Annotated in this window: 49 protein-coding genes, 1 pseudogene and 1 riboswitch (2 of these 51 only partly in view); of the genes and pseudogenes, 4 read left to right on the top strand and 46 right to left on the bottom strand. The window is 63.3% G+C overall.

The features are described 5' to 3' along the window. Positions 1–1,332, top strand: a pseudogene (locus PZH32_RS07960) (DUF6020 family protein) (its annotated part extends 279 nt beyond the left edge of the window); the annotation flags it as partial. Positions 1,333–1,378: 46 nt separating this feature from the next. On the opposite strand, the gene PZH32_RS07955 reads toward PZH32_RS07960, so the two are convergent. The 44 genes from PZH32_RS07955 to PZH32_RS07740 form a co-directional block, all read right to left on the bottom strand. Then, positions 1,379–2,101, bottom strand: a complete 723-nt coding sequence (locus PZH32_RS07955; RefSeq protein ID WP_275207413.1) for a Fic family protein — start codon at positions 2,099–2,101, stop codon at positions 1,379–1,381. 6 nt (positions 2,102–2,107) lie between these two features. Next, complete coding sequence (ychF, locus tag PZH32_RS07950) at positions 2,108–3,181, bottom strand: redox-regulated ATPase YchF (RefSeq protein ID WP_275207411.1); 1,074 nt, start codon at positions 3,179–3,181, stop codon at positions 2,108–2,110. A gap of 241 nt (positions 3,182–3,422) precedes the next feature. Then, on the bottom strand, positions 3,423–4,802 hold the full coding sequence (locus PZH32_RS07945; RefSeq protein WP_275207410.1) for a sodium-dependent transporter: 1,380 nt from the start codon (positions 4,800–4,802) through the stop codon (positions 3,423–3,425). Between the two features lie 180 nt (positions 4,803–4,982). Continuing rightward, positions 4,983–6,107, bottom strand: coding sequence for an aldo/keto reductase (locus PZH32_RS07940; RefSeq protein WP_275207409.1), 1,125 nt, complete (start codon positions 6,105–6,107; stop codon positions 4,983–4,985). 211 nt (positions 6,108–6,318) lie between these two features. Then, positions 6,319–7,164: a tRNA pseudouridine(38-40) synthase TruA gene (gene truA / locus PZH32_RS07935; RefSeq protein WP_275207407.1), complete on the bottom strand. Its 846-nt coding sequence runs from the start codon at positions 7,162–7,164 to the stop codon at positions 6,319–6,321. Positions 7,165–7,346: 182 nt separating this feature from the next. Further along, a complete protein-coding gene (gene dnaE, locus PZH32_RS07930; RefSeq protein WP_275207406.1) occupies positions 7,347–10,805 on the bottom strand; it encodes a DNA polymerase III subunit alpha in 3,459 nt (1,152 codons plus the stop codon). 410 nt (positions 10,806–11,215) lie between these two features. Then, entirely contained in the window at positions 11,216–11,674 is a 459-nt protein-coding gene (locus tag PZH32_RS07925; RefSeq protein ID WP_275208215.1) for a PIN domain-containing protein, read from the bottom strand. Between the two features lie 7 nt (positions 11,675–11,681). Next, positions 11,682–11,978 carry a type II toxin-antitoxin system RelB/DinJ family antitoxin gene (locus PZH32_RS07920; RefSeq protein ID WP_275207405.1) on the bottom strand — a complete coding sequence of 99 codons (297 nt, stop codon included), beginning with the start codon at positions 11,976–11,978 and terminating at the stop codon, positions 11,682–11,684. A 66-nt stretch (positions 11,979–12,044) separates the two neighbouring features. Further along, positions 12,045–12,752 carry an ECF transporter S component gene (locus PZH32_RS07915; protein WP_275207404.1) on the bottom strand — a complete coding sequence of 236 codons (708 nt, stop codon included), beginning with the start codon at positions 12,750–12,752 and terminating at the stop codon, positions 12,045–12,047. Beyond that, positions 12,749–14,689 (bottom strand): ABC transporter ATP-binding protein, encoded by a 1,941-nt coding sequence (locus PZH32_RS07910; RefSeq protein ID WP_275207403.1) that lies wholly within the window; start codon positions 14,687–14,689, stop codon positions 12,749–12,751. Before PZH32_RS07910 ends, PZH32_RS07915 begins: the two co-directional genes overlap by 4 nt. Further along, complete coding sequence (locus PZH32_RS07905) at positions 14,662–15,558, bottom strand: energy-coupling factor transporter transmembrane component T (protein ID WP_275207401.1); 897 nt, start codon at positions 15,556–15,558, stop codon at positions 14,662–14,664. The genes PZH32_RS07910 and PZH32_RS07905 overlap by 28 nt, the downstream gene beginning before the upstream one ends. 367 nt (positions 15,559–15,925) lie before the next feature. Then, positions 15,926–16,357 carry a F0F1 ATP synthase subunit epsilon gene (locus PZH32_RS07900; protein ID WP_275207400.1) on the bottom strand — a complete coding sequence of 144 codons (432 nt, stop codon included), beginning with the start codon at positions 16,355–16,357 and terminating at the stop codon, positions 15,926–15,928. Further along, positions 16,357–17,802 (bottom strand): F0F1 ATP synthase subunit beta, encoded by a 1,446-nt coding sequence (gene atpD / locus PZH32_RS07895; protein ID WP_275207399.1) that lies wholly within the window; start codon positions 17,800–17,802, stop codon positions 16,357–16,359. The genes PZH32_RS07900 and atpD overlap by 1 nt, the downstream gene beginning before the upstream one ends. Beyond that, complete coding sequence (gene atpG, locus PZH32_RS07890; RefSeq protein WP_275207398.1) at positions 17,803–18,732, bottom strand: ATP synthase F1 subunit gamma; 930 nt, start codon at positions 18,730–18,732, stop codon at positions 17,803–17,805. It abuts the gene before it with no gap. A gap of 12 nt (positions 18,733–18,744) precedes the next feature. Further along, positions 18,745–20,316 (bottom strand): F0F1 ATP synthase subunit alpha, encoded by a 1,572-nt coding sequence (gene atpA / locus PZH32_RS07885; RefSeq protein WP_275207397.1) that lies wholly within the window; start codon positions 20,314–20,316, stop codon positions 18,745–18,747. After that, positions 20,310–20,888, bottom strand: coding sequence for an ATP synthase F1 subunit delta (gene atpH / locus PZH32_RS07880; protein ID WP_275207396.1), 579 nt, complete (start codon positions 20,886–20,888; stop codon positions 20,310–20,312). The genes atpA and atpH overlap by 7 nt, the downstream gene beginning before the upstream one ends. Next, positions 20,878–21,492, bottom strand: coding sequence for a F0F1 ATP synthase subunit B (atpF, locus tag PZH32_RS07875; RefSeq protein ID WP_275207395.1), 615 nt, complete (start codon positions 21,490–21,492; stop codon positions 20,878–20,880). Before atpF ends, atpH begins: the two co-directional genes overlap by 11 nt. 55 nt (positions 21,493–21,547) lie before the next feature. Continuing rightward, positions 21,548–21,766, bottom strand: coding sequence for an ATP synthase F0 subunit C (gene atpE / locus PZH32_RS07870; RefSeq protein WP_275207394.1), 219 nt, complete (start codon positions 21,764–21,766; stop codon positions 21,548–21,550). A 103-nt stretch (positions 21,767–21,869) separates the two neighbouring features. After that, on the bottom strand, positions 21,870–22,643 hold the full coding sequence (atpB, locus tag PZH32_RS07865) for a F0F1 ATP synthase subunit A (protein WP_275207393.1): 774 nt from the start codon (positions 22,641–22,643) through the stop codon (positions 21,870–21,872). A gap of 19 nt (positions 22,644–22,662) precedes the next feature. Next, positions 22,663–22,944 carry a hypothetical protein gene (locus PZH32_RS07860; protein ID WP_275207391.1) on the bottom strand — a complete coding sequence of 94 codons (282 nt, stop codon included), beginning with the start codon at positions 22,942–22,944 and terminating at the stop codon, positions 22,663–22,665. A gap of 264 nt (positions 22,945–23,208) precedes the next feature. Next, a complete protein-coding gene (locus PZH32_RS07855; RefSeq protein ID WP_275207390.1) occupies positions 23,209–23,682 on the bottom strand; it encodes a deoxycytidylate deaminase in 474 nt (157 codons plus the stop codon). 289 nt (positions 23,683–23,971) lie between these two features. Continuing rightward, positions 23,972–24,610, bottom strand: coding sequence for a uracil phosphoribosyltransferase (gene upp, locus PZH32_RS07850; RefSeq protein ID WP_275207388.1), 639 nt, complete (start codon positions 24,608–24,610; stop codon positions 23,972–23,974). Positions 24,611–24,650: 40 nt separating this feature from the next. Beyond that, complete coding sequence (gene glyA / locus PZH32_RS07845) at positions 24,651–25,907, bottom strand: serine hydroxymethyltransferase (RefSeq protein ID WP_275207387.1); 1,257 nt, start codon at positions 25,905–25,907, stop codon at positions 24,651–24,653. Between the two features lie 66 nt (positions 25,908–25,973). Beyond that, the gene (gene rpiB / locus PZH32_RS07840; protein WP_275207385.1) at positions 25,974–26,408 is read right to left on the bottom strand and encodes a ribose 5-phosphate isomerase B; all 435 of its coding nucleotides are present in this window, start codon (positions 26,406–26,408) and stop codon (positions 25,974–25,976) included. 83 nt (positions 26,409–26,491) lie between these two features. Then, on the bottom strand, positions 26,492–27,982 hold the full coding sequence (gene glpK / locus PZH32_RS07835; protein ID WP_275207384.1) for a glycerol kinase GlpK: 1,491 nt from the start codon (positions 27,980–27,982) through the stop codon (positions 26,492–26,494). Then, positions 27,979–28,971, bottom strand: coding sequence for an alpha/beta fold hydrolase (locus PZH32_RS07830; RefSeq protein WP_275207382.1), 993 nt, complete (start codon positions 28,969–28,971; stop codon positions 27,979–27,981). Before PZH32_RS07830 ends, glpK begins: the two co-directional genes overlap by 4 nt. Further along, on the bottom strand, positions 28,968–29,663 hold the full coding sequence (locus PZH32_RS07825; RefSeq protein ID WP_275207380.1) for an L-threonylcarbamoyladenylate synthase: 696 nt from the start codon (positions 29,661–29,663) through the stop codon (positions 28,968–28,970). Before PZH32_RS07825 ends, PZH32_RS07830 begins: the two co-directional genes overlap by 4 nt. After that, positions 29,660–31,282 (bottom strand): NAD(P)/FAD-dependent oxidoreductase, encoded by a 1,623-nt coding sequence (locus PZH32_RS07820; RefSeq protein ID WP_275207378.1) that lies wholly within the window; start codon positions 31,280–31,282, stop codon positions 29,660–29,662. Before PZH32_RS07820 ends, PZH32_RS07825 begins: the two co-directional genes overlap by 4 nt. Beyond that, positions 31,279–32,628: an FAD-dependent oxidoreductase gene (locus PZH32_RS07815; protein ID WP_275207377.1), complete on the bottom strand. Its 1,350-nt coding sequence runs from the start codon at positions 32,626–32,628 to the stop codon at positions 31,279–31,281. Before PZH32_RS07815 ends, PZH32_RS07820 begins: the two co-directional genes overlap by 4 nt. Positions 32,629–32,729: 101 nt before the next feature. Then, positions 32,730–34,154 carry an alanine/glycine:cation symporter family protein gene (locus PZH32_RS07810; RefSeq protein WP_428994027.1) on the bottom strand — a complete coding sequence of 475 codons (1,425 nt, stop codon included), beginning with the start codon at positions 34,152–34,154 and terminating at the stop codon, positions 32,730–32,732. Positions 34,155–34,340: 186 nt separating this feature from the next. Continuing rightward, positions 34,341–35,771: an alanine/glycine:cation symporter family protein gene (locus tag PZH32_RS07805; RefSeq protein ID WP_275207374.1), complete on the bottom strand. Its 1,431-nt coding sequence runs from the start codon at positions 35,769–35,771 to the stop codon at positions 34,341–34,343. A gap of 62 nt (positions 35,772–35,833) precedes the next feature. Continuing rightward, positions 35,834–36,259, bottom strand: a complete 426-nt coding sequence (locus PZH32_RS07800) for a pyridoxamine 5'-phosphate oxidase family protein (RefSeq protein WP_275207373.1) — start codon at positions 36,257–36,259, stop codon at positions 35,834–35,836. A gap of 288 nt (positions 36,260–36,547) precedes the next feature. Beyond that, complete coding sequence (locus PZH32_RS07795) at positions 36,548–37,354, bottom strand: energy-coupling factor transporter transmembrane component T family protein (protein ID WP_275207372.1); 807 nt, start codon at positions 37,352–37,354, stop codon at positions 36,548–36,550. Continuing rightward, on the bottom strand, positions 37,347–38,360 hold the full coding sequence (locus PZH32_RS07790; RefSeq protein ID WP_275207371.1) for an energy-coupling factor transporter ATPase: 1,014 nt from the start codon (positions 38,358–38,360) through the stop codon (positions 37,347–37,349). Before PZH32_RS07790 ends, PZH32_RS07795 begins: the two co-directional genes overlap by 8 nt. Next, positions 38,336–39,169 (bottom strand): energy-coupling factor transporter ATPase, encoded by an 834-nt coding sequence (locus PZH32_RS07785; protein ID WP_275207370.1) that lies wholly within the window; start codon positions 39,167–39,169, stop codon positions 38,336–38,338. Before PZH32_RS07785 ends, PZH32_RS07790 begins: the two co-directional genes overlap by 25 nt. After that, positions 39,170–39,802 (bottom strand): ECF transporter S component, encoded by a 633-nt coding sequence (locus tag PZH32_RS07780; protein ID WP_275207369.1) that lies wholly within the window; start codon positions 39,800–39,802, stop codon positions 39,170–39,172. Positions 39,803–39,957: 155 nt separating this feature from the next. Beyond that, positions 39,958–40,109, bottom strand: a riboswitch (FMN riboswitch). A gap of 201 nt (positions 40,110–40,310) precedes the next feature. Further along, on the bottom strand, positions 40,311–41,441 hold the full coding sequence (locus tag PZH32_RS07775; RefSeq protein ID WP_275207368.1) for a hypothetical protein: 1,131 nt from the start codon (positions 41,439–41,441) through the stop codon (positions 40,311–40,313). Positions 41,442–41,445: 4 nt separating this feature from the next. Then, positions 41,446–42,279 (bottom strand): hypothetical protein, encoded by an 834-nt coding sequence (locus tag PZH32_RS07770; protein ID WP_275207367.1) that lies wholly within the window; start codon positions 42,277–42,279, stop codon positions 41,446–41,448. 82 nt (positions 42,280–42,361) lie between these two features. Next, positions 42,362–42,586, bottom strand: coding sequence for a response regulator transcription factor (locus PZH32_RS07765; protein WP_275207366.1), 225 nt, complete (start codon positions 42,584–42,586; stop codon positions 42,362–42,364). Between the two features lie 20 nt (positions 42,587–42,606). Further along, a complete protein-coding gene (locus PZH32_RS07760) occupies positions 42,607–42,930 on the bottom strand; it encodes a DUF1292 domain-containing protein (protein WP_275207365.1) in 324 nt (107 codons plus the stop codon). Positions 42,931–43,169: 239 nt separating this feature from the next. Next, positions 43,170–45,890: a protein translocase subunit SecD gene (gene secD / locus PZH32_RS07755; protein WP_275207364.1), complete on the bottom strand. Its 2,721-nt coding sequence runs from the start codon at positions 45,888–45,890 to the stop codon at positions 43,170–43,172. Between the two features lie 541 nt (positions 45,891–46,431). Next, complete coding sequence (locus PZH32_RS07750; protein ID WP_275207363.1) at positions 46,432–47,847, bottom strand: response regulator transcription factor; 1,416 nt, start codon at positions 47,845–47,847, stop codon at positions 46,432–46,434. A gap of 251 nt (positions 47,848–48,098) precedes the next feature. Next, positions 48,099–49,733, bottom strand: coding sequence for an FAD-dependent oxidoreductase (locus PZH32_RS07745; protein WP_275207362.1), 1,635 nt, complete (start codon positions 49,731–49,733; stop codon positions 48,099–48,101). Between the two features lie 1,111 nt (positions 49,734–50,844). Beyond that, on the bottom strand, positions 50,845–52,128 hold the full coding sequence (locus tag PZH32_RS07740) for an S-adenosylmethionine:tRNA ribosyltransferase-isomerase (RefSeq protein ID WP_275207361.1): 1,284 nt from the start codon (positions 52,126–52,128) through the stop codon (positions 50,845–50,847). Positions 52,129–52,423: 295 nt separating this feature from the next. On the opposite strand from PZH32_RS07740, the gene PZH32_RS07735 reads away from it, so the two are divergent. The 3 genes from PZH32_RS07735 to PZH32_RS07725 all read left to right on the top strand — a co-directional run bounded on the left by PZH32_RS07735 (position 52,424) and on the right by PZH32_RS07725 (position 55,067). Next, positions 52,424–53,317, top strand: coding sequence for an HAD family hydrolase (locus PZH32_RS07735; protein WP_275207360.1), 894 nt, complete (start codon positions 52,424–52,426; stop codon positions 53,315–53,317). A gap of 2 nt (positions 53,318–53,319) precedes the next feature. Beyond that, positions 53,320–54,465, top strand: a complete 1,146-nt coding sequence (gene tgt / locus PZH32_RS07730) for a tRNA guanosine(34) transglycosylase Tgt (protein ID WP_275207358.1) — start codon at positions 53,320–53,322, stop codon at positions 54,463–54,465. Between the two features lie 233 nt (positions 54,466–54,698). After that, positions 54,699–55,067 (top strand): Hpt domain-containing protein, encoded by a 369-nt coding sequence (locus tag PZH32_RS07725; protein ID WP_275207357.1) that lies wholly within the window; start codon positions 54,699–54,701, stop codon positions 55,065–55,067. A 175-nt stretch (positions 55,068–55,242) separates the two neighbouring features. On the opposite strand, the gene PZH32_RS07720 is transcribed toward PZH32_RS07725, so the two are convergent. Together PZH32_RS07720 and PZH32_RS07715 are read right to left on the bottom strand one after the other, a co-directional pair. Beyond that, positions 55,243–56,955 (bottom strand): InlB B-repeat-containing protein, encoded by a 1,713-nt coding sequence (locus PZH32_RS07720; RefSeq protein ID WP_275207355.1) that lies wholly within the window; start codon positions 56,953–56,955, stop codon positions 55,243–55,245. A 173-nt stretch (positions 56,956–57,128) separates the two neighbouring features. Continuing rightward, positions 57,129–57,671 carry the 3' end of an InlB B-repeat-containing protein gene (locus PZH32_RS07715; RefSeq protein ID WP_275207353.1) on the bottom strand. 1,485 nt of this gene lie beyond the right edge of the window, so 543 of the gene's 2,028 nt are visible here — the last part of the coding sequence; the start codon falls outside the window, past its right edge — the gene reads right to left on this strand; its stop codon occupies positions 57,129–57,131.

Raw genomic sequence — 57,671 nt, 5'->3', positions numbered from 1 at the left:
CCCTGGGGTCCCACAGAGAGCATCATAGATAACTATTTTTCAGATCATCATCCTATTTTCGATACATTGGTTTTTGGTGCTTTCGCACGCGCCAGCGACCTCCTCTTTGGCTCGTGGAATTACGGAGTTTTCGCTTTTGTTCTCCTGCAAGCCGCTGGAACCGCCGCGGCGCTCGCTGCGGGGATCGAGTATCTTCGGGCGATGGATTGCCCTCGAGCCCTGAGAGTTGGCATTGTAGCCCTCTACGCTATCCTGCCCTTCTATGGCTGCTACGCGGGAACGATGATCAAAGACACGTTCTTCTCCTGGCTCTATATACCGTGGTTTCTTATCGTGGTGGAAACCGCACGCACTAAAGGGCTATGCCTCAACAAGCGCTCTACCTTCCTGTGGTTCTTAAGCCTCTGTCCCCTCCTGTGCCTTACGAAGAAGACGGGGGTATATGTTGTGGCCTTCACCCTTGTGGTGCTTGGTATATCGGCACTGCTGGCCTGGAGGAAAAGAAAGGGAACGCCCCGCCGCAAGCCAAGCATCCGAAGCAGGAACCGCAGAGGAACAGACCCTGCGAAATCAGCCTGCTGCCGCATGGCAGCCTGCTTCGTCAGCTCTCTCGCTTTGATGTATATCGTACTTCCGCTTTGCGTCTTCCCGCTGCTTGACGTTGCTCCAGGGGGCAAGCAGGAAGCTCTGGGATTGCCGTTTCAGCAAACCGCTCGTTTTGTTCTCGAGCACGGTGATGAGGTAACCGAATCCGAGCAGCAGGCCATCGATAAAGTACTGGGTTACGACGACCTGGCCGAGCGCTACAAGCCCGGTTGGCATGATCCGGTCAAATACGGCATGAACCTGGAGAGCGACACCTCCGACTTCTCAGACTACTTTCGCGTCTGGATTGCCCAGGGCCTTCGGCACCCAGAAACCTATTTGGCAACCTTTATGGAAACGGCATCACCCTACCTTTTGCCAGGCGGAACAATTAACATTCATAGAGACACCGGCGATGTCGAGCACTCTGGCTCATCGCTGATTTGGAGACCAAAGCGTCTTGACGTGTATCGAGAATTCATGATGGGCCTCTATGATTCAGAGTCAAATTTGCCGATCGTGGGAGCGCTGTTTCAAACATGGCTCTACGCCACGGCAATCCCTCTTTTGAGCTTCGTCATTTTACTCAAACGCAAATCGCCGATCTTGCCTTGCTACGCGGCAGTTATCGTCTCCCTAGCCGCCTGCCTCATTGCGCCCATGTTTGATGCGAGATACGCTCTTCCCTTGATTTATACTTCGCCCCTTCTCCTGGGCCTTGCATTTTGCCGCAAGCTTCGCAAAGACACACGGAGAGCCCAGCCAGAGCCGCCATTGAAACGCGTCCCTACGCTTACTCAGCATCGCTCACATGAGGTACGAGGGGCAGGAAGCGGACCTGGAAATCATCCTGGAAGCTTCGGCAGGTATCCAACAGCCAGCCCGGCTCCTCTCCGTAGTTTGCCAAACCACGGTAATAGAACTGCTTCATATCGTCGCGTACGATAAAAGGCACGATGCCGATTCGGAGGCACTCCTTGAACATGAGCATGCGGCCGATACGCCCATTGCCATCCTGGAAGGGATGAATGCGCTCGAAGCGCGCATGAAAATCGACAATCGCCTCAAACGTGCGCGCGCCGCCTTCGTAATCCTCCAGCAGCGCCTGAATCTGCGCAGGGACATCCACGGGAGGCGTTGTCAGTACGCCTCCTACTTCGTTGGGCAATGTTTTAAAGACACCGGGCTGAAAAACAGGATCCGACTCGGCTTGCTGCGTCCCGCGTTTCAACGTCTCGTGAAAGGAGAGCAGCAGATCGACAGTCAAGGGATCACTGGCTATCTCCAACATCTGATCGAACAGGCGAAAATGGTTCGTCGCATCCTGGATATCAGCCAGTCGTGCATGACCGTCGATGGTACGTGTCTCGAAAATCTGCCGCGTCTGATCTTCGGTCAGTCGCGAGCCTTCAATGTGATTGGAGTTGTAGGCCAGCTCAACCTGGGTCTTATGGTAGATGTTCCCCTCAAGCCCCAACCGTTGCTGACGGCGATACTCTTCCAGAAGCGCAGCCATAGGGGTCTACACGTTGAACTTGAAGTGCATGACATCGCCGTCCTGCACGACGTAGTCCTTGCCTTCCTGGCGCAGCTTGCCCGCATCGCGGCAGCCCTTTTCGCCGCCCAGGGCCACGTAGTCCTCGAAGCTGGCCGTTTCGGCCTTGATGAAGCCGCGCTCGAAGTCGGTGTGGATGACACCGGCGGCCTGCGGGGCCTTGGCTCCCACGGGAATGGTCCAGGCGCGGGTCTCGGTCTCGCCGCTGGTGAAGTAGCTTTGCAGGCCCAGCAGCGCGTAAGCCTCGCGGATGAGGCGCGCCAGACCGCTCTCGCCTAAGCCCAGAGCCTCCATGTACTCCTTGGCCTCGGCGGGATCCATCTCGGCCAGCTCGGCGATGTCGGCCTCCACCTTGGCCGAGATGGGCACGGGCGTACACCCATCGATTTCCGGCAGCTCGGCGGACACGGCGTCTTCATCAACGTTGGCAATGTAGAGCATGGGCTTCATGGTCAGCAGATGCAGCTCGTAGATAGCCTCTACCTCGTCGTCGGAAAGACCCAGCGTGCGGGCGCGATGACCCTCGTTGAGGCCTGCCAGCACCTTTTTCGCCGCCTCCAGCTTGGCTACGCCAGACTTGTCGCGCTTGGCCTCTTTCTCCAGACGGGGGATGGCCTTCTCCACCGTGGCAATGTCAGCCAGGATAAGCTCGGTCTTGATGGTGTCCACATCGGAGAGCGGGTCCACCTTGCCGGACACGTGGGTGACATCTGGATCGCCGAAGAAGCGCACCACTTCCGCAATGGCATCGGTCTCGCGAATGTTGGCCAGGAACTGATTGCCCAGGCCCTCGCCTTGGGAGGCGCCGGCCACCAAACCGGCAATATCCACGAACTCCACCGTGGCGGGCACGATCTTTGCCGGGTGGTCGATTTCCGCCAGGGCATCCAGGCGGTCATCGGGCACGGGCACGATGCCCACGTTGGGCTCGATGGTGGCAAAGGGGTAGTTGGCCGCCAGACCGCCCTTGTTGGTCATAGCCGTGAACAGCGTGGACTTGCCCACATTGGGCAGTCCCACGATACCAATGGAAAGAGCCATTATATTTCCTCACTAATGAGCTTTCAGAATTTTCGTCGCCCTATTATAAATCTAATTATCCCAATTCGCAGGTTCGCCCAAGGAAGACAGCGAGGGTCCGACAGGTGCCTGCAATTGGCCCGCCTTTGGGCCAAGTTGGCTTGAGCCAACGCCGTGCCCAAAACAAGGGTCAAGTGCAGGTGCCTGTCGGACCCGCAGCGTCGAGGAGGGTTAGAAAGTCGAAGCTTTCTAACCCTCTGATTTACATGCTGAAGAACCCGAACTGAGCGGCCACGTAGGCCACCAGGATGATGATGACCAGGACGGGAGCGATGTACTTGATCATGATGGTCCAAGCACCGGCCGCCTTGAACGGCGCAGAAATGCGCACCTCGTCGATGATGGCCTTCGGCTTGATGATCCAACCCACAAAGATGCAGGTGAGCAGCGCCACGATGGGCATGAGCACCGAGTTCGAGATGAAGTCGGCGAAGTCGAGCATGCTGGAGCCCTCGCCGAGCGGCTCGATAAAGGACAGGCCGTTGTAGCCGGCGTTGATGATAGAGCCTGCAATAACCACGAAGGCGATGATGATGCCCAGGGCCTTGCCGCGGCTGCACTTCATGCCGTCCTGCACGATGGACACCAGCGTCTCAGTCAGCGAGATAGCGCTGGTCAGAGCCGCAAACAGCACCAGCAGGAAGAAGACGAAGCCGATAACGGCGGCCATGCCCTGCATATCGGCGAACACGCCGGGCAGCGTGATGAACATGAGTGACGGGCCGGCGGCGGACGCCACGGCGTCACCAGAGCCCATGGCCACGAAGGCAGCGGGCACGATCATGAGGCCGGCCAGGAACGACACGCCCAGGTCGAAGCCGCCGATGCGCACCACCGAGGACGTGAGGCTGTCCTGCTTGCGCATGTAGGAACCGTAGGTGATCATGATGCCCATGGCCAGCGACAAGCTGTAGAACATCTGGCCCAGAGCCGAAATGACCAGCTCGGGCGAGAACTTGCTGAAGTCCGGCGTCAGGTAGTACAGCGCGCCGTCAACAGCGCCCGGCATGGTCAGAGTGTAGATGGCAATGGCGATGGCCATGATGATAAGCGCGGGCATCATGAACAGGTTGGCCTTCTCGATGCCGCCCTTTACGCCCAGGCCCACAACAACGAACACGAGAATCATGAACACGAGCATCCACACGTAGCTCTCCACGTTGCTGGTGATGAAGCTGGTGAAGAATCCACCGCCGTCGGCCAGAGCGTCGGCGCCCACGCCCAGATACGATGCAGCGTACTTCGTCACCCAACCGCCGATAATGCAGTAATAAGGGGTGATGATGAACGGCACCGCGCTGGCCAGCACGCCGATGAACGTGTACTTCTTGCCGAAGCTGCTGAATGCGCCGATGGCGGACTGGCCCGTCTTGCGACCGAGGGCCGTCTCAAGCAGCAACAGCGAAACGCCGAAGGTGAACACCAGCACCAGATAGGTAATAAGGAAGGTGCCGCCGCCGTACTTTGCCGCCAAATAGGGGAAACGCCACATGTTTCCCAGGCCCACGGCCGAGGCGGCCGCCGCCAAAATAAATGCCCACTTACCCGACCAGGAAGCGCGCTTCTCCATACTGCCTGCCATAAATTCCCTTTCCTTCTCGGGGTCCATTTGCCCCGCCCCAATAAACAATCTGAAAATAAGTGGGAAGATTATAGCGCAGATGCCCCTGAGCGCCCTCGACACGGGGGTCGGCGGCAGAACGGCCCCCTTCAAGGAGACAAGTCAGACGGTTGGCTGTCTCAGGCCCAAGCCGCTGCGCTTCTACTGCTCGAACAGCTCTACGGCGCGCTCGAGCTCGGTTACGATGGGGATGTGCTGGGGGCACACGGTTTCGCAGGCGCCGCACTGGATGCAGGCGCTGGCCTTGCCGTCGCCGGTATTCCAGTTGTAGTTCTCCTGGGCGCGATAGGCATCGCCCATCTGGTCGTGGATGTTGAGCGACTGCATGATGGTGTTGATGTGCACGCCCTCGGGGCATCCCTTCATGCAATAACGGCAATCGGTGCAGGGCACGCCGGGCATGCTGGTCAGCACCTCGCGAGCTCGGTCGATCACCTTATACTCATCTGGCGTCAGGGGCGGGCAGTCGCGCATAATGGCGGCGTTCTCCCCCACCATAGCCGGCGTGTTCATGCCAGAAAGCACGGCGATAACGTTGGGCAGCGAGCCTGCGAAGCGCAGCGCCCACGACGCCAGCGGTGCGCCTGGCTCGGCCTCGCGCAGCACATCGGCCACGGCGTCGGGCAGTTTTACCAGGGTACCGCCCTTCACCGGCTCCATAATGACCACGGGCAAGCCACGCTCCTGGCACACCTCGTAGCACCGACGCGATTGGATGATGTCGCTTTCCCAGTCTACGTAGTTGATCTGCAGCTGCACGAAATCAACCTCGGGATGCGCATCGAGCACTTTCTCCAGCTCTTCGGCGTTATCGTGAATGGAGAAGCCGAACTTCTTGATCTTGCCCTCGGCCTTCATTTGAGCGCAGAACTCCCACAGGCCGTACTCCTCGAAACAGGCCGTCAGGCTCTCGCCCAAGTTGTGCAGCAGGTAATAGTCGAAGTAGTCGATACCGCACTCGCGCAGCGACTTGTCGAACATAGCCCGGGCGTGATCGGCATTTTTGGCCAACCAGGCCGGCAGCTTCGTGGCAATTTGGAAGGAGTCGCGCGGATAGCGTTCCACCACGGCCTTCTTAAGCGCCCACTCGGACTTGCCACCATGATAGCCGCGAGCCGAGTCGAAATAGGTGAAACCCGCGTCCATGAACACGTCCACCAGCTCGCAAGTTTTCTCGATATCGATCGAGGTGGGATCATCGGGATCCGTCAGCGGCAAGCGCATGAACCCGAATCCCAGTGGTGCCAACTTCTGCTCGTCCGCCATAGCAGCCCCCTTCATGGCGCGCCAGCCCTCGCGCCTGTGAAACGCAGCCTCTTGTGCGGCCGCGCAAAATACCGTGTCGCCATCATAGCACGGCCGACTGCTCTGGGAAAACAAACAAGAGGTAGTAGTATACGCTGGCTCTTCCGAAGCGATCGTACACCCGCAACACGGGCCCGCGACGGCAGAGGGCATCAAAAGCAGCAGAAGGCCCCTAGCCCAGCGGCAGCGCCTCGTCCCCGTAGTGCACCGACCAGAACACGAGGCCCTGGGCCGGGGCGTTCTCCCCCGCCGCCTGGCGGTCGCGCGCCGCCAGCACCTCGGCTACCCAGTCCGGTGTGCGCTGGCCGCGCCCCACCATCACCAGCGTGCCCACGATAGTGCGCACCATGGAGTGCAGGAACGCGTTACCGCGCACCGTGATGATACGGTGCGGCTCGCCCATAATATCGGCCGCAGCAAACGAAATCTCGCTCACGTTACGGCACGTGGGCTTGCCGACAGCCGAGGCGGCCATGCAGAAGCTCTTGAAGTCGTGCTCGCCGATAAGGTGCCGGGCACCAGCCTCCATGGCGCCCACATCCAAGTTCGGCCCCACGAACCACGAGGTAGCGGCCGTGAACACCGGCGGCGTCTCCCCCGTAGCCAGAAAGTACTTGTACTCGCGCCACTCCGCGTCGAAGCGCGCCGAGAAGCCCCGCGGCCGCTCCTCCACCATGCGCACTATCATGTCATCGTGGGTCAGGGCATTAAGCGACTTGCGCAGAGTACGCAGGGCACGGCCGCGCAGCTCCTCGCGATCTACCTCGAAGGACACCACCTGGCCGCGAGCATGCACCCCGGCGTCGGTGCGTCCAGAGCACACCACGTCCACGGGACGACGGAACAGCAGCGCCAAAGCCTGCTCCAGCTCGCCCTGCACCGTCAGCTGCCCCGGCTGCTTCGCAAAGCCGGCGAAAGGCGCCCCGTTATAGGACACCGTCGCCGACAGCGTCACCTCGCGAGCGCACTCAGCAGCCCGCTCCTCCAGCGAAGGACGATGAATTAGTTCTTCGGCCATCATTCTCAACCTCACTTGTCGTGGCAAAGTCAGCGAGAGGCTCTGGCGCGTTTCAGATTCGCCCGCCTTCGCACCAAGTTGGCTTCGCCAACGCCGTGTGCGAAACAAGGGTGAAGATGAAATGCGCCAGAGCCTCGCAGCGTCGAGCAGTCCGTGCGTCCCGCAAGGGCGCACGGAACGCCCTACGCAATCATGGCCTCGGGGCCGAACAGGTCGCGAATCTCGGCCTTCAGGATGGGCGACTGGGCGTCCACCGATACCGGCAGCTCGGCGCGGAACTTGCGGCCGTCGGCCTGCTGCACCATGAGCACCACCCCATCGCGTCCCGGATAGGAGCGCAGAATGCGATTGAGCCCCGCCGAGCGATTCTGGTCGAAAGAGCGGGACGGCACCGACAGCTCCAAGTGGCTCGGGCGCGCGTCCTCCTCGTTCAGCTCCAGCGCCTCCAACTCGAAGGCCATAATCTGGTTGCCGCGATCGCCGCTCTCGAACTTGCCCTTGATCTTCGCAATGACATCCTCCTGGATGACCTCGGCGAAGTCGTCGTACTTGAAGCAGATGCACTCGATGGAGCCCGTGGTGTCCTCCAAGGTGAAGGTGGCCATCTTGGTGCCGCGCTTCGTCAGCTTCACCACCACATTCGAGATCATGCCCACAAACACCGCGTTGCGAATCTCCTTCGTACGCTCGGACAAATCGCCCATGGTGAACTTCGACAGACGCGCCAGCGTGCCCTCATAGGGCTGCAGCGGGTGCTCACTGACGTAGATCTTCATGATCTCCTTCTCGTAGGCCAGCTTGGTGCGCTTGTCCCACTCCACGCCGTCGGGCTCGGGCACGTCCTCCTGGAAGCCGGAGTCGGCGTCGTCAGCGAACATATCGAACATGGACACCTGGCCGTTGTCGCGGTCCTTCTGGCGCTTGGCGGCTCCTTCCAGGAGCGGCGTCTCGTCCACGAAGTACATGAGCTGCTTGCGGGTGTAGCCCGTGGAGTCGAAGGCACCGCCCTTGATGAGCGATTCCAGCGTCTTGCGGTTGTAGCACTTCGAATCCAGGCGGTTCACGAAATCGTGGAGCGAAGTGAAGGGCCCGTTGGCCTCGCGCTCGGCGATGATCTCATCGGCCACGTTCTTGCCCACGCCGCGCACGCCCACCAGCCCAAAGCGAATACCCTCTTCAACAGGGGTGAATTCGGCGCGCGAAGCGTTGATATCCGGCGGCAGTACTGGCGTGCCATTCTTGTTGCAGCTGGCAATATAACGGATGAGGCGGTCGGTGTTGCCCATGTAGCTGGTCAGCACGGCGGCCATGAACTCATGGGGGTAGTGGGCCTTCAGCCAGGCCGTGCGCATCACCAGGATGGCGTAGGCGGCGGAGTGCGATTTGTTGAAGGCGTACTTCGCGAACTTCTCGGCGTCGGCCCAAATTTGCTGGGCCACCTCGAGCGAATAGCCGTTCTCCACGGCGCCGGAATCCCAATCGGCCTGCAGCTGGCGCATGATGTCCAGCTTCTTCTTACCCATGGCCTTGCGCAGCTTGTCGGACTTGCCGGCGGAAAAGCCGCTCATGACCATGGAGATCTGCATGATCTGCTCTTGGTAGACCATGGTGCCGTGAGTCTCCTCCAAGATGGGACGCAGGCGGTCGTCGTAGTAGTGCACGTTGGCCGGGTTCTTCGCGGCGGCAATGTAGTCCTCCACCATGCCGGACTCCAACGGGCCGGGACGGTTCAGAGCGATGGAGGCCACGACGTCAGAGAACTGCTTGGGAGGCAGGCGCTTGAAAAGGCTCACGTACAGCGCGCCCTCCACCTGGAACAGGCCGTCCATGTTGCCCGACTGCATGAGGCGGAACGCCTTCTCGTCGTCGGTGGGAATTTCCTCGGGGACAATCTTCGTGCCGAAGCGCTCCTCGATGTTCTTGCAGGCAATGGACAGCACGTCCAGGGTGCGCAGACCCAGGAAGTCCATCTTGAGCAGGCCCAAGTCCGGCGTGTAATGACCGTCGTACTGGGTGATGATGCCACCGCCCTTGGTGTCGCGCTTCATGGGCACGTGGTCGGACATGGGATCGCGGCAGATGATGGTGGCGCAGGCGTGCACGCCCTCGCCGCGCACGTGGCCCTCGATGGAGCGCGCCGCGTCGATGATGCGCTTCACATCCTCTTCGGTGTCGTAGGCCTTCTTGAGATCGGGGTTGGTGTCGAGCGCTTTGTCGATGGTGATGCCCAGCTCGTCGCCGATCATCTTGCAGATACGGTCGCCCACGCCGTAAGGGTAGTCCAGCACGCGAGCCGAGTCGCGCACGGCGTTCTTGGCCTGCAGCGTGCCGAAGGTGATCACCTGGGACACGTGATCCTCGCCGTAGACGTCCTTGATGTGGTTGATAACCTCTTCGCGGCGCCCCTGCTCGAAGTCGACGTCGATATCGGGCATCTCCACGCGCTCGGGAGAAAGGAAGCGCTCGAACATGAGGCCGTTGGGCATGGGGTCCAAGTCGGTGATGCCCATGGCGTAGGCCACGATGGCGCCAGCGGCCGAGCCACGGCCCGGGCCCACGCCAATGCCCTGGGAGCGGGCCCACTCGATGTACTCCTGCACAATAAGGAAGTAGGCCGGGAAGCCCTGCTGGATGATGATGCCCATCTCGTAATCGGCCTGCTTCTGCTCGCGCTCGGGCACAGGCACGCCATAGCGCTTCTCCAGGCCCTCCTGCACGCGCTTGCGGAACCACGATTCCTCGGTCTCGCCCTCGGGCAGGGGGAACTTCGGCAGAATGGGCTCGCGCTCCAGGGTGACGTCGCACTTGGCCGCCACTTCCACGGTGTTGTCGCAGGCCTCGGGGAAGTCGCGCATGGCCTCGCGCATTTCCTCCTCGGTCTTCATGTAGAACTGGTCGTTCTCGAACTTCATGCGCTTGGTCTCGTTGACCGTGGAGCCGGTGCCGATGCAGAGCATGATGTCCTGGGCCACCGCATCTTCCTTCAGCAGGTAGTGGAAGTCGTTGGTGGCAATGGTCTTCAAGCCGGCGGCCTGGGCCACCTTCGTCAGCTGATGGTTGAGCTCGGTCTGGGTAAAGCCGGCATCGGTGCGGATGCCCTGATTCTGCAGCTCGATGTAGAAGTCGCCGGGCTCGAAGCAGCTGGCGAACTTCTTGGCCCACTCCACGGCGTCATCGAAGCGGCCCTGGTCGAGCAGCTTCGGGATAACGCCGGCGATACAGGCCGAGGAGCCGATGATGCCCTTGCCGTACTTCTGCAGCATGGAGAAGGTGGTGCGGGGCTTGTAGTAGAAGTTGTCCACGTGGGACTCGCTGACCAGCTTCAGCAGGTTATGGTAGCCCTCGTTGGTCTTGGCCAGCAGCAGCAAGTGGTAGAGCTTCGGCTTCACGTCCTTGCGCAGGCTCTCATCGACGGTGAAGTACACCTCGCAGCCGAAGATGGGCTTCACGCGCTTGCCCGTTTCCTTCTCCACGGCGTCGCAGGCGTCGGACAGCTCCACCATGCCGGACATGACGCCGTGATCGGTAACGGCAACGGCGGGCATGTCCAAATCGGCGGCGCGGCGCACCATGTCTTTGATGTGCGTCAATCCGTCGAGCAGAGAGTATTCCGTGTGGTTATGCAGGTGTACGAATGCCATGCGTGCTAAACCCCTTCGTTCAGGCTGCGGCGCACGGAGCCAGGGCGACCCGGTCGTGCGCGTCTCTCGTGTCTATCGGCCCGACGACCCTCACAGGGGCGGACCGAGCGAGCGGGAATCGAATGTGGTTCCAATGCGATTGAGGTGCGATTCACATGCGAATAGGCTCAGAAAAATCTCCGTTTATTTCGCAAGCCATCATACCAGCCGCCACCCCCGCCAGGTGCGAACAAACCGTGAGTTTTGCATGGATTGCAGGTTGAAGCGAGAACGACGTTGGGGCAAAACGTTTAGGGCGTTGAGCCGGAGCGGTCTGCGGCCACCCGATGCACCTACGCTTCACGCCTAACTGCCGCAATAGCAGGTTCTTCGCGCGACCTGTTATTGCGGGCACATCACTCAGTGAGCATTCACCACGGCACTTCTTCATAGTTCAGGCTGAAATCCTCGCTCATCCAGTCAAAGAACTCGTCGCAATCGAGTATGCGAACCAGTCCCTCTGGGAAATCCTTTTGATTGCGCGTGATCACGGCGTCGGCATTGAGGGCCAACGCCACTTCAACCAACAGGTAATCCTCGGGATCCTTCCACGCCGCCGCAAGGGTGAGGTCGATTTCGCGATCGGACACGGCAAACACATTGACGAAGGTACGTAGCTCACGCAAGTGCTTCACAACCTCTTCGACCTGGCCTTGCTTGCCCCCATCCGAAAGAATGTAGATCAAGTCGGTGATCTGAGACGAAGCGAGCCAAAGTTCGAACTCCCCCACCCGTCCGCAGATCATCAGGAGGCGCGCCTTTTCATAGAACGGTTCGCGCTCGTTCAAAAAATCGATCACGATGTTGGTGTCGAGCAGCAGCTTTGCCATCGCCACCTTACATCAGCCCCTTCGCAGCAAGGCGCTCCCGCTTAACTTCTGCTTTGGACATCGTGTCGAAACGAGACGCTTTCTTTCGCGAAAGACCATCAACAAAGTGCGCGGCCGCTTGCCACCGGTCAGCAGAGGGCGCTTCCGTTTCAGCACTCAGAAAATCAGCATTGCCTTCTTCGATAAGCCTGTCGAACATAAGGTTGATGGCCTGAGACGTGTTCAAGCCCTCCCGCTGTAACACCCTCAGACCCTGCTGCTTTTTCTTTTCGGCCACACGGCCCGTCACCATCGCATCGCCCATAGCGACCTCCTTTCGTTGTTGTACATTATAAGTATTACAACGGAGAAGGCAATTACGGAATCGCGCTTACCCCAACACCCCGTACTTTACGCGGACGCGGTTGAGGATGCGCAGGAGCGGATTGGCTACGAGCAGCAGCGTCAGGAACGTGGCGGCGCCGTGGATGATGTTGATGGGCAGGCCAGCCAGGTAGATGGCGACAGCACTGGCCGGCGTGATAGCGGATACCATCATGAAGAGCGAGCAGGTGTCGAGGAGCGGGCCTGCCACGCACACCACCAGGAGAAATCCACCCGCCGCCAGCGCGAGGCGCTGCGGCCAGGTAAGGGCGCCTCGCTTGACGAGCCCGCGCCGCACCAGGGCATCCGTTGCCACTCCTGCCGCCAAACCGCCGGTGCCGAACGCCAGCATTTGCCAGGGAGTCCACGGCCCCTGGCCGAACAGCAGGTTGCTCACCAGCATGGCACCGGCTCCCACCAAAAACCCGGTGCGGCCCCCGAAGGCCATGCCGGCAATCATCACGATGGCCATGGTGGGCTTGAAATGCGGAATGGGCGCGAAGGCCACGCGGGCTATCACGGCGAGGGCAATGAGCGTTGCCAGCACCACCAATTCACGTGCCTCGGGCTTGCGCCGCTCAAGATCGACGAAGAAGGGCGCCAGGGCGCAAAGCACCACCAGAGTGCTGGTCAGATAGTAGCTGAGCCCCAGCCACGCCCCCATGGCCACAATCAGCGCCGAGAGCCCAAGCGCCCCTGCCAGCGCGCCTTTCACGAAGTCCTCCCCTCGCCACAGCCGCGCACTACGTCGTCTACCGTGATGCAGTCAGGCAGCAGGCCGCGACTCATGCGATTGGCCGCTGTGGTATAGAAGCTATTGGCGGCGAAGAACGTGAGCGACGCACCCTCGGAGACTATTTCGCCATCGAACAGCAGGGCCACGCGATCGGCATGACGGGCGCAAAACTCCACGTCGTGGGACACCATGAGCACGGTGATGCCCTGGGCCGTCAATGAGCGCAGAAGCTCCGCCAGCGATTCCTTGCGCGCACCATCGAGGCTCTTCGTCGGCTCGTCCAAAAGCAGCAATCGCGGCCGAGCAAGGAGCACCTTAGCCAGGGCCACCCGCTGCTGCTCGCCGCCGGACAAATCGAAGGGATGAGACTCCATCAGGCTCTCGATGCCGCACTGGACTGCGATGGCCTGGCGATACGCCTCCCAGGCGGCTCCCCCGCTCGGCGCTGATGTTGCTTCTGAGGCCTCTCGGAGAACTTTGCCTCCGAGCATCAACGTCACCTTAGAGGCCTTCCCCGTGGGTTCTTCGGCCGCCGGCGCCTTCGCAGTCTCCCAAACCAGTCGCATCTCCTCCAGTTCTCGCGCCACCGTATCGTGGGCAAAAAGACTGCGGGGATCTTGCGGCAGAAGAGCAACTCCCGGCACCGCACGGCCACGGCGACCGCCCACCTTGGCGCCCAATACGTTCACCTGGCCGCGATAGGGGCACAGCGAGCCAGTCGCCAGCCGAAGCAAGGTCGACTTTCCAGCCCCATTGCCGCCCATCAGCGCGAAGAGCGAGCCCGCAGGCACCGTTAGCGAAGCCCCGCGCAGGACATCGCCTTCCTCGCGATCGTAGCGAAACCAGAGATCGGTAAGCTCGAGTGCTGCTTTGTCGGAAGCCGTCCTCACGCCTTCAGCAAGCATGACCGAATCGCAGGAAGACGCATCGCTTCGCCCTCGAACGGCTTTCGGACGTTCAGACGAACAGGGGGCGCCGTCCGTGTCCGCTTTGTTCGCAGCCTCCGCAGATAAAGCACCACAACAGCTTTCAGGTGAAGTGATCGCAGCACCTTCCACGCTACGCGTCTCCTCACCCAGCCTGTCCCTCAACCAGCCCCGTCCCTCGCGAACCGTCAGCGGGAGCTCCCGACCACCGTCGCCTTCCACCGCCAGCGCCACCTGGGCGGGCGCGGGCAGCGACGGGGCCAAAGCGCTCCCCTGCTCCCACAACGCCTGCGTTACTCGGCGCGGCTCGCCCTGAGCCACCAGCTGCCCCTCATCCAGCACAATCACCTGGTCGGCCAGCGGAAACACTTCGTCTAGGCGGTGCTCGGCCATAACCACCGTGCATCCCAATTCCCGATTGATCTTCGCCACAGCGCCCAGGAAATCGGAGGCCGCGATAGGATCCAACTGCGCCGTCGGTTCATCGAGCAGCAGCACGTCCGGATGCATCGCCATGACCGCCGCCAAGTTCAGTAGCTGCTTCTGACCACCGGACAGCTCGTCCGCCGAGCGGCGAAACCAGGGTTCGATACCGAAGAAACCGGCCATCTCGGCCACGCGCAGCCGCATCTCGGCCGGTGCCACGCCCAGGTTCTCCAACCCGAAGGCCAATTCATGCCACACGGTGGTCGACACCAGCTGGGCCTCGGGGATTTGCATGACGAACCCGATGCGCGCCGCTTGCTCACACGCTGGCACCTCCCCGAGCAGACGGCCGTCGAAGAAGACGCCACCCTCAAGTGCTCCGTGGGGCGCCAAAGCCGACTTCATAAGCCGCAACAGCGTCGTCTTCCCGCAGCCGCTAGCACCCGCCAGCACGGTAAAGGACCCCGAAGACACCTCAAAGGTCACGTCCCGCAAGGCCGCCATACTACCAGTCTCCGTCGCTGGATAAGCAAACGTCAGATGCTCGATGCGATAGAGCGCCATCGGATCACCCCCGCCCCTTGCCACGCGAGCGGCGTGCAAATCAACAGCCAGTAGCAAATACCCGCACACACCGACAGGGAACCAACGGGCGCGAAAACCACCTCAGGAAAGAACGACACCGCCAGGGCCCCCAAAGCTGCAGCTGCCAGCACTACCGCCGCTAGCGCAGCAACAATGCCCGCCAGCAGCCCATCAGCCCCGCGAAACCTCACCACCTGATAGCATGTGCGCCCCGGCAGCCCAAAACCGCGGCTTTTCATGGAATCCGCCGTGATCACTCCGTCCTCAAAGGCGGCAGCCGTCACCGACCCCAGCACAAGGCCGCCTTCGCGAACCCGCAGCCCCAACGAGGCGCCACCCCCCAAGCCCACGCCAGCACGCGCTTGCGCCACCCGCGCCACCTTGCGTCGCAGAGACGTCACCAAGCGCAAAGACAGGGTCAGCACCAGGGTCAGCGAAGGAGCCCAGCGGCCGAAGAGCACCATCAGCTTATCCGGCGTCAGCACCAAGGACAAGCTGGCAAACCAAAGCAGAGTCTGCGCCAGCATCAGCGCAGTCGAAACGCCCGCCACCAACGCTTCCAACGTGTAGGGCCGGCCGCCCCACCAGGTAAACAGCACTGTCTCGCCGCGCGTATTGAACAAGGGATTCACCAGGGCCACAAGCACGGCCAACCCCAGAGCACCCGCAACAAGCCGGGCGGCCCTAACCCCGTCAAGCACCAGCAATAGCGCCGCAGCGCCGACAACGCCCAGCACCTGAAACAGCGGATTGTCTACAACAAAGCCAATGGCCAACACCGCTGCAAAATAGCCCAGGGCCACGGCCGGGTGCCAGGCACTTATACCGAACTGGTTGCTCACCAGCATCTCACTTCCAGGACTTCTTACGGGATCGGTGTTCCGACTGCGGCCGACGAGCCCCCGCTCTAAGCGGTAGCCGCAGCCTCACGGTTCCTGGGAGAGCGCAGGATTCCCACCCGCTTTCCCGAAGCCTTCGCCCCGCCGCGCGCCCCAGCGCCCAGCGGTCCCAAGCCAATACGTTTCCGCCATGGTACCACAGACTTCGCCGGCCTCCCCCGCCGCCCCAGCCCTATCCCTCCCCAGCGCACAAGAAAGGGGACCCTGAAGGGTCCCCTGTTCGTAGCAGTGGCAAGCGATCGAAATCGCCTCACCGAAGCGGTCGGAAGCTCTCGATCCGCCGCGCACCCGAAAGCAGGCGGCCGATCGTACTTCCTTACGCGGCAGCGCCGCTTACTTGGTTCAGCTGCGCCTCGCACCAAGCCAGCTTCTTCTGGTTGGTAACGAGCGTGGCCTGATCCTGCGGATCGTTCTTCTGCTCAAGATCCGCAATAACCTTGCGGCATTCCTCGGCCTCGGCACGCACCGCGGCCTCGTCGATGTCCTCGATGGCCGTACCGAAGCGCGCCAGCACGGTGACCTTGTCGTCCAGCACGGACGTGGCCCCGCCCATGACCAGGAACTGCTTGGTATCGTTCTCACCCTGCTTCAGGGTAAGGACGCCGCCCTCGCGATTGAGGGACACCATCAGCTCGTGGCCCGGCAGCACGCCGAAGTAGCCATCGGCACCGGGAATACCGGCATAGGTGATCTCGCCCTGGAACAGAGCGCGATCGGGAAGAGCCACCATGCAGCCCAGAGAAGCCATTAGTTGCCTTCCTTCTGCATGGCGTCGTAGGCCTCGTAGACCTGCTCGATGGCGCCCTTGTTCACGAAGCACTGCTCGGGAATGTGGTCGCACTTGCCATCGAGAATCTCCTTGAAGGAGCGCACGGTGTCCTCAACCTTGACGTACACGCCGGGCAGGCCCGTGAAGACCTCGGCCACGTGGAACGGCTGGCCCAGGAACTTCTGCACCTTACGGGCGCGGTTAACCGTCAGCTTCTGGTCCTCGGACAGCTCGTCCATACCCAGAATGGCGATGATGTCCTGCAGGTCCTTGTACTGCTGCAGAATCTGCTGCACGCCCATGGCCACGTCGTAGTGCTCCTGGCCGACGATCTCGGGATCGAGGGCGCGGGAAGTGGACTCCAGCGGATCCACGGCGGGGTAAATGCCCAGCTCGGCAATGGAGCGGGACAGAACCGTCTTGGCATCCAGGTGGGTAAACGTGGTAGCCGGGGCCGGGTCGGTCAGGTCGTCGGCGGGCACGTACACGGCCTGCACCGACGTAATGGAACCGGTCTGCGTGGAGCAGATGCGCTCCTGCAGGTCGCCCATCTCGGTAGCCAGCGTAGGCTGATAGCCTACAGCGGAGGGCATACGGCCCAGCAGAGCGGACACCTCGGAACCGGCCTGGGTGAAGCGGAAGATGTTGTCGATGAACAACAACACGTCCTGGCCCTGGTCACGGAAGTACTCGGCTTCCGTCAGGCCGGCCAGGCCGACGCGCAGACGGGCTCCCGGAGGCTCGTTCATCTGACCGTAGACCAGGCAGGTCTTCTCGATAACGCCGGAGTCGGTCATCTCGAGGTAGAGGTCGGTACCCTCACGGGTACGCTCGCCTACGCCGGTGAACACGGAGGTACCGCCGTGCTCCTGGGCCAGGTTGTTGATGAGCTCCTGGATACACACGGTCTTGCCTACGCCAGCGCCGCCGAACAGACCCGTCTTGCCGCCCTTAACGTAGGGCTCGATGAGGTCGACGACCTTAATGCCGGTCTCGAAGGTCTCCGTGGTGGTGACCAGCGTGTCGAACGGCGGGGCGGGGTGATGGATGGGGCGCCACTCCACGTCGGTGGGCATGGGCTTGCCGTCCACGGGCTCGCCGAGCACGTTCCAGATGCGGCCCAGGGTCGCCTGACCCACGGGCATCATGATGGGGGCACCGGTGTCGGTGGCCTCCAGGCCGCGCACCATACCGTCGGTCGACGTCATGGCCACGGTACGGACGATGTCGCCGGGGAGGTGCGTCTGCACCTCGAGCACGGTGGACACTTCGCCCGAGGGGGTTTGTGCCTTCACGGTAAGGGCGTTGTAGATGGCCGGCATGGCGTCTGCCGGGAACTCCACGTCTACAACAGCGCCGACGATACGGACGATGCGTCCGACGGCGCCTCCCTTGGCCGCTTCAGTAGAAGTGTTATCAGCCATTTAATCCTCCAAAGCTGCGGCACCGCCCACGATCTCGGTGATCTCGGTGGTAATAGCACCCTGGCGCACGGTGTTGTACACGCGCTCCAGCGTCGAGACCATCTCGTTCGCGTTATCGGTAGCCGATTTCATCGCGTTGCGGCGAGCGCCTTGTTCGCCCGCTGCCGAATCGAGCATCGCGTAGTAAAACGCGTTGTTCAGGTAGGCGTTCATCATGTAGGACATGACCGACTCCGTGCTCGGCTCGAAGTCGATATCGCCCGGGATCGAGGAATCGTCCCTCTCGCGGAAGGACTTGAAGATATCCTCCTCCTTGGCCGTGAGGCCCAGCAGGTCGGCGTAGGATTCCTCCTTCACCGGCAGCACCTGCTGCTCCACCAGGGTCTGCTCGGCGGCGTTCTTCGCGTGGTTGTACACCACGAACACCTCGTCGAGCTGGCCCTCGGCGTAAGCCTTCATCACGTAGCTGGAAAGCTCGGCCGCCTGAGAGAACTCAGGGTCGGCGGAGTATCCCGCGAAGGAGAACACCGGCTCCACCTTACGGTAGGTGAAGTAGCCGATGGCCTTCTTGCCACAGGCCGCAACCTCTACCTCGGCGCCCGCGCGCTGCTTCTCCTTCATGAGCTTTTCCACGTAGCGAAGCACATTGGTGTTGAAACCGCCGGCCAGGCCGCGGTCGGAGGTGATGGCCACGATAAGCACGCGGCGCACCTCGTCATGGACCTGCAGCAGCGGCTCATTGTCCAGATGAGCGTACTTCGCCGTGTTGATGAGCATGTCTGAGATGGCGACCGCCCAAGGCAGCGCGTTTTCCACGCGCTCGGAGGCACGGCGAATCTTAGCAGCAGCGACCATTTCCATGGTGCGCGTGATCTGCTTCGTCGAGGAGACGGATTTGATGCGCCGTTCGATGTCATGTAAGTTGGGCATGGTCTACCTGCCTTACGCCGTGGCGTCGAAGGACTGCTTGAAAGCGGCGATGGCAGCCTTCAAGTTGGTCTCGATCTCGTCGGTCAGCTTCTTCTCGGTGTTGATGGCGTTGATGATCTCGGGCTTGGAAGCACGCAGGCTGTCCAGAAGCTCGGTGCGGAAGCGCACCACCGCGTTGAGCGGCAGATCGTCGAGGAAGCCCTCGTTACCGGCGAAGATGGCGATGACCTGCTCGGCCACGGGCATCGGGTTGTAGCGACCCTGCTTCAGAAGCTCGGTCATGTGCGAACCGCGGGTCAGCTGATCCTGGGTAGCCTTGTCCAGGTCGGAACCGAACTGGGTAAAGGCCTGCAGCTCGCGGTAGGACGCCAGGTCCAGACGCAGGGAGCCGGCCACCTGCTTCATGGCCTTGATCTGCGCGGAACCGCCAACGCGGGACACCGAGATGCCTACGTCGACAGCGGGGCGCTGGCCCTGGAAGAACAGGTCGGTCTGCAGGAAGATCTGACCGTCGGTAATGGAGATCACGTTGGTGGGAATGTAGGCGGACACGTCGCCGGCCTGGGTCTCGATGATGGGCAGAGCCGTCATGGAGCCGCCGCCGTTCTCGTCCGACATCTTCACCGCGCGCTCCAGCAGACGGGAGTGCAGGTAGAACACGTCGCCCGGGTAGGCCTCGCGTCCCGGAGGACGACGCAGGGTCAGCGACATCTGGCGGTAGGCCACAGCCTGCTTGGACAGGTCATCGTAGACGATGAGCACGGCGCGACCGCGGTTCTCGGCGGAGGCGAGCTTGCCGTCCTCGCCGTTGTAGACGAAGTACTCGCCCATGGCAGCACCGGCCATGGGGGCGATGTACTGCAGCGGAGCGGAGTCCGAAGCGGTAGCGGCCACGATGATGGTGTTCTTCATGGCGCCATGGCGCTCGAGGGTCTCCACCACGCCGGCAACCGTGGAGGCCTTCTGACCGATCGCAACATAGATGCAGATCATGTCAGTGTCCTTCTGGTTGATGATGGCGTCGATGGCGATAGCGGTCTTACCCGTCTGACGGTCGCCGATGATGAGCTCGCGCTGGCCGCGTCCGATGGGCACCATCGAGTCGATGGCCAGGATACCGGTCTGCATGGGCTCGTCTACGGGCTGACGGGAGATAACGCCGGGAGCCTTGAACTCCACGGGGCGCGTGCCCTCGGCCTTGATGGGGCCCTTGCCGTCGATCGGCTGGCCCAGCGGGTTCACAACACGGCCGAGCATGGCCTTGCCGGCGGGAACCTCCACGATACGACCGGTCGTGCGGACCTGGTCGTTTTCCTTGATTGCGGTGACGTCACCAAGAAGCACGGCGCCGACCTCGTCCTCCTCGAGGTTCTGGGCCAGACCGTACACGGTCTTGCCGCCCTCCCCGACGAACTCGAGCAGCTCGCCGGCCATGGCATCACGGAGGCCGTCGACGCGAGCAATACCGTCGCCGACCTGGATGACCGTACCGACCTCGCGGGACTCAACGCTGACGTTGAGCGCCTCGAGCTGCTTCTTCAAAGCGGCGTCAATGGACTGTGCGGTGATTTCAGTCACTAGCATTCACCTCCATCTGATGTGTCTTTGAGGACGTGGCGGGCACGGTTGAGCTGCGAGATCATGCTCGCGTCAATGTAGTTCCCGTTCACGTCCATGATGATGCCGCCCAAGATAGACTTGTCGATGCGCTCGCGCAGCACCGCCTTCTTGCCCAGGTCAGCCTCTGCTTTTGCAATAATGAGTTGGCGCAGCTCATCGTCGAGGGAAACAGCGGTCACCACGTCGACCACGCACAGACCCAGCTTGGAGCCGATCTGGTCGCAGAAACCCTCGTACACGCGGGGCAGCAGGTCGGCCTGGCCGCGCTCGGCCATGACAGCCATGACCTCGCGCAGGGCCAGATGGCAGTCGGCGAACACCGACTCCACCAGGTTGCGACGCTGCTCGGGCGTGTAGTCGGAATTCGACAGGCTCAAGGTGAGCTCGAGGTCGGAGCGCATCAGACGAATGATCTCGCCGAGCTGCTCGCGAACCGCCAGCACTGCCTCTTGACCGCCGGCTTCGTTGGCGCTGTCGAACAGCACCGATGCGAAAACCGCGACTTCCTCTTTAACGACAAGACGATTAGTTGCCATTGAAACTACCCGCCTCTTTGATATAGCGCTCGATGACGGCACGATGCTCGCTCTCGGAGAGATCCTCCCCGATGAGACGCGAGGCCACGTCCACCGACGTATCGGCAATCGAGGACTGAAGCTCGGCAATGGCCTGCTTCTTCTCGGCCTCGATGGCCAGACGCGCCTTGGCGATCATGTCGGAAGCCTCGCTTTGGGCCTGGGCGGTGATGTCGGCCTTCACGGCTTCACCGACGGCACGGGCATCCGCAATGATCTGCGTGGACTGAGCCTTGGCATCAGCCAGCTGCTTCTTGTACTCAGCCAGTACGCGCTCGCTTTCGATCTGCGCTTCCTCCGACTTCTTCAGGGCCTCCCGAATGGTCGTCTCGCGCTTCTCCAGCATACCGTTGAACATGGGCCAACCGAACTTCGCCAATACAATCCAAAGGATAATGAAGGCGATGAGCATGGGCACGAATTCCAACGGATCGGGAAGGATAGCGGCAATGCCACCGGTCGCTTCCTCGTCACCAGAGGCAAACGCGAGCGCAGGAAAAGCAGCGTTGAGGGCCAGAGCACCAGCGGTGATCTGCGCAACTGCTTTTTTCGCTCTTGTTTTCACGTGCAAACCTCCTTCTAGCCTTTTGCGGCAAGATGAACCGAATAAGACCAGAAAGTTACATGATGAAGGCGAGCACGAAGCCGATGAGGGCAAGAGCCTCGGCCAGGGCGGCACCAAGAATGAAGTTGGTGAACAGACGGCCCTGCAGCTCGGGCTGGCGGGCGGTACCCACGCAGCAGCCGTAGCAGGCAATGCCGATGCCGATGCCAGGGCCGATGGCGCCCAGGCCGTAGCCGACAACCTTCAGAGCGGCAAGAATGATGGTAGTTTCCACAGTTTCCTCCTTTGGACGATTTCGAGCGGTTTCTCAAAATCCTTTAGACGATATGGCTACCGGCCGTGGAAAGACCGGGTAAACCCGAATGGGGTGGGATGCCCTAGTGGGCAGAGGTGGCCAGCTGGATGTACACCGAGCTGAGCACGGTGAACACGTAGGCCTGCAGGAAGGCAACCAGCGTCTCGAGGGCGTACATGGCCACGAGCAGCAGGAACCAGGGAATGGTGATGACGCCGGTGACGACATCGAAGGACTGGATGCCCACCGTCAGGAACACAGAGGACGCCAGGGCGAAGATGCCGAGCACCATGTGGCCGGCGAACATGTTGCCGTAGAGTCGGACGGCCAGGGTGAGCCAGCGGATGATGGTGGAGAACAGCTCCAGGAACCAGATGATGGGAACCATCACCACGGGCAGGCCGGAGGGGGCCAGCGACTTCAGGTAGCCGATGCCGCCCTTGGCCTTGATGCCCCAGAAGTTGAAGTAGATGAAGGAGATGGTGGCCAGCGCCCAGGTAACCGAGATGGTGCCGGTAGGCGTCTTGCAGCCGGGAATAAGGCCGACGAAGTTGGACACCAGAATGAAGAAGAACATGGTGGCCAGGAAGGGCACGTGCTTCTTGAAGCCCGCGCCGATGATGCCCTCGCCCATGTCGTTGCGCACGAACTGATAGCCGTACTCAACCATGTTGACGAACTTGTTGGAGGGGATCAGCGTCAGCTTGTTCGCCACCACCATGATGATGGCCAAGGTGATGAGCCAGCAGATGACCATCCACAGGATGTACTGGGTCATGCCGCCGAACACGATCGTGGGATCGAAAGATGCCTTAAGATGAGGCACTTCCTCGGAGAGCAGTGCAAGAGCGTCCACGTATCTACCTTTCCTCTTGTTATTTCCTAACCAGCCGGACAATGCCAAAGGCAATGGCAACGACCGACAGGGCTACGGCTTCCGCGAGAACGAAGGGCATCGCAAAATCGCGGGCAAACGTGATGCAGACAAAGGCAAAGGCGAACATCAGGGCGAACGAGACAATGAGTGCGATGATGAGAATGCTCATGTGTCCGAAGTTGCTCGTTGCCGTGGCGTACTTCGTAAGGTGCAGGCCAACCATGAGCGGGATGAATCCCACTACTCCAGCCAATGCCCCCAGTGCGATTGCTCCTGCCATAACCTGCTTTCGTTTGGGCGCTTTCGCGCCGTAAACCCAATAAACCGCTACGTATAATAACGGCTTCGTGACAAAAGGGGTCAAGAACTGAACTTTAATTGGTGAGCGGTGAAAACTTCACGTGGTTGGACGCGCTCTGATCTGGGAAAATTTTGCAACTGCACAATTTTTGACATACTGGCAGCACAGAGGGGCTGTCGCTCCGTCAATAGCGACAGCCCCTCTGCGATAAAGCCTTTGGCAGTTGCGAGCCCGCGCTCTCCCCTACTCCGCTTCCTTCTCCCCCGTGTACTCGCGCACGAGAATGCCCGACTCGGCAAGCATCTGCTGGGAGAGCTCGTCGGGGTACGGGTTCTGGTACACAATCTCGGTGATGCCGGCATTGATGAGCATCTTCGCGCACACCACGCAGGGCTGCGTATTCACATAGATGGTGGAGCCGGCAATGTCGATGCCGTAGCGGGCCGCCTGAATGATGGCGTTCTGCTCGGCGTGCAGCCCGCGGCAAATCTCGTGACGCTGACCGCTGGGCACTCCCAGCTGCTCGCGCAGGCACCCCGTCTCCGAACAATGAGCCAAGCCCGTGGGCACGCCGTTGTAGCCCGTGGCCAGAATGCGTCGGTCCTTCACGATGACGGCCCCTACCCCGCGGCGCAGGCAGGTGGTGCGGGTGGCCACGTCGTTGGCCATCTTCATGAAGTACTCGTCCCAACTGGGACGGTTATCCGGATTCGTCACCTAGCTCCCTGCCTTTCTTGCCTTTCATTGCTGCATTCTGATTGCTCGCGCTCGCTTCGCTTGCGCTTGCTCTGGCTTGCCTGACTGCTCTTGCTGTCCGCGGCACTCGGCCGCGACCCCGCTCCGGGCACGCGCCGCTCCGCTGCTCGGCCTGCGGCCTCGTGCGCTGCGCTCCCTCATGCATTTACTGGGCGACCTTCGGTCGCTTTTTCTTTTTGGTGTTCAGACGGTGCCCTTCGGGGGTCCCGGCCGAGCGCCGCTGCTCTTCTGAACAAGAAACAAGAACGAACTACTCGGTGCCGAAGATGCGGTCGCCGGCGTCGCCGAGGCCGGGGACGATGTAGGCGTTTTCGTTGAGGCCCTCGTCCACGGCGCAGGCGTAGACGACGAGGTCGTCGTCGGCGGCCAGCAAGCGCTCGATGCCCTCGGGGGCGGCTACGATGCACAGAAAGCGGATAGTGCCCGTGACGCCGGCTTCGCGCAGGTACTCGATGGCCGCAGCGGCAGAGCCGCCCGTGGCCAGCATGGGATCGAGCACGTAGACGCGGCGGCTGGCAATGTCGCGGGGCAGCTTGTCGTAGTAGCTTTCCGGCTCGTGGGTTTCCTCGTTGCGCTGCATGCCCAGATGGCCCACGCGAGCCGTGGGAATGACCTCCAGCGCGCCGTCCACCATACCGAGGCCCGCGCGCAGGATGGGCACGAAGGCCACCTTGCGGCCAGTGATCTGCTTGGCGTCGAAGGGCGCGATGGGCGTGTGGATGAAGACGTTCGTGAGCGGCAGGTCGCGCGTGGCCTCATAGGTCTCGAACAGCGACAGCTCGCTGACGATGTCGCGGAACTCGTTCGAGGGGGTGTGCTTGTCGCGCAGAATCGACAGCTTGTGCTGCACGATAGGATGGTCGAGGACGACTACTCGGTCGTTGTTCATAGCTTTCCTTTCCGAACGCTCTTCCCTTGCTGCGATTCTACTAGTATTCCAGTCCGGGGTACAAGGGGTGGGCTTCCAGCATGGCGTCCACCTTCTTGCGGACGTCGGCCAACTTGGCCTCGTTGTCGGCGTTGAAGACCGTGGTGGCGATGAGCTGACCCACCTCGTAGAAGTCCTCGGCGGTGAAGCCGCGGGTGGTGGCGGCGGCAGAGCCGACGCGGATGCCGCTGGTGACGAAGGGCGAACGCTGCTCGTTGGGGATGGAGTTCTTGTTCACCGTCAGGCCCACGGACTCCAGCAGCTTCTCGGCGTCCTTGCCGGTGATGTCGGAGGCCGTGAGGTCCACCAGGCACAGATGGTTGTCGGTGCCGCCGGACACCAGGCGCAGGCCGCCATCGGTCATGCCCTGGCCCAGAGTGCGGGCGTTCTCCACCACGGCCTCCATGTAGGTGCGGTAGTCGGGCTTCAAAGCCTCGCCGAAGGCCACGGCCTTGCCGGCGATGACGTGCATGAGCGGGCCGCCCTGGGCGCCGGGGAAGATGGCCTTGTTGATCTTCGCGCCCAGCTCCTCGTTGTTGGTGAGGATGAAGCCGCCGCGCGGGCCGCGCAGGGTCTTGTGGCTGGTGGACGTGACAATATCGGCATGGGGCACCGGATTGGGATGCAGGTCGGCAGCCACCAGGCCGGCGATATGGGCCATATCGATCATGAGATAGGCGCCCACCTCGCGGGCGATGGCGCCCATGCGCTCGAAGTCGATGAAGCGCGGGTAGGCGCTGGCGCCGCCCACGATGACCTTCGGACGCACTTCCTTGGCCAGGCGCTCCAGCGCGTCGTAATCGATAGTCTCGGTTTCCGGATCCACACCATAGGAAACGATGTTGTAGAGCAGGCCGGAGAAGTTCACGGGGCTGCCGTGGGTGAGGTGGCCGCCGTGATCAAGGCTCATGCCGAGCACCGTGTCGCCGGGCTCGATGATGGAGAGGTACGCGCCGAAGTTCGCGCTGGCGCCGGAATGGGGCTGCACGTTGGCGCACTTCGCACCGTAGAGCTGGCAGGCGCGATCGCGGGCCAGATCCTCCACCATGTCCACTTTCTCGCAGCCGCCGTAGTAGCGCTTGCCGGGGTAGCCCTCGGCGTACTTGTTGGTAAGCACGCTGCCCACGGCCTCCATGACCGCCCGCGAGGTGAAGTTCTCGGACGCGATAAGCTCCACCGAGCCGCGCTGACGCGCCAATTCCTCACGCAAGCACTCAGTTACCTGCGGATCCTCCGCTGCTAGAAACTCAAGAGCCATTTCTCTCCAATCATTCGACAATTTTCTCTTTCACAGGTTCGCTCAAGGAAGTCAGAGCCGACGGAACTAGTCAAGACTCATAATCTTTTCGACACGGCCGGCGTGGCGACCGCCGCCGAAATCCGTGGACAGGAACGTGTCCAGAATGCGCTCGTTGTCCTCAAGAGCCACGAAGCGGCCGGACAGGGTGATGACGTTGGCGTCGTTGTGCTCGCGGCACAGGGCGGCGAACTCGGGAGTGATGATGTTGGCGGCGCGGATGCCAGGCACCTTGTCGGCGGCCATGGCCATGCCAATGCCCGTGCCGCACACGAGCACGCCGTAGTCGACGGCGCCGTCGGCCACGTCCTGGGCCACGGGAACGGCGAAATCGGGGTAGTCGACGCGGTCGTCGGAATCGGGGCCGCGGTCGATGACGTCGTAGCCCTTCCCCACCAAGTAATCAACCAGGGCCTGCTTCTGCTCGAAGCCGGCGTGATCGCTTCCAATGCTGATGCGCATGGGTGCTCCTTCTCGCGAAGTTTTCGTCTCGCCCATTGTAGGCGCAGCGCGCGGCCCCGCGGGCGAGGTTTCTCCAAGATGCACTAACTGCGCACGCGGGCGACGGCCTCGTGCCATCCGTCGATGCGGCGTGACCGTTGGGCCTCATCGAAGGTGGGCAGGAAGCGCTCCTCCCCTTCCCGCAACGCGCGCAGGGCCTGCACGTCGGGCCAGAAACCCGTGGCCAAGCCGGCCAGAAACGCCGCGCCCAGGGCCGTGGTCTCCGCGTTGGCCGGACGGCGCAGCGGGCAGCCTAGCATATCGGCCTGGAACTGCATGAGGAAGTTGTTGGTGGCCGCTCCCCCGTCCACGTTGAGCGTGGTCAGCGGCACCGAGGAGTCCTCGTTCATGGCGTGCACCAAATCGCACACCTGGTAGGCCAGGGCCTCCAGGGACGCCCGCACAATATGGGCGCGGCCCGTGCCGCGAGTGAGCCCCAGAATGGCCCCGCGGGCCTCGGCGTCCCAGTAGGGCGCCCCTAGCCCCGTGAAGGCCGGCACCACATAGACGCCGTCGGTGCTGGGCACGCTGCGGGCGATGGCATCGGTCTCGGTCACGTTCTCGATGATGCCCAGTTCGTCGCGGAGCCACTGGATAAGGGCCCCGGCCACAAAGACGCTACCTTCCAGGGCGTACTCGAGCCCCTCGGTACCAGGGGCCGACGCGGCCACCGTGGTGATGAGTCCGTTGCGCGTGCGGCAGGCCTCGTGACCGGTGTTCATAAGCAGGAAGCAGCCGGTGCCGTAGGTGTTCTTCGCCTGGCCCGGGTCGAAGCAGCACTGGCCGAACAGGGCCGCCTGCTGGTCGCCCGCCACCCCGGCAATGGGGATGCCCTGGACAAGGCCGGGGTTCGCCGTGGTACCGAAGCAGCCCGCCGAGGGCCGTACCTCGGGCAGCAGCGATGCGGGAATGCCGAAGAGTTCCAGCAGGTACGGATCCCAGCAGCCCTCGTGGATGTTGAAGAGCATGGTGCGGCTGGCGTTCGTCACATCGGTGGCATGGACCGCCCCGTAGGTGAGCTTCCAGATAAGCCAGCTGTCCACGGTGCCAAAGGCCAGCTCGCCGCGCTCGGCCCGTTCGCGCGCGCCGGGCACCTCGCCCAAAATCCAGGCGATCTTGCTGGCCGAGAAGTAGGCATCGGGAATAAGCCCCGTGCGCGCCGTGATCTCCTCCGCCACCACCGGGTCGGCAGTCAGCGCCTCGATCATGGGCGCGGTGCGCCGGCACTGCCACACAATGGCGTTGCAGATGGGCTCGCCGGTAGCGCGGTCCCACACCACCGTGGTCTCGCGCTGGTTGGTGATGCCGATGGCGTCGATGTCCTCGGGGCTGACGCTGTAGGTGAGCAGCAGCTCGGTGAGCGCGCCCAGCTGCGAGGACAGGATGTCGTGCGGATCGTGCTCGACCCAACCGGGCTGCGGGTACAGCTGTGCGAAGGGGCGCTGCACGGAACCGACGGCCCTGCCGGCTCGGTCGATGAGCATGGCGCGCGATGAGGTGGTGCCTTGATCGAGGGCGATTACGTACTTCTTCATGCACGCGCCTCTACCCAGTCGAGGATGTAGCGGTAGACGTCTTCTTTGCCGTATTCGTTGAGGATTTCGTGGCGCATGGCGGGATAGAGTTTGAGGGTGACGTCCTCGGCTCCCGCCTGCTCCATGGCCTCGGCGGCTTTGGCGACGCCCTTGCCGCACTTTCCTACGGGATCGGCCTCGCCGGCTATGTAGAGCAGCGGCAGGGCGTGCGGGGTGGCGGCCAGGGTCTTCGGGCTGGCGGCGCGGTGGGCCAGCTCGGTCAGGGTGGCGTAGGCGCCGGCGCCGAACATGAAGCCTGTGGTCTCGTCGGCCATGAACTCGTCGGCCACCTGCGGATCGCGGGAGAGCCAGTCGAAGGGCGTGCGGGCATCCTTAATGGCGCGGCTATAGGCGCCATCGGCCAGGCTGTGCAGCAGCTCGCTCTTGTAATCGTTGCCGCGCACGCGGGCAATGAGGCGCGCCAGCTGGTTGCCGGCCGCCGACACCACCGTGGACTCGTTGGCCGTGCCGCAGATGATAGCGCCCGTGAGTCCTTCGCCGTACTGGGGCAGGTAGCTGCGCACCACCAGCGAGCCCATGGAGTGGCCGAACAGGAAATAGGACGTGCCCGGCACCACCTGCTGGGTAAGCATGAGGCGCATCTGCTGCACGTCCTTGATCATGGCCTGAGCGCCCGTGTCCGCATCTACCACGCCGCGATCGATAGCCGTAGCCGCCGTCGAGCCGTGGCCGATGTGGTCGTGGCCGCCCACCAGGAATCCCTGGGAAGCCAGAAAACGGGCGAAATCATCGTAGCGGCTGATATGCTCGGCCATACCGTGGACCAGCTGCACCACGCCGCGCGGGCGGAACAGACCCAGCTGGTCGGGGCTGCCCTCCAAACGCTCCATGGCCAGCGGCACCCAGAGCACGCCGTGCACCGCGCTCGTGCCGTCGGCGGAGGGAAACTCGAATTCCGTCCGTCCCACCGCTTCCTGAGCCTCTGTCATAGGAGCACTCCTTTCACCAAGTCAAACGAAAGAGCCCCGGCGCGCAAGAGGCGCGGGGCGTCCGCGGTGCAGTCTAGCACCGTGGAAGCGGCCTCGGGCGATCCCGCGGCGTCTGTCGCGCAACCGTGGGCTGCGGGGCCCGCAGGCGCTTCGACAGCGCTTGCCAGCGACATCCCATCGCTTGGTTGCCCCTTGGCCGCAGGCTCTGGCACGAAGACCCCCGCCGTGGCGTCCACCAGGGCCGAATCGAGGTCTTCGAAGCGAACTGGCGCCAAAGCGCCGGAAGGATTGGCCGAGGTGACGGCCAAGGGACATCCGGCCGCCCGAATAAGCGCCAAGGCCTCGGGGGAAGCGGGCATGCGCAAGCCGATGGTGCCCGCTTGTGACTGGAAGGCGAGGGGCACCGCCGCCGAGGCGCGCACCACCAACGTCAGCGCACCGGGCCAGAAGGCCTCGGCCAACCGTCGGGCGTAGGCGGGCACGGCCTTACCGTAACGCTCAAGGTCGTCGGGACTGGCCACGAGCCACGCCACCGGCTTGTCGGCGGGACGATGCTTGGCCTCGAACAACCGCTGAGGGCCGGGGGCCGCCTCAACGGCCACCCCCACGCCGTACACCGTGTCCGTCGGCAGCACCACGGCCTCGCCGCGGTCCAGGCAGTCCGTCGCCTCGGCCAAGGAAAGCCGCTTCATCGCGCCTCCCCCTTCTGGCACTCCCCCACAATGGCCTCGGCCACGCGCAGACCGTCCACGGCCGCGCTGGTGATGCCGCCGGCATAGCCGCCGCCCTCACCGCAGGGGTAGAGCCCGGCAATATTCGTCTGGAATCCCTCGTCGCGCACAAGGCGCACGGGGCTCGAGCTGCGAGCCTCGATGCCCGTCATCACCGCCTGGGGATGGGCGAAGCCGGCCAGCTTGCGATCGAGCAGGGGGAAGGCCTCCTCCAGGGCGTCGGTCACAAACGGCGGCAGGCACTGGTGCAGGTCGGCCCAGACCACGCCCCGCGGATAGGTGGGTTTCACCTCCGTGCTGGCGGCGCCCGCTTTGCCGGCGCGGAACTGCTTCACCGTCTGGGCTGGGGCCAAATAGCTGAAACCGCCCAGGTCGAACGCGGCATGCTCCCACTGACGCTGGAAGGCCACACCCTCCAAGGGGTCGTTCCCGGGCAGGTCGTCGGGACGCACCTCCACCAACAGGGCGCTATTTGCGTTCTTGCCCGCACGAGCATGGCGGCTCATGCCGTTCACGCACACACCGCCGGCCTCGCTGGCCGCGGCCACCACCTCCCCACCGGGACACATGCAGAAGGTATAGACCCCGCGGCCATCATGGGTCTTCACCGCCAGCTTGTAGTCGGCCGCGCCCAAAGCCGGGTGCGCAGCGGACGGCCCGTACTGGGCCCGGTTGATCAGCGCCTGGGGATGCTCGATGCGCACGCCCACGGCGAAGGGCTTGCGCTCGAGCACCACCCCCGCCTTCGACACCAGCTGAAAGGTGTCGCGGGCGGAATGCCCGCAGGCCAGCACCACGCGATCCGTGGCCACCGTCTCGGTAGCCCCCGTGCGCTCGTCTTTGAGCACGACACCGACTACAGCACCTTCCTCCACCTCCACGTCGACCAGGCGCGTGAGGAAGCGCACCTCGCCGCCGGCCTCTTGGATGGCCTCGCGCAGGTGGCGAACTACCTCCACCAGCAAGTCGGTGCCAATATGGGGCTTCGCATCGACCAGAATGTCCTCAGGCGCCCCCGCCTCTACGAAGGCCTCCAGCACGTGGCGAATATGGGGGCTCTTGATGCCCGTGCCCAACTTTCCGTCGGAAAACGTGCCGGCTCCCCCTTCGCCGAATTGGATGTTGGTAACGGCGTCGAGGGGACCGCCCGCGGCGAAGGCGTCCACCGCCCGTGTGCGGGCATCCACATCGGCGCCGCGCTCGACCACCAGGGGCCGCAGACCGGCGCGGGCCAGATACAGCGCGCAGAACAATCCCGCAGGGCCCATGCCCACCACCACAGGACGCAGCTCGGACGCTTCCACCCGGGGAACCGTCAGCGGAGCCGTCGGCTCGTAGGGCTTCACCGTCACGCCCTTGCGGGGCATGGGAACTGCACCCTCGGCCAAGGCGACCGCCACGGTCACCACCCCATGGACGTTCGACTTCTTACGCGCGTCAATGGAGCGCTTCAGCAGCCTTAAGCTTTTCACCTGGCTCGCTGACAGCTTCAGGGCACGGGCCACTTCGCGTCGAAAAAGCGCCTCGTTTTCGGGCAGAAGCGCATCGAGCGACACGGGGATGTTGGACACCTGAATCATGAATGCGCTCCCTCTATCACAGCCGCCGCTCCGCGACCGGCCAAGAGCCCCGAGGCCCAGGCCCAGTGCAGGTTGTAACCGCCGCAGGGGGCGTCCACATCAGCCGCCTCACCCGCCACGAACAGTCCGGGCACCGCGCGTACCCGACCCGTGGCTGCGTCCAGCGCCTCCACGGCCACGCCGCCGCGATGCACCTGGCACTGGCGCTCGTCGCCGATGCCTGTCACGGGCAGCCGCAGCCCCTTGAGCACGGCCGCCACGGCCGCAACATCGGAGGACGCCGCGCCTCCGTCCGCGCTATCGGAAGCGCCCACGGCGCTGACCACCTGTTCGCCCCGCACCGAGGCCGCTTTCAGCAGCACCTCGGCCACTGGGGCCAGCACCATGCCGCGCAGAACATCGTCCCAGGTGGCGGGATGGTCCAGTACCGCGCTCAGGGCACAGGCGCGCTCCGCGAGAAACGCGAACGCCTCAGCCCCGGCCACCACAGGCAGGAAATCCACTGCCAGCTCGTCGCCCGGCTGGGCCAGACGACTCAGGTTGAACGCCGCAATGCCCGAGACGCCGTACTTGCGAAACATCACTTCGCCGCGCTCCCGTGCCACCAGCGATGTGCCCCGCCACAGCTCCAGGGCGCCGCGCACGCGAATGTTGTCCAGCTGCCGCGGATAGGGAGACTTCACGGCCAAGGGCCCCAGCGTGAGAGCCGTCTTTACGAAAGGAAGGCCCGCGGGCAAAAGACGCGGGGCCACGCGGCCGCCCACCGCCACTATCACGGCATCGGCTCGCTCAAAGCGCCCGTCGGCCAAACGGAGCGTGAACCGCGCACAGCGCTCACCAGGGGCCTCTATCGCCTCCACGGCGCTGTCGCACACCAGATTTACTCCCGCAGCTTCAAGGCGCGCCCGCAGGCAGTCGAGCACCGAAGTGGCCTTGTTAGCCAAGGGATACAGGCGGCCCTCCCCCTCTTCGCGCCACACCAGGCCGCTTTCGGCGAAGAACGAGAGCACCGCGTTGGGACCGCCGGGCAGCACCGAGAGCGCCTCCGAGGTCGAGGACACGCCAGATGGCTCCACGCCAGCGGCCTGGGCCTCCAGCACCTCCAACGCCGCCGCCACATGGGCACCGTTGCGGTAAAGCTCCGGCTCGATAACCGCGTTGGAGAAGTTGCAGCGGCCGTTGCCCGTGGCCAGAATGGAGCGGCCCACGCGGTCGGAGGCCTCGTACACCGTGACGGAAACGGGTGCCGGACCCGGGGCCTCCGTCGCCTTGCGAGCCGCCTCAGCGGCCGCAATAGCCGCCGTCAGGCCCGCCGCGCCGCCACCTATGATTGCAATGGTTTTCATGCCCCCAGTATAAAAGAAAAGCGACCCTCCGAAGAGAGTCGCTCGTGTTCGTTATGCCAAACCCACAGGTTCGCTTGCCCCGCCAGGCCGTTCGGAACCGATTACTTGTTTTCCAGCTGCGGGATGGGGGTTTCGTCGCGCTCGTCGAGATGGCCCTCATAGACGTAATGGCGCGTCTCGCGGGCAATGAGACCCGAAAGCGCCAGCACCATGATGATGTTGGGGATGGCCATAAGAGCGTTGGTGATGTCGGACACCGTCCACACCACTTCGCCCACGCCGATGGCGCCCAGGAAGGCCACGATCACGTAGAGCACCTGATAGGGGCGGATGGCGCGCTTGCCGAACAGGTAGGTGACGCAGCGGTTGCCGTAGTAGCTCCAACCCAAGATGGTGGAGTAGGCGAACAGGATCATGCCCAGCACCAGGATGGGCGTGCCAATGTAGGGAATGCTGGCAAAGGCCGCGCTGGACAGAGCCGCGCCGGCGGAAATGTTGCCGGCCATGATCTCGGCCTGCAGCTCAGCGTTGCCCAGCATGGTGGACACCAGCACCAAGCCCGTGAGCAGGCAGATGATCACCGTATCCCAGAACGTACCGGTCATGGACACCAGGGCCTGACGGGCCGGGTTGCGCGTCGCGGCCGCCGAGGCCACGATGGGCGCCGAGCCCAGGCCGGACTCGTTGGAGAACAGGCCGCGGGCGCAGCCGAACTGCAGGGCCAGCATGAGGCCCGAGCCCAGGGCACCGCCGAAGGCGGCCTTCGCCGTGAAGGCGCTCTCGACAATGAGGCAGAAGGCCGGCCAGATCAGCTCCCAGTTCATGCCCAGGATAACCACGCAGCCCCAGATGTAGGCCAGGGCCATGAACGGCACCAGCTTCTCGCACACGCTGGAGATAACCTTCACGCCGCCGAAGATAACCACGGACACCATGATGACAATGGCCAGGCCGATGCCCCAGGCAGGCACGCCGGGCAGGTTGGTGGAGATAACCTCGGTCATGGCGGAGGACTGCACCGCCGAGCCGATGCCGAAGGAGGCCACGGCGGCGAACAGGGCGAAAGCGCCGGCGCCGAGCAGCGCCCACCACGGCGTGTTGCCGTTCTTGTCCTTGAAGGCGCGCTTCCAGGCGTACATGGCGCCGCCGAGCATGTTGCCGTTGTGGTCCTTGACGCGGTACTTCACCGCGGCGAAGGTCTCGGAGTACTTGGTGGCAATGCCGAACACGCCGGTAATCCACATCCAGAACACCGCGCCCGGGCCGCCGGCGATAATGGCCGTGCCCACGCCGACGATGTTGCCCGTACCGATAGTGGCGGACAGCGCCGTGCACAAGGCGCCGAACTGGCTGATGTCGCCGGGGGCATCCGGGTCCTTCGTCACCGACAGCTTGATGGCCGTGGGCAGCTTGCGCTGAATGAAGCCGGTGCGGAAGGTCAGGTACAAATGCGATCCCAGAAGCAGGATGAGCATCGGCGGACCCCACACAAAGCCGTCGATGCTGTTGATGATATCGACCAGCATATCCAAAGCGGTTCTCCTCTCCCATGAGGCTTGCAGCTTGGCGCCGCAGCGTCCCCCGATACCGGCTGCGCCGCTGGGAGCACTTTAACGCACTAAAGTATCCGCATTATAGGCAGAGAAGATGAGCGTTTTTGTTAACAATAGGAGAAATACCAGTGAACGGGCTCGGCTCAGCGGGCAGACGCCCTAGAACTGCGGCCCCTTCGTCAGCGGCACGGGCTCGTCGGCCACTTCGTCAAGATGGTCCTCGTAGACGAAATGCTTCGTCTCGCGGGCAATCATGCCCGACAGCAGCAAGATGGCGATGATGTTCGGAATGGCCATAAGGGCGTTGCCGATATCCGAGATGGTCCACACCACATCGCCCACGCCGATAGCGCCCAAAAACGCCACAGCCACGTACACTATCTGGTAGGGCTTGATGCCCTTGGAGCCGAACAGGTAGGCCACGCAGCGGTTGCCGTAGTAGCTCCAGCCCAGGATGGTGGAGTAGGCGAACGAGCACATGCCCAGCACCAGAATGGGCGTGCCCAGGTACGGGATTTCCGCAAAGGCCGCCGAAGCCAGGGCCGCGCCGGTAAAGATGGAGGGATTAGCGAGGATTTGCTCTTGGATGTCCGGGTTCATGATCATGGTGGACACGAGCACAATGCCCGTCAGCGCGCAGATGACCACGGTGGACCAGAAGGCGCCGGTCATGGAGATAAGCGCCTGCTCGGCCGGATTGCGCATCTTGGCCGCCGCCGCCACAATGGGAGCCGTGCCCAAACCCGACTCGTTGGAGAACAGACCGCGGGCGCAGCCGTACTGCAGCGCCATCATCAGGCCCGACCCCACAGCACCACCGAAAGCGGCCTTAGGAGTAAAGGCGCATTCCACGATAAGACCCAGGGCATCGCCCAGCACGGTGCCGTTCATGATGATGATAACCACGCAGCCCAGGGCATAGGCACCCGCCATAATGGGCACGAGCCACTCGCACACCCGCGCAATAGAGCGCACGCCGCCGAAGATGACAGCTGCTACCGCGGCCACAATGATGATGGCCACGACCCAGGCGGGAATCACGGGAATGGAAGACGTGACAATACCGGAGATAGCTGCCGCCTGCACCGCGGAGCCCGTGCCGATAGTGGCGATAACGGCGAAGCCCGCGAAGGCCACCGCACCCAGCGTGGCCCACCAGGGCACCGAGCCGTCCTTGCGGGCGAAGGCGCGCTTCCACACGAACATGGCGCCGCCCATCATGGCCCCGGACTTATCGCGCACACGGTACTTTACCGCCGCGTAGGTTTCCACGTACTTGGTGGCAATGCCGAAGATGCCGGCAATCCACATCCAGAACACCGCGCCGGGGCCGCCGGCCAAAATGGCCGTGGCCACGCCCACGATGGAGCCGGTGCCGATAGTAGCCGCCAAGGCCGTGGCCAGGGCGCCGAAGCTGGAGATATCGCCTTTGCCGTCCGGGTCGCTTTTGATGGACATGCGGATGGCCTTCGGCAGCTTGCGCTGGATGAAGCCGGTGCGGAAGGTCAGGTAGATGTGGGTGCCCAGCAGAAAGGCAATCATGACCGGGCCCCACACGAACGAGTCTATGGTGTTAAGTAATTCAATCATGGAGAGGATTGTACCCTACTTCGCTCGGACCGCTCCCCTCGCCGTCAATTCTTGACAAGTGGTTACCAAGCTACGGGGTTCCAGGAGCCGTCGATGTCGCAGATCCAGGCTTCGGCGTCGTCGATGGTGAAGAAGGTGAGGCGCTCGTCGTCGGCGCTTTCCCAGGCCTCTCCCAGACCCACCATGTGCTCGAAGCCTTCCTGGCGCACCTGGGCGTTGGCGCGGTCCTCCAGGTTCGCCTTGCCGCGCATGATGACCCAGCCGCTACCGGGCTTCCAGGCGGTCAACTCTACCTGCGGGTTGGCCTGCATCTCGCGGTAGACGTCCTTGGTGGTGGCGGTGCAGAACTGGATCTCGCCGTCCTGGATGGCGGCGAAGCTGAAGGGGCGCACGTGCGGCTTTGCCCCCTCGGGCGTTTCCTCCACGGTGGCCAGGTACCAGGCGGGGACGCTGGTAAGGTAGTCTACGATGGTTTCGATGCCGTTCATTCTGAGTCCTTTCTTTGTTGCGCGGCGGTCGCTTCGCTCCTCCGCGGAGCCGGGGCTTCCTATCTAGTTGCTTCTTTTCTGCGGAGGTCGCTTTGCTCCTCCGCAGTGCCGGGCGGGAGCCCTCCGCGGGCACGCGCCGCTCCGCTGACTCGCTTCGCTCGGGCGCTGCGCTCCTTCATGCTTTTACTGGGCGATCTGCGATCGCCTTTTCTTTTTGGTGTTCAGACGGTGCCAGCGGAGGGCTCCCGCCCGGCACCGCTGCTCTTACTTACCTGACTAACTTACTTGCTACAACACGATGAAGTTCGTGGCTATGACGGCGACGAGCATCAGCGCTAAGGCTCCGGTGCCGACGGCGTCGCGCCAGGTCATGCGCAGGGGGGCCAGACGGGTACGGCCGTTGCCGCCGTGGTAGCAGCGGGCTTCCATGGCCAGGCTCAGGGTTTCGGCGTGGCGGAAGGCGCTGGTGAACAGCGGGATCATGAGGGCCGTGAGGGTCTGCACTCCCCCCTTGAAGGGATTGACGTTGAAATGGGCTCCACGGCTGATCTGGGCACGGTAGATAATGCCCAGCTCGGTCATGAACTGGGGCAGGAACCGCAGCGCAATGCCGAGGATCATGCCCAGCTCGTGGGCCGGCACGCCCAGTTTCGCCAGGGGCATCAGCAGCCGCTCGAAGGCCGCGGTGATGTCCAACGTGGTGGTGGTCAGCGTCAGCAGGCTCATGCCCAGCAGCAGCAGGAACAGGCGGCAGCCGATGAACACGGCCGATTGCAGGCCCTTCTCGCTGATGCAGATGATGCCCCACTGAAAGTAGATCTCGCCGCCCTGGACGAACAGCACGTTCAGCAGCGCCGTGAACACTACCAGGATAAGCAGCGGGCCGATGGCGCCCACCGCCCGCAGCAGCGGGATGCGCGCCGCGGCGTAGAAGCCCACGATGAACAGAGCCGCTACCGCCAGCGCCAAGGGCGTGGCCGCACAGAACACCGCCACCATGAGCACGATGGACAGGAGGAACTTCACGCGGGGGTCCATGGCGTGGACCAGGGACTCCTCGGGCCAGTACTGGCCGATGATGGCGCGATCACCCATGGTCGGCCTCCAAGGCGTCCGTCGACGGCACGTCGCCCTCTCCTTCAGCCTCCACGATGTCCACCAGCACAGCATCGCCCGCGCCCTCAGATGCCGGGACGCCACCCAGCTGGGCAGCCAAATCGTCAGCAAGCGCCGCCTCGCTGTAGAGAGCGCGTGGCAAAGCGAAGCCTGCCTCGCGCAGCAGGCTGGCGAAAGCCTGAGGGGCCGGTGCGCCGAGGCCGATGGCCTTCAGCGCCGGGGCATCGGCGAACACCTCGGCCGGCGTGCCCAGAGCGAACACTTCGCCCTCGGACAGCACCAGAATGCGATCGGACAGAGCGGCCAGATCCTCCATGGAGTGGGACACCATGACCACGGTCAGGCCACCGGCGTGCAAGTCGGCAATGAGCTGCAGGAAGTCGGCGCGAGACAGAGGGTCTAAGCCCGCCACGGGCTCGTCGAGCACCAGCACGCTGGGCTCCATGGCCAGCACGCCGGCGAAGGCCACGCGGCGCTGCTGACCGCCGGACAGGTCGAAGGGGCTGCGCTCCCCCAGCTTGTCCACGTCCAGCCCCACCAATTCCAAACCGTGGCGCACACGGCGCTCCACTTCGTCCTCGGGCAGTTTCATGTTGCGCGGCCCGAAGGCCACGTCGTCGAATACCGTGTTGGCGAACAACTGGTTCTCGGGATACTGGAACACCAGCCCCACCGACTGGCGCACCTGATGGGCCACCCTCTTGTCGGCCAGGTCTTCCCCATCGGCCAGCACGCGGCCCTCGGTGGGGTGCACGAGCCCGTTCATATGCTGGATAAGGGTGGACTTGCCGCTGCCGGTATGGCCCGCAATGCCCAGAAACTCGCCGGGTTCCACGGTAAAGCTCACATGGCGCAGGGCCCACAGCGCATCGGGGGCATTGCCCCAGTCGGCTTTTTTCTCGTCCTTCTTGCCGCGACGCTTCTTGCGCGTGCGCGAGGAGGGGTCCACGTAGCTGTAGCTCACATCTTCGAACGCAAGGCGCATAGCTCCTCCTTCAGGGCGTCGTCGGTGATGCAGGTGGCCAGGGGCACCCCGCGCGCCTGCAGCTCCAGGGAAAGACGGCAGGCGAAGGGCACTTCCAGCGACAGCTCGCGCAGCTCGTGGGCACGGGTGAGCACCTCTTGGGGCGTGCCGTCCAGCCGCACCGTGCCGTGATCGAGAACCACCACGCGATCGGCCAGGGCGGCCTCTTCCATGTAGTGCGTGATCATGACCACGGTCATGCCGCTGTCGTGCAGCTCGCGCACCACACGCAGAAGGCCGGCCCGTCCGCGCGGGTCGAGCATGGCCGTGGCCTCGTCCAGAATGAGGATGGCCGGATCCATGGCCAGCACGCCGGCAATGGCCACGCGCTGCTTCTGGCCGCCGGAAAGCGCATTGGTCTCGTGCAGCTCGAAGCCCTGCAGGCCTACCTCCTTGAGTGCCCGGGTCACGCGATCGCGCAGCTCGGGCAGGGGCACACCCAGGTTCTCGGGGCCGAAAGCCACGTCGTTCTCGATGAGGCTGGCCACCAGCTGATCGTCGGGATTCTGGAACACCAGGCCCGCGTTCGAGCGGATGAAATAGGTGCTCTCCGGGTCGCGCGTGTCGCACGAGAAGACCAGCACCTCGCCCTCGTCGGGCGTGAGCAGGGCGTTGATGTGCTTGGCCAGGGTGGACTTCCCCGAGCCGTTGCCGCCCAGAAGGCAGAGGAACTGCCCCTGGGGCACCGTCAGGTTCAGGTGCTGGAAGACGAAGGACTCACCGTCGTAGGTAAAGCCCGCGTCACGGAAATCGACAAAGGTGTCGGACACTTACTTGCCTTTCACTTGGCTTTTCTTCGGGGTGATAAGGTTGGAGATAGCCTTGTACACAATGAGGGTCAGGATGGAGTTCAGCAGGCCCTTCAGCAGGTTGAAGGGAATGAGAATGGGCACAATCATGGCCACCACGGCGTCCAACGGCACACCGAGCCACGCCGGCGTTACCACCAAGTTGCCCAGCACCGCCATGACCACGGCGAACACAATGCCCAGAGCCAGGCCGGCAATAGCGCCCTTCAGCGTGTGCACGCGCTTGTAGACGAGGGCCGAGGGCAGAATGAAGCCAATGACCACCAGCAGGTTCATAACGGCGCCGGTGAAGTCAGCGAACAGAATGCCGTGGGCCACCACGCTGATGATGCCGCAGGCCAGGCCGGCCGCCGGACCGAAGGCGAAGCCGCAGACGGCGGCGGGCATGAGGGAGGCGTCGTAGGACAGCCAGGCCACGCCGGGCAGCAGCGGGAACTCCACGAAGGACAGCAGCACCGAGATGGCGCACAGAAGCGCGATGGTCACCAGCGTGCGGGTGGACCACACGTTGGTATTCTCGATGGTGGCCTGGGCCGTGGGGGCCTTCGGCGCCTTCACCGCGCCGACAGGATGATTGACGGGACTTTGAGCCATGGGGATCACCTCTTTCGGCGAGGTTGGTGCGAACCGGCGCCTCTTTTGCCTCGCCATAACAAAAGAAGCCCGTATGAACTCTTTTTCATACAGGCTTCTGTAGGTTCGCACACACCCTGTTGCAGGGCTGCGGCCGCGGGGCCGCCAGGCGCGAATCTCTGCCTCTTCCATCCGGACTGTAACCGTTGGCCTCGGATTTTCACCGAATCAGCCTGAACGCCGCAGCGCCCAGGGTCGCGGGCTTACGGGGGCCAAAGCCGCCGCGCTTACCGCCAGTGAGGATTTTCACCTCGCCCTGAAACAGAATTCACGAGAGGCATTGTAGAAGAATCGTAACCTACGCGCAAGGGGTCGTACCATTGGAAGCAGCCGCAGGGTTATAGGAGAGGCAAAACGTCCTCAAGTGCATCAATTCGCCGCTTTTTGGCAGAATGACTTGGAATTAGCAGAGCTCCGGGTGCGGAAAGGGGCACGGTGCGCTTTCCAGCGCGAGCGCAACGGGATGCCCCTAAAGCTCCTGAGCACGAACGAAGCTGCGCAAGGCCTCCTCGAGAAGAGCCGAGGCGGACGGGACGCGCTCTCGCTCCAACGGGGATGCGGTCGACGTACCCTGCGCCAGCACCCGCAGGTCGCGGGCATCGTAGAGCACCACGCCGTCCATATCGGCAATGCGGGGATCCACCACCTTGGCCCCCGGCGACGAAAGATCGAGTATGAGTATCGGCCGCCCGCGGCGAGCGCGCAAGACAGCGCGCATAAGGCGCCGGTTGATGGCAACGCCCGGCAGAGCCTCCGCAAGCAAAACGATGTCAGCAGTGTCCAGCAGCATGCCAGCGCCATCGCGCGACCCTACCCGGGCACCGCGGGCGCGCGCCACCGAGGCGGCCTCGTCGGGCCCCACAAACGAGAAGCCTCCGACGCCCTGGGCAGCCAAGGCGCGCGCAACCCCCTCGAGAAGCCCGTTTGCTCCCAGCAAGAGCACCTGACGGCGATCCAAATGGTCGAACACGCGCCCCGCAAAGACGACGGCTGTTTGGGCTAGTCGCCGCTCGTCGGATTCGCGAGCCGCCTCGCCCAGGCGCCCTTCGAGGCGCCGCGCCGCATCGAGCGCTGCAGACAGCTGCGGCCCCAAAGACCCCACTCGCTGCGCCTCGCCCTGAGCTCGGCGCAGGGCCGTCGCCATGCTATCGACAGAGGCTGAAGCCGTGCCGGACCCATCAGGCGCAGCCGTAAGACGCCCTGCGGCGCCCGAGTCCCGGGGGCCACCGCTTGCGCTGCCGGCCCGCCCTCCCGCGAGGGCGGGGGCAGTCGCGAATTCGTCGAGGGAAGCCACCGCTGCCAACAGATGCGTCACCGCGTCAACGCCTTCGGCATAGTAGCCGGCATCGGCAAGAGACGTGCCGGGGGCCAGCTGCTCCGCCACGGCAGCCAACGCCGTTTCGTAACCGTCCACGCCCGGTGCCAGGGAAAGGTACAACTCAACCCGGCCCGGCGCCACAACCACCAGCGCCTCGCTTACGCCGTGACGGGAGGCCAGGTGCTGCGCAAGGCGCACGCGAGCCACCCTGTCATCGAGGGCGGCGCGAAGCGCAGCAAAAAGGGGGCGACGCGGATTGATGCCTACCAGTACAAACGTCATAGTCCTACCCCGCCGAGACAGCTATGAGCACGAGCGCCAGCGCGCAGCCGGCAATGGCAAGCCACGCGCGTGCCCGCGAGCCCACCACGTAGGGAACCAGGAACGCGAAGACGGCATAGGCCACCCAGACCAGCCACACCGCCACCGACAGCGCCATGCGCGGTATCAGATAGGCCAGATTGCCCGCGCACCCCGCATTGACCATGGCTGCATAGATGGCCACCAGGTGGGTGACGCCAACGAGGATGGCCGCCGTGAATACCACCAGGCCGGCCAGGGCCGTTAACCGCGCAATCTTTCCCAGCGTGTCCAGAGAGGGCGCGTCCAGCGAGAGCACCTTGGCGCTGCGCTGACGCACAAGACGCTGCTGGTACAACTGGATAGCCGAGGCCACCGCACTGGTGGCGAAGAAGGCGCAGGCCAGAAACACCAGTACAATATGAGGCAGCAGCAAAGGCCACTGGTAGAAGGCCATGTTATCGGCATCGAGGGGATCCAAGATGCGCATCCACACCGCCACCGCCACGAGCACGGCAATCACCAGGCAGGCCACCGCGGCAATACTCATACCGCGACGGGTGACGGCAACGCCGATGGCCGTGACCACAGCCAGCACCCACGAGGCCAGCATCACAATATTGGGGCCCGAGAGTAGCGTGCCCGCCGTACGCATCGATTCGCAGCCAATCAGCGCCGTATGAGCCAGCACCGCTACGAAGAACAGCGCTTTCCCGGCACGCACGGCCTGGGCGCGATCGCGCACCACGCCATAGAGACCCGCGGCCCCAGCGGCACCGTACAGCAAAATATCCAGCAAGGAACAGACGAACAAGATCACAGGCGACGCGACTCCTTCCCCAACGATAACCCCAGGATAGCGGAAGCCGCGCGCCCCACCATCCCCTGTTCGGGCTAAACCGCTAGCGGCGGCAGAGGATGCCCTGCTCGAAGCCGTAAGCCACCAAAGCCGCGCGGTTGGCGCGACCGGATTTCGTGATCATGTGGGCCAAGTGGGACTTCACCGTCTGCTCGGACAGCGACAGGCGCTCGGCAATCTCGCGGTTCGAGAGCCCCTGGGCAATGTGATAGAGAATCTGCTGCTCACGCACCGTAAGCACGCAGTCGGGATCGGCAACGAAGATCATGGCAAAGCCGGCGAGACACCCTAGGCGAAGTCGTAGAGGTCGCGGGTGGCCTCCTGGAAGTCGGCGTAAACCTCAGCAGCGATAGCCTCGTCGGTGACCAGCTCGAAGGCCTCGGGCTGACCGTCGTCGTCAAGCTCGGTAACCTCAAGCAGCACCACTTCCCCCGAGGAGCAGGCGGGGTTGTCCTCGTCCACCGGGAAGAAGAACCCGTAGGAGCGGTCGTCCTTCAGGATGAGCCCCAGGAACTCCAGGTCGACGGTGTCGCCCTTCTCGTCGGAGAAGGTCAGGGTGATGCCCTCTTCCGTGGGCGGGCAGAAATTAGGAGCCGAACCTTCACGTACCATGGATTCGCCTTTCGTTCGATTGAGCTAGGAGGCCGCGGGCCGGGTGGTCTGCGGCGGTGTCTGAGCGCCCCCTGGAGAACGCGGCCAGTAAGAAGCAGATTCCACTTCGCCAGCACCAGGGCGGGGATAGTACCGGCTTATGGGCATCGTTTCCTCTGCTTCTGTTGCCGCGTTCGGAAGGGGATCAGCGCGAAGTCTCCGCCGCAGGCCACCCGGCCCGCGGCTTGACTGGCGCTAAGCTACTGCGCTCTTCCGTGCTTGTGCTTCTTCTTTTTGTTGCTGACCTTCTTCGACTGCGCGCCGGCCTCGGCGTAGCCTACGGCCACGGCGCCGCCGGGATTGCCGTTGGCGGGCTTCTCCGAAGCTGCTGCAGCGGCCTCCACCGTAGTGGCCGGCTTCATAGCCTCAAGACGAGCCACCGGAATCTGGGCAATGCCCGTGGAAGCCGAGTGGTCGAACTCGAAGAGACCGATCTCCGTGCCGTACTTCTTCTGCAGCTTCGCGAACTTCGGCTCGCGGGTCTTCCACATGCAGTAGAGCGGACAGGCGATGGCGATGGACGAGTAGGAGCCGGCAATAAGGCCGATGGCCATGGCGAAAGCGAAGTCCTTCAGGGTCTCGCCGCCGAACAGCAGCATGGCGAAGACGGGGATGAACGAGGTGAGCGTCGTGTTGATGGTACGAATGAACACCTGGTTCATGGAGTGGTTGGCCATGGTCATGAAGGTGCAGCGGATGTCCTCGCCCTTCATGTTGTCGTTGATGCGGTGGAACACCACCACGGTGTCGTAGAGCGAGTAGCCCAAGATGGTAAGCAGGGCGGCGATGGTGTTCGGGTTGACCTCGCGACCCACTAAAGCGTAGATGCCCACCACTAGGATAAGGTCGTGGAGCAGCGCCACAATGGCCATGACGCCCATCTTGTACTCGAAGCGGATGGCAATGTAGACGATGATGAGCAGGATGGACACCAGGAACGCGATAAGCGAGCTTTGGATGACGCTGGCGCCCCAGTCAGGGCCGATGGTGGTAACTTCGAAGTCGCTGGCTGTCATGCCCAAGCTGTCGGCCACCTGGTTGGCATGGGCCGTGGCGTCCTCGGCCGACGTGGTGGTGGTGCGCACCAGGAAGCCGGGCTCGCCGTTGGTAGTCGTGGTCTGAATGACGGCGTCAGGCTCGCCGGCCTCGTCGAAAGCCGTGCGCATCTGCTCGGTGGTGATGTCGCCGGTACCGTGGAAGGCCACCGAGGTGCCGCCCACAAACTCAATACCGAAGTTCAGGCCGCGCACGCCCACAACGACGAAGCACAGCACCATGGCCACCGCGGCCACGGTCAGGAAGATCTTGCGGAAGCCCAGGAAGTTGATGTCGTGCTTGATGAAGCGACCCTTGATCTTGCGCACCGCCGCCACGGTCTTCGAGGCGTCGGCCGGATCGTCAGCCTCCACAATATCGCGGGTTTCCGCGGCGTTCATCTGAGAGCCAGTCTCGGCCTCGCGCTCAGACACGCCCTCAATGGCGGCCAACTCAGCGTAGCCCTTCGAGGCTTCGATGGAGTCCTTAATGCCCCAGAAGCCGGGGTGCTTGGCAATGATCTTCGGAGCCAGCAGGCGGATGAGCGGGGCCTTGAAGATGACCATCATGACAATGTCGCAGATAATGCCCAGGGCCAACGTCATGCCGAAGCCCTTGACCGACGAGGCGGCCAGGAAGAACAGGCAGAGCGCCGACACCATGGTAACCAAGTCAGCGTCAATGGAAGTGAAGATGGCGTGGCGCACGCCGGTGATGGAAGCGGCCTTCACCGAGCGGCCCATGCGAATTTCCTCACGGAAGCGCTCGACCGTCAGAATGGACGAGTCGGCCGCCATACCGATGGTCAGCACGATGCCGGCAATGCCCGCCAGCGAGAGGCTGAACAGATGGAAGGCAGACAGCGCCGCCAAGATGCCCAGATACAGCACGGCGAACACGAGCATGGCCGCTGCCGTAATGGTGCCCAGGCCCTTGTAGAAGAACAGCAGGTAGAGCATAACCACGGCCAGGCCGATAAGGGCCACCAGCACGCCAGACGCCAGGGCGTCCTGACCCAGCGTGGGACCGACTACCTGAGACTGAGCGTACTCGAAGGACACGGGCAGCGAGCCGGACTCCAGGATGGTCTGGAGGTTCTTGGCCTCGTCCAGCGTGTAGTTACCCGTGATGGACACTTCGCCGTTGGGGATCTCGGACTGAACGGCCGGCGCCGACTGAACTTCACCGTCAAGGATGATGACAATCTGGCCATGATCGGCCACCAGGTCGCGAGAGGCCTCGGCGAAGGCCTTGGTGCCCTGGGCGTTCAAGCTAATGTTCACCGCATAGTAGGTGCTTCCCTCGGATTCGCGACCCACGGTCACGTTCGTGATATCAGCGCCCGTGACGATGGGCGTGTAGGTGCCGGGCTCTACCTCCAGGTTCTCGGTCTTGCCCGAGGGGAAGGAGTTGCCGAAGCTGTCGGTGACGGTGCCCTCGCCAGCGTACTGGCCGCTTTCGATGGCGCTCTTCACCTCTTCGTCGGTAAAGGAATCCAGGCGGGCAAACTCCAGAGAGCCGGTACGGCCAATGGTGGCCAGGGCCTCTTCGGTGTCCGCCAAGCCCGGGATCTGCACGAGAATCTGATCGGAACCCTGCTCCTGCACCGTGGCCTCGGAAGCGCCCAGAGCGTTGACGCGGCTCTCGATGATGGCGCGGGACTTCTCCATGTCCTCCGGGGTGACCGCCTGGCCGTCCGTGGACTTAGCGGTGAGCACTACCGACAGACCGCCCTGGATGTCCAGGCCCTGGTTGATCTTCTCGTTCGGCGGGGTGAACAGCACCACCGATACGACAACGAGGATAGTGGTGAGGATAAGCAGCCACACATTGCGGCGATCGGCCGTGCGGGCCGGCTTCTTCTTGACAGTGCGCTCCAGTGCCATGGGATGCATGCTCCTTGAGGGTTCGTTCGCGTCTCGCTTGCTTACAACAGGGTCGGGCAAGAGCAACATGGTTCTCTCCCGAGTCTAACTTGCCTATTGTGACACAAAACAACCAAAGGTCAACAAGGCTTTGCGAAAACGACGGCCTCCGCGACACCCCAGCCGACCCATCGCGAGGCGGAGGTTCCCGAATCGGGAGCTTTGGTTCCGCCAGCCGACCCATCGCGGGGCGCAGGCTCCAAGATCGGCGTGTTTGGTATCGTCGAACGGTCTCATCGCGGAACCGAGTTCCAGGATAGGCGCGTTTGGTTCCCCGAGCGCGCCCCTCTGCGACCTCCAGCTGCCAGAATGCAGGCTTTCGGTCCCCCGACGCCGCCCCATCGCGGGGCCAGGTTCCAGGATCGTGGGCTTTGGTTCCCTGGGCGTCGTCGAAAACAGGCCGATTGGTTCCCCTGTCCGGCATAACCCCAGTTCAGATTTCCGCTACCTCAAGGTCGCAGGTACCAAACCCGCTGATTCTGGAACCTACGCAGCCCAACGTTCAGGCACCGAGCAGCGCCACAAGCTCCTTGCGGTTGGCCACGCCGCACTTCTCGTAGATATGGCTCATATGCGCCTTGAAGGTACCCTCGGCAATGAAGAGGTCCTGGCGAATGGCCGGACCGTTCTTCCCCTGGGCCACCAGAGCCAGAATCTCGGTTTCGCGCGGCGTCAGATGATGCCGCGCTGCCAGTTCCTCCACTCGCGCCTCGCGACGCTCTTCGTCGGGCGTCTTCTCCACCAGGCCGCCGGCGTCGAGAATAACGACGCCCCACTTGCTGGCCAGTTCCTTTTCCGACAGTAGGATCAGCGTAGCCGCCAGCACCATGGCCACCACGGCCACAGCCACCAGCACATCCTGGATGCCCTGGCCCATCCCCGCCGTGCCCAGGGCGTCGGTCACTCCCTTGCCCCACACCACGAAAACCTGCTCGGCGCCCTTGATGCCGGCGAACACCACCACTGTCACGCCCAGGCGCTTGGAAATGTCGTACAGAAGCAGGGCCACAATGAGGCTGACCAGGGAATAGCTCATGGAAATCAGGTAGCTGGACACGGTGGCCCCAAAGACCCCCTCGGCCGGCACCAGCAGAAAGCCGCACACCACCAGCACCAAGGGCGACCGGTACAGCGCGCCGATGTTGAAGCGGTTCGAGAAGAAGTAGGCCGAGGCGAACAGCACCGCCATGATGATGGCAGTGGAGAGCGACGAGTGCATGCCCGCCCCCTCAGCCAGCGAAGATTGGCGCAGCCCGTAGGCGAAGGAGTACAGCGCCAGCAGCGCGAAGATCTTCCACGGATAGGAGAACTTGGGGCAGACGCGCGCCGGGCGGTCGGCCGCCGGCAACGCTCGATAGGCCATGCGAATGCACATCAGAGCGCCGAAGGGCAGGCACACCACGGCGAAGGCCATGCGCAAATCGTCAAGACCGCCGCAGAAGAAGGCAAAGACCACGCCCATGAGCTGGGATGCCGTGGTGTACAGGAAAATGCGAATGAGCGACAGAGCGCTGAGCACCTCGGCCCACAGAAGCAGAAAGAGCCCGAAACCGGCCCCTCCCAACACCGCACCGACACTCATAAGGCCGACAGCATGCTGGGGCGCGAAAAGCGTGCCCACGTAGCACAGCGAGGCGGCCGTCATGGCGCCCAGCGACGCCAGGGGCAGACGCGGCGAACCGTTGAGGGGCAGAAGGCGCCGCGCAAACAGAGCCACCGCCAGCGAGGCAACGCAGAAGGCGTAGTCGAACAGATCGTGGGCATCGAAGGGCACACTGTAGCCGTGAGCCGGCGCGGCCACCACCAGCGTGACCCAGGCGCGGGCGCAACCAAGCGCAAACAGATAGGGCACGATGCCCGCCAGGTACAACGAGCGGTCGTCCCTCCCCCTCCGCATCATGTTCAAAAGCTTCCCCATGGCGCGCATTATAGCAAGGTCCAACAGCAATGAACAGGCGAAAGACCCAGCCGCGGGGAGGGGAAAGCGGCTGGGTCTTTCAAGAGGGGGGCGAAGGGAGCCCCGACGAACGCTCCGCGCCTCGGCCGAGTCGCCCGCAAGGTGCATGGAGCGCTCGCGCGGGCCCGAGGGCTGGGGCCGCGGCAGAGGCAGGGCGCCGGCCCGAGGGCTGGGGCTAGGCCCGCGCCGAAGAGCCGGACGCCGTCGGAAGCCTACAGGCCGGCCACCAGCTTGCCGGTGTAGTAACCCGAGGTGATGGCGCGGCCGATGGAGAGGCCCTCGATGTCCATGGGGTAATCCACGCCGCCGAAGAACTGGCCCGAGGCGTTGCCCACGGCGTACAGGCCCTGGATCGGCTCGAACTCGCCGTTCAGGCACTGGTGGTTGCCATCGACCACCAGACCGCCCAGAATAGCCGGCAGCTTGTTGGAGCCGCGCGGGATGGCGTAGTAGGGGCCGCCCTCGATGGGCACCAGGTACTTGGCGGACTTGCCGAAGTCCTCATCGCGACCAGCGGCACACAGCTCGTTGTAGCGGTTCACCGTTTCAGCCAGAGCCGCCGGGTCGATGTTCGTGAGATTCCACTGGTTCTCGGCGGCGTAAGCGTTCATGGCCTCGGCCAGGCCCTCGATGGTGTCGGCGGAAATCCACTTCTCGGGATCCACCTTGTTGTCGCCGTTGTACTGGGAGATGTCGTAGGGGCTTTCGGCTTTCCAATCCTCGTAGTAGTCCTCCCAGTTCGCAGGCACCAGGCTGAAGAACTTGGCAGCCGTGGAGTCCTCGAAGCCGGCCTTCGCCAAATAGGGACGGGCGAAGTTGTTCATGTAGCCCATGCGGCAGCAGGTCTCGTCCATGAAGCGGTTGCCCTCCTGGTCCACGAAGAGGAACGGCATCTCCAGGCGCACCGCCGCGGGCTCGCCGTGGATCATCTTGGTGTGGGTGTGCGGCGTCATGATGGCGCCCGCCCACATGCCGGCGCACAGGGCGCTGCCGTCGCGGAAGTCGGTGAAGAGGCTGAAGCCCTTGGTGTCGGGGGCGTAGTACTCGAGCATCTCGGTGTTGCTGGAGTAGTCGCCGCAGGCCAGGATGACGCCCTTGGCGGCCGTGAACAAGTGGTGCGCACCGTCGGCGTCCTGGCAGATGGCGCCCGTGACGGCCCCGTCGGCGGCCTGCAGCTGCACGCAGGGCATGTTGTAGAAGAACTCGGCACCGGCGGCAGCCAGGCGCTCGGCAATCACCGTGGCGGCCGCGTTGTGGTTGCCCTCCACGTGGAAGTAGGTGTTGGCATGCAGGTGGATGTCATAGCCGTTGTAGGTGAGCACGGCTTCGTGGGGCTTGCTCTCCACGCCGCCCTGAGCGGCCTCATCGGCCCACCAGGCCAAGGCTTCCTGGGAGTGATGCGCCCAGATGTTCACCAAGTCGCGGTTGGAACGGTAGTCGCTCTTCCAGTTGATGAAGCTCACGCAGGCCTGGACAGCGGCCTCGTCGGTTTGGCTGAGATCGATAGAGGCGGCCATGTTGCCCGTGGTCTGGGCCGCGTTGATGTTCTGCACGCAGGCCACGCGAGCGCCCGCCTCCAGCGCGGTGTGCACCGCGGACAGGCCCGACTCACCCGCACCTACCACAACGACGTCGAAGTCGTGGGTCTCGGCGAACTCGGTAATGGGCTCGGGCGCATTCAGGAAGGCCGGCCCGTTGCCGCCTGTGGAAGCCAGGGCAGCCTCGCCGGAAGCGCCGTTGCTGACACGCGGCTGACCGCACCCGGCCAGACCCGCGGCACCGGCCACGCCCAGGGCGGCCAAACCGCCGAACTTGAACAGATCGCGACGAGAAACGTTGGTGGTCATAATGATTCCCTCTCTTTCCTTTGCGCTTGGAGCGTAATGCCCGGGCGCCTCTGCGGGCGCCCCGCGCCCTCCCAGTGATGCCGTCGCTCGGCAGTAGCTGCGGCTGCGGCTTGGTTGCCGCCGCCGATCGGGACTGCCGTGCCTTGCGACGGGCCCCACTATGGACGCCGAGTCAAAATTGCACATCGGAAGACAGGCAAGAAAAAGATTATTCCCCTAATCTTTTTCGTAATCCCCTACTTTGAACTGGGAATATATCAGGAAAGAAAAAGGCACTCCGCAACGCGCTTGCAGAGCTTCAGGAGTTCAGGATGAGAGCGTTTCGGCCCCGAAGTAAAGAACTTCGTGAGCCGAAGTTCCAAGATCGGCGTGTTTGGTATCGTCGGGGACCTCGTCGCGGGACCGAGTTCCAGGATAGGCGCATTTGGTTCCCCGAGCGCGCCCCTCTGCGACCTCCAGCTGCCAGAATGCAGGCTTTCGGTCCCCCGCCGCCGCCCCATAGCCGGGCCAGGTTCCAGGATCGGGGGCTTTGGTTCCCTGGGCGTCGTCAAAAACAGGGCGATTGGTTCCCCTGTCTGGTATAATCCCAGGTCAGATTTCCGCCGCCCCAAGGTCGTAGGTACCAAACCCGCAAATTCTGGAACCTACCACCTCAGCTCTTGCCAGCTGACCCCTTCGAGGGGCCGCCTGGGTGCGGTAGGCACACCTCTTGTCACTATCCCCTTTTCGCCGGACTACTTCGGCGCGACGGTTACAACTCTTGCCAATCGCCCTTTTTCGCCAGCCTACTTCGGAAAACCTGCCAAAAGAACGCGGCTGGCAAGAGGGAAAGGGCCGCGCTGATCGCGCTCAGCGGTCTTCGTAAAACATTTTCCCAGGTGAGCATTGAGAGAAATTGCGATATGCGTCAGCGAGCTCTTGCCAAACGCCCGATTTTGGCATGCTTTCGCAAAACGTGCGTCAAAAAGAGCCACTTGGCAAGAGGCGACCGGCCCGGCGAGGCTCCCTAAGCCAGCAAGCCTCTCAGCCCTCTCAACCCTCTCAGCCGTCGGAGCCCCAGGGACCAGTAGGGAGTCCCCGAGCTCGCTTGGCCCCTGAGCCTGGCAGCCTCCTAGTGCAGGAACATGGCGTCGCCGAAGGAGAGGAGACGATAGCGCTCGTCGATGGCGTGCTGGTAGGCGGTCATGATGTTCTCGCGGCTGGAGAAGGCGCTGACCAGCATCATGAGCGTTGACTTCGGCACATGGAAGTTCGTGATGAGGGCGTCTACCACATGGAACTGGTAGCCCGGCAGGATGTACAGGCTCGTGGCCTCGCGATCGCGCGCCACCAGGGCGCCCTCCCCCGCCGCCCCATCGACGATAGCCTCATCCGACGTAGCTGCGGCCCCCTCCGCGGCATCCGCGCCAGCGCCGGTGGTCGGCCCAGCGCCAACGTCCCAATCCGCGTCCGCCGACGCAGCCTTCGCCGCGCCTTCCGCATCCGCGGCTTCCTCCGTGGCATCCGAGCCAGCGGCCGCGCCCTTGCCCGCGCCGCCGGCCGTCGGGTCCCAGGCACTTTCCAGGCTGCGTACGCTGGTGGTACCCACGGCGATGACGCGCTTGCCGGCAGCGTGGGCGGCGTTCACCGCGTCCACCGTAGCCTGAGGCACCGTGTAGAACTCCGTATGAATGACGTGGTCAGCGGGGTTCTCCTCGTCCACCACGCGGAAGGTGTCAAGGCCCACCTCCAGCTCCACCGTGGCCCAGCCGATACCCGCCTCGCGCAAACGCTCGATGAGCTGGGGCGTGAAGTGCAGCCCCGCTGTAGGGGCGGCCGCGGAGCTTTCCCGGCGGGAGTACACCGTCTGGTACAGCTCCTCGTCGCCGGCATAATCCTTGATGTAGGGCGGCAGCGGCGTGTGGCCCACGGCGTGCAGCGCCTCGTCCAGCGAGGGCAGCGGCGTGGTCAGCTTCGCCACGCGCTCGCCCTTCTGCGCCCCCTTCGCCCAGTCGATGATCTCGGCCGACAGTACGACCTCGCCCTCGGCGTTGGTGAAGTCCACCACGGCCCCCGATCCCGGCTTCAGGCGCTTGCCGGGGCGCACGAGCACCTCCCAGAAGGCCACGCGGTTCGTACGCGGCTCAGGACCGCCGCATTCGCGCAGCAGGAACACCTCGGCCGCCCCGCCCGTGCCGCGCTTGGCGCCCAGAAGGCGCGCCGGCATGACGCGGGTCTCGTTGGCCACCAGCAAATCGCCCGGCTCCAGGTACTCGATAATGTCGCGGAAGATGCGATCCTCCACTTCCCCGCTTTGGCGGTCCATCACTAGCAGACGGCACTCGTCGCGCACCGCCGCCGGCTCCTGGGCGATAAGCTCCTCGGGCAAGTTGTAGTCGAAATCATCCGTTCTCATGGAATCGCTCCTTAGCATTTTCGTTCGGCGGTATACTACCACGATCAACTAGGTAAAGCCGCAGCGTTCCCGACGGAGGGAGAGGGCTCTGCGGCGGTGTCTGAGCGCCCCGCGGAGAACGCGGCCGTTAAGAAACAGATTCCACTTCGCCAGCATAAGGCCAGGGATAGTACCGACTTATGGGCATCATCTTCTCTGTTTCTTTTTGCCGCATTCGCAGCGGGAAAAGCGCGAAGTCTCCGCCGCAGAGCCCTCTCCCTCCGTCGGGAACCCTCGGAGACTCCCAGGAGGAACCATGACCGACACCCAGCGCCCCTACCGCGCTATCTGCTTCGACCTCGACGGCACGCTTCTGCCCATGGACTTGGACGAGTTCATGCAAAGCTACTTCAAGATCATCTACGACTTCATGTCCACCCGCGGCATCGACGGCGGCGCGTTTCTGGAGGCGCTCCAGCGGGGCACCCGCGCCATGGTCGTGCACGACGACGGCGCCACCAACGAGGAAGCCTTCTGGACCGAGTTCTTCAAGCACGCAGACCCGGAGGCCGCCGACTGGGAGGCCCTGCTCACCGAGTTCTACGAAGGTCCCTTCGGGGAGCTGGGAGCCGGCGTGACGCCCAACCCGGCAACGGCCCAGGCCCTGGAAACACTGCGGGCCAAGGGCTACCCGCTGGTGCTCACCACCATGCCCATGTTCCCGCCCCAGGCCGTGCGCTGGCGCCTGCAGTGGGCCGGCGTAGACCCGGACTGGCTCGAGCGCCTGACCACCTACGACAACTCCACCACCGTGAAACCTCAACCGCGCTATTACGCCGAGAACGTGGCGGCCCTAGGCGTGAACGGCGACGACGTCCTGATGGTGGGCAATAACACGGTGGAGGACCTGGCCTTCATGGACATCGGCGCCGACGGCTACCTGATCACCGACTGGCTGCTCGACCCCACGGAAGGCTTTGACCTTGACCGCGTGAAGCACGGCTCCATGGAGGACTTCGCTCGCTGGGTGGAAACCTTGCCTCCCTGCGCCAATCCGGCCACGGACATCGACCCTGGGTCCATCGCCCGCGCCACCGCCGAGGCGGTGCTGGCCGCCAACACCACGGCCGCCGCGGACGCCGAGGCCGCCGCGCGCTACGCCCGCTCCTCGGCCGACAACGCCCCCTTCCCCGCCACCGCAAAGGAGTAGCCATGGCCCTGTTCGACTGCACCTGCGACGCCCAGAGCGGCAATGCCCGCGCCCTTACCTACACCACCGCCCACGGCGACTTCCACACCCCCATGTTCATGCCCGTGGGCACCTCGGCCACGGTGAAGGGCATCACCGTGGACCAGCTGCACGATCTGGGGGCCCAGGTGGTGCTGGCGAATACCTACCACCTGGCCATGCGCCCCGGCGCGGACCTCATCGAGGAGGCCGGGGGCATCCATCGCTTCATGAACTACGACGGCCCCATGCTCACCGACTCCGGCGGATTCCAGGTGTTCTCGCTGGCCGACACCGTGAAGCTGTCCGACGACGGCGTCACCTTCCAGTCCATCTACGACGGCAGCAAGATCCACTGGACGCCCGAGGAGAACATGGCCATCCAGGAAAAGATCGGCGCCGACATTGCCATGCAGCTGGATCAGTGCGCCCCCTACCCCGCCACCCGCGAGTTCGTGGCGAAGGCCGTGGACTACTCCAGCATGTGGGCGAAGCGCTGCCTGGCGGCCCACGCGCGTCCCGACCAGACGCTCTTCGGCATCGTCCAGGGCGGCATGCACTTGGACCTGCGCCTGGAGAGCGTGCGCCGTTTGCGCGAGATCGAGGATGAATCCCTGGCCGCAGGCGGCCGTCGCTTCGGTGGCTACGGCATTGGCGGCTATTCGGTGGGCGAAGACCACGAGACCATGTTCGAGACCCTGGGCGAAGTGGCTCGCGCCTGCCCCGAGGACCGTCCCCGCTACCTCATGGGCGTGGGCAATCCTACCACGCTGGTGCGTGCTGTGCGCGAGGGCGTGGACATGTTCGACTGCGTGCTGCCCACCCGCACCGCCCGCATGGGCACGGCGTTTTCCAGCACGGGTCGCATGAACATGCGCAATGCGAAGTACATCCACGATTTCGGCCCTCTGGACCCGGCCTGCGACTGCCCCACCTGCCGCAACTACTCGCGCTCCTACCTGCGCCACCTGGTGAAACAGAACGAGATGCTGGGCGCCATCCTTATTTCCGTGCACAACCTGCACTTCCTGCTGGACCTCATGCGCCGCGCCCGCGAGGCCGTGTTGGCCGATGCCTACGAGGATTTCTACCAGCAGTGGATGGACAGCGACGCTGCCGCCGACTACTAGGGCTCGTTTCAAACCTGAGCAGTTTCGTCAAGTTACAGAAAGATAAACGCATTGTTACGAAACGTTGACATTCATCTACAGAACGTCAACGAGTAAAACGCAGCCCTGACAGCACTCTGACGAGTGGTTAAACTAAACTCCAACGACGAACAGACGGATGTATCTTTCGAAGAGGAGAAGAGAGAGAGCGCCACCCTCCGGCGTGCCCCGTCTTTGCATGAAAGGAAAAAGCCATGAGCGAGACGCTTGCAGATAAACTGGCCCCCTATGGCATCGACTACGTTGACGCCATGGATCGCTTCGGCGACAACGCCGACTTGTACGAACGACTGGCCATGAAGTACCTGGACGACAGTCACCTGGTAGCCCTGCAGGCCGCCATTGAGGCCCACGACTTCTCCGACGGCTACAGCGAGGCCCACGCCCTCAAGGGCGTTGCCGGCAACCTGTCCTTCAAGGATCTGTACGAAACCGCCACCTTGGTGTCCGACGCCCTGTACGCCGGCGAGTCCGAGGCCGCCATCAAGTACCTGCCGCAGGTTGAAGCCGCCCACAAGAAGGTTATCGAGGGCCTGCTTGCCTGGCAGGACGGCACGCTCTAAGCGCTTCTCTTCCGCCCACACCTCCTGACGATACAAAAACGGCGAGCCCACGGCTCGCCGTTTTTGTTGCTCTCTCCCTGACCACTTGGCCTTTCGGGTCCCCGTCCGAGAGACCGATCGGTGCCAGGGGCTCAGCCGTGCGGTGCGTCGACGCTCTTCCGCTACTCCGTCGCACCTACGCCAACCGCGCATAGCTCAAGTTGATCCAGCCACCGCTGTCCAGCTGACCCCAGCCTTGGCTCACCTTTACCACACGCACCTTCTGGTTATAGGAAAGACCGCCCAGGATGGAGGCCGACGTGGAGGCCTTCGCACGTATGAACAGGCCGTTATCCGAAGTCACTACGTAGGTGCCCTTCTTCGCCTTGGTCCACTTCGCATACACCGTGCGGTTCTTCGTCACGGTCAGCTTCGTAGTGGTCTTGGTAAGCTTCTTGTCGGTGCACCAGCCGACAAAGACGTAGCCCGCCCGCGTGGGGTTCTTGAGCGCCAGCACGCCGCCGTACTTCGCGGGGTTGGCGCTGTTGTTCTTGCCGCCGTTCAGCTTGTACGTGACCTTGTAGTTCTTGTACCACTTGGCGTACAGCGTCACCTTCCCGTTCGATGCATTGGCCGCCGACACCTTCGTCACCTTCTTGGTGAGCTTCTTGTCGGTATACCACCCGCCGAAGGTGTAGCCGGAGCGCGTGGGGCTCTTGAGCGTCAGCGTGCCCGTGGCCTTAGCGGGGTTGCTCTTGTGGTTCTTGCCGCCGTTGAGCACGTAAGCTACCTTGAACGAGGTGGCCGCCGGTTTCGCCGGAGCAGGCTCGGCAGGAGCCGTCGTGCCACTCTCGGCAAAGTTGAGATAGGCGAAGTTCACGTCGCAGTAGGTTTTCGGGGTGCCCTCCACCTTGCCGATGCAGGTGAATTGCCAAATATCCGTGCCCTCCACCTCGGAGCTGGTGGTAGCGGCATAGCGGGCTACCCAGCGCGACCAGCCGTTCTTCTTCATGGTGGCCGGATCGAACACGGGGTCGTCGTTCTTGAGCACGGTGTTGAACCAGTACTGGTTGGCGTAGATGCCCACGGAGTATCCGGCGTTCTGGAGCACCGAGCAGAACTCCTTGGCGATGGCTCCCAAGGTGCCGCGCTTCAAACTCTCTTGAGACTTGTCCTCCAAATCCAAATACACCGGCAAAGCAAGATCGGCGGGCTTGATGCCGTTCTCTTGCAGAATGCGCAGCACGTGCTGGGCCTCGTTGGTGGCCGAGGGAGCCGCGCCCGTGGCCTTAGGAGCATAGGAGTACAGATAGACGCCCACTTGCAGCCCCGCGGCTTTGGCGCCGCGGTAGTTTTCGGCGAACCACTGATCGTCCTGGTTGGCGTAGTCGCTGCCATAGCCGCAGCGAATAAGGGCGAAGGTGACGCCCTCGGACTTCACCTTCTGCCAATCGATGGCACCGTACTTGGTACCGCCGGGCTGGTTGTTGTGGGCCGACACGTCGATGCCCACGGCCAGCGATCCGGGCACCTTGATGATGGTGTCCTTGGAGGTAGGGGTCTTGCGCACGGTGTAGGTGGAGATGCCGTTGGGCTTGGTCCAGGTGGAGCTGATATCCAAATCGCCCTGGCCCAAATCGCTCCAGGCGCCGAAGGAGTCGAAGCCGAGGCTGCCCGCCGTCTCGCTGAGCACATCGTTGGGGTAGCCGTTGGTAAAGCGCCAACTGTTCGCCTTAACGCCGTTGGCCTGCTCCCCCTCCACGGGCGGCAGATTCTTGTTGTCCTGCACCACGTCCATGACCGCATCCATCCAGGAACTGGCCTGGGCAGACTCGTCGGCCACGGCAACCGCGGGAACCAAGGCGCTGACCAGCGCGCCGGTCAGCAGGATTTTGAGTGTCTTCTGCATTGATGGTCCTTTTACACTCGTCCGCTATGTTCCGCTCACGCCCTTCGGGCGGTTTCGCTTCTTTTATGCCGGCAGCGAGGACGGTCTCCTGCGTCCCCTGCCGCACCATCCGCGCCTTGCGGGATGACTGCCAGCGCGCTGCCGGGGCTGACCCGTCGCAGCTTTCGTGCCGGCTAGGCCTTCTTCAGGTAGCTCAGGCTGACCCAACCACGGCCATCGCTCAGTTTACCCCAGCCCTTGCTGGTTTTGCTAATGAGCACCTTCTTGTTATAGGCGAGCGAGCCGGTAATGGCGGCACTGGTAGAGGCGGTCTTGCGAATGTTCAGGCCGCTCTTAGCCGTCACCTTGTAGTAGACGCCGGTCAGCTTGGTCCACTTGGCGTACACGGTGCGGTTCTTCGTCACCGTCAAGTTGGTCACCTTGGTCTTGAACTTCGCGTCGGTGTACCAGCCCTTGAACACATAGCCGGAGCGCGTGGGGTTCTTCAGCGCCAGCGTGCCGCCGTACTTCGCGGGGTTGGCACTGTTGTTCTTGCCGCCGTTCAGCTTGTACGTGATCTTGTAGTTTTTATACCACTTGGCGTAGACCGTCACCTTGTTGTTCTTGGTGTTCGCAGCCGTCAGCTTCGTGACCTTGGTCTTGAACGTCTTCTCCAGGTACCAGCCGCCGAAGGTGTAGCCCGAACGAGTGGGGTTCTTCAGCGTCAGGGTTCCTCC

Source organism: Adlercreutzia equolifaciens (assembly GCF_029076695.1).
GTDB classification, from domain to species: domain Bacteria; phylum Actinomycetota; class Coriobacteriia; order Coriobacteriales; family Eggerthellaceae; genus Adlercreutzia; species Adlercreutzia equolifaciens_A.
This window is presented reverse-complemented; position numbering and strand designations above follow the sequence as displayed.

Coding starts and splice junctions, on each gene's coding strand:
- PZH32_RS07955 (WP_275207413.1), bottom strand. CDS start 2,101: ATGGCTGCGCTTCTGGAAGAGTATCGCCGTCAGCAACGGTTGGGGCTT.
- ychF (WP_275207411.1), bottom strand. CDS start 3,181: ATGGCTCTTTCCATTGGTATCGTGGGACTGCCCAATGTGGGCAAGTCC.
- PZH32_RS07945 (WP_275207410.1), bottom strand. CDS start 4,802: ATGGCAGGCAGTATGGAGAAGCGCGCTTCCTGGTCGGGTAAGTGGGCA.
- PZH32_RS07940 (WP_275207409.1), bottom strand. CDS start 6,107: ATGGCGGACGAGCAGAAGTTGGCACCACTGGGATTCGGGTTCATGCGC.
- truA (WP_275207407.1), bottom strand. CDS start 7,164: ATGGCCGAAGAACTAATTCATCGTCCTTCGCTGGAGGAGCGGGCTGCT.
- dnaE (WP_275207406.1), bottom strand. CDS start 10,805: ATGGCATTCGTACACCTGCATAACCACACGGAATACTCTCTGCTCGAC.
- PZH32_RS07925 (WP_275208215.1), bottom strand. CDS start 11,674: ATGGCAAAGCTGCTGCTCGACACCAACATCGTGATCGATTTTTTGAAC.
- PZH32_RS07920 (WP_275207405.1), bottom strand. CDS start 11,978: ATGGGCGATGCGATGGTGACGGGCCGTGTGGCCGAAAAGAAAAAGCAG.
- PZH32_RS07910 (WP_275207403.1), bottom strand. CDS start 14,689: ATGGCGCTCTATCGCATCGAGCATCTGACGTTTGCTTATCCAGCGACG.
- PZH32_RS07905 (WP_275207401.1), bottom strand. CDS start 15,558: ATGCTGGTGAGCAACCAGTTCGGTATAAGTGCCTGGCACCCGGCCGTG.
- PZH32_RS07900 (WP_275207400.1), bottom strand. CDS start 16,357: ATGGCTTCTCTGGGCTGCATGGTGGCTCTTCCCGATCGCGCTCTGTTC.
- atpD (WP_275207399.1), bottom strand. CDS start 17,802: ATGGCTGATAACACTTCTACTGAAGCGGCCAAGGGAGGCGCCGTCGGA.
- atpG (WP_275207398.1), bottom strand. CDS start 18,732: ATGCCCAACTTACATGACATCGAACGGCGCATCAAATCCGTCTCCTCG.
- atpA (WP_275207397.1), bottom strand. CDS start 20,316: ATGCTAGTGACTGAAATCACCGCACAGTCCATTGACGCCGCTTTGAAG.
- atpH (WP_275207396.1), bottom strand. CDS start 20,888: ATGGCAACTAATCGTCTTGTCGTTAAAGAGGAAGTCGCGGTTTTCGCA.
- PZH32_RS07860 (WP_275207391.1), bottom strand. CDS start 22,944: ATGGCAGGAGCAATCGCACTGGGGGCATTGGCTGGAGTAGTGGGATTC.
- upp (WP_275207388.1), bottom strand. CDS start 24,610: ATGAACAACGACCGAGTAGTCGTCCTCGACCATCCTATCGTGCAGCAC.
- glyA (WP_275207387.1), bottom strand. CDS start 25,907: ATGGCTCTTGAGTTTCTAGCAGCGGAGGATCCGCAGGTAACTGAGTGC.
- rpiB (WP_275207385.1), bottom strand. CDS start 26,408: ATGCGCATCAGCATTGGAAGCGATCACGCCGGCTTCGAGCAGAAGCAG.
- glpK (WP_275207384.1), bottom strand. CDS start 27,982: ATGAAGAAGTACGTAATCGCCCTCGATCAAGGCACCACCTCATCGCGC.
- PZH32_RS07830 (WP_275207382.1), bottom strand. CDS start 28,971: ATGACAGAGGCTCAGGAAGCGGTGGGACGGACGGAATTCGAGTTTCCC.
- PZH32_RS07825 (WP_275207380.1), bottom strand. CDS start 29,663: ATGAAGCGGCTTTCCTTGGCCGAGGCGACGGACTGCCTGGACCGCGGC.
- PZH32_RS07820 (WP_275207378.1), bottom strand. CDS start 31,282: ATGATTCAGGTGTCCAACATCCCCGTGTCGCTCGATGCGCTTCTGCCC.
- PZH32_RS07815 (WP_275207377.1), bottom strand. CDS start 32,628: ATGAAAACCATTGCAATCATAGGTGGCGGCGCGGCGGGCCTGACGGCG.
- PZH32_RS07810 (WP_428994027.1), bottom strand. CDS start 34,154: ATGCTGGTCGATATCATCAACAGCATCGACGGCTTTGTGTGGGGTCCG.
- PZH32_RS07805 (WP_275207374.1), bottom strand. CDS start 35,771: ATGATTGAATTACTTAACACCATAGACTCGTTCGTGTGGGGCCCGGTC.
- PZH32_RS07800 (WP_275207373.1), bottom strand. CDS start 36,259: ATGAACGGCATCGAAACCATCGTAGACTACCTTACCAGCGTCCCCGCC.
- PZH32_RS07795 (WP_275207372.1), bottom strand. CDS start 37,354: ATGGGTGATCGCGCCATCATCGGCCAGTACTGGCCCGAGGAGTCCCTG.
- PZH32_RS07790 (WP_275207371.1), bottom strand. CDS start 38,360: ATGCGCCTTGCGTTCGAAGATGTGAGCTACAGCTACGTGGACCCCTCC.
- PZH32_RS07780 (WP_275207369.1), bottom strand. CDS start 39,802: ATGGCTCAAAGTCCCGTCAATCATCCTGTCGGCGCGGTGAAGGCGCCG.
- PZH32_RS07775 (WP_275207368.1), bottom strand. CDS start 41,441: ATGACGTTTGTACTGGTAGGCATCAATCCGCGTCGCCCCCTTTTTGCT.
- PZH32_RS07765 (WP_275207366.1), bottom strand. CDS start 42,586: ATGATCTTCGTTGCCGATCCCGACTGCGTGCTTACGGTGCGTGAGCAG.
- PZH32_RS07760 (WP_275207365.1), bottom strand. CDS start 42,930: ATGGTACGTGAAGGTTCGGCTCCTAATTTCTGCCCGCCCACGGAAGAG.
- secD (WP_275207364.1), bottom strand. CDS start 45,890: ATGGCACTGGAGCGCACTGTCAAGAAGAAGCCGGCCCGCACGGCCGAT.
- PZH32_RS07750 (WP_275207363.1), bottom strand. CDS start 47,847: ATGGGGAAGCTTTTGAACATGATGCGGAGGGGGAGGGACGACCGCTCG.
- PZH32_RS07745 (WP_275207362.1), bottom strand. CDS start 49,733: ATGACCACCAACGTTTCTCGTCGCGATCTGTTCAAGTTCGGCGGTTTG.
- PZH32_RS07740 (WP_275207361.1), bottom strand. CDS start 52,128: ATGAGAACGGATGATTTCGACTACAACTTGCCCGAGGAGCTTATCGCC.
- PZH32_RS07735 (WP_275207360.1), top strand. CDS start 52,424: ATGACCGACACCCAGCGCCCCTACCGCGCTATCTGCTTCGACCTCGAC.
- tgt (WP_275207358.1), top strand. CDS start 53,320: ATGGCCCTGTTCGACTGCACCTGCGACGCCCAGAGCGGCAATGCCCGC.
- PZH32_RS07725 (WP_275207357.1), top strand. CDS start 54,699: ATGAGCGAGACGCTTGCAGATAAACTGGCCCCCTATGGCATCGACTAC.
- PZH32_RS07720 (WP_275207355.1), bottom strand. CDS start 56,955: ATGCAGAAGACACTCAAAATCCTGCTGACCGGCGCGCTGGTCAGCGCC.